Here is a 57,225-nt window from a genome sequence, read left to right on the forward strand (position 1 = left end):
CTGCTCATGTCACGCCTGTCTCATACGCCACGCGAAACAGTCTCTGGCGGATTGCATTCAGGATCCTGTTAGAGTGGTGTTTCCCAGGCAGAGTGAAGCGGATGGTTATTGATTAAGTCATCGTGTGTGGCCAGATCATAGGGTTCGATGGCGAGGTCCTGTTCATTGAGCTGCTCCGGACAGGCGGAGGAACAGAGATAGACGCGATAGGCTTCGGCCTTCTCTTTCGTAGCAAACCGACAAAGTCCATATTCCGGCATCCCAGATGAGGGATACCAAAACGCCAGGTCAATCGCACTCCCCTGGTAGATACCGAGGGTGCAATGTGTGATCTGAAAGCCGCCGGGCAAATGTGAGGTGGGTTCAAGCGACATCAGCCACCCTCCTACGTACCATAATAGCGTTTGTCATGATAGCATGCTCGGTACGCAGCGCTAAAGACCGGCGTTCGTCGAGAAGGAGGATGGCCATGAGCAGTCGTATGTCGACGTTCACTATAGTCGCCTCTGCAATTCTGTTTGTAGGGCTTTCAGGGTGCGGCTACAACGATCTCCAGGGACTGGACGAGGACACCAAAGCCGCATGGAGCGAAGTAGTCAATCAGTATCAGCGGAGAGCCGACCTGATCCCGAACTTGGTCGCCACCGTCAAAGGCTATGCTGCGCATGAGAAGGACACACTGGAAAGCGTTGTGCAAGCGCGATCTCAGGCCACTGGAATTCAAGTGACACCGGAAACGTTGAAAGATCCTGCTGCGTTCGAGAAATTCCAACAGGCGCAGGCCGGTCTCAGTTCAGCCTTAGGACGCCTGATCGCCATTGCCGAGAACTACCCGAACTTAAAAGCCGATCAGAACTTCCGTGATCTCCAAAGTCAGCTCGAAGGGACGGAGAACCGTATCGCCGTCGCGCGCAAACGCTACATCGAGAAAGTGGCAGAGTACAACAAGAGCGTCCGCTTCTTTCCCACGAACCTGACGGCAAAATACATCCTCCATATGGAAGAAAAACCGAACTTCACCGTCGCGGATGAAAAGGCTGTGGCCAAGCCGCCAGAAGTCAAATTCTAGGAGGCAGGTTGAGGTTCAGCCAGAGAGTCTGGGGGACAGGGTTTTTCTTCATCGTAGCCTTCACCTGGGCCTTGGCTTCCTGGGCCCTCGACGTGCCGCCGCTCACAGGCCGCGTCGTGGATCTTGCGCATGTGTTGCCACCGGAAATCGCCAGCTCACTCAACCGCGACCTCGAAACCCACGAGTCGAAAACCAGCAATCAGGTAGCTGTTCTGACGCTGCCATCCCTCGAAGGCGAACCGCTCGAATCCTTCTCCCATCGTGTCGCGACCACCTGGAAGCTCGGCCAGAAGGGAACGGACAACGGCATCCTGCTCCTCATCGCCCTACGAGAGCGAAAAGTCCGTATCGAAGTGGGTTATGGCCTGGAAGGCACCTTGACGGACCTCCGTTCCGCCCACATCATTCGCCAGGAAATCGTGCCTCGGCTGCGAAGTGGAGACCTGCCGGGTGGCATTGCCGCCGGGGTGCAGGCTATTCTCAATACCATTGAAGGCACTTACAAAGCTGACGAGATGCTGCCAGGTCATACCAGTTCAGACCAGGAGCTAGCCGCGATTGAATATGTGACCATCGGGATCGTCGTGGGGATTTTGGCTGGCATCCTGTTGAGCCACGGACTACGAAGCACCCGTGCGCTGTTCGGGAGTCTGCTCGCATTTCTCGTCGCACAGTTTGCGAGCGTGATATTAGGTCTTGCAGCCGCCGGGATCACGGCCTTCTTCCTGTGGCTTCTCTTGCAGGCGAATCGCGGCAGAGGCCAAGGTGGAGGGTGGGGAGATGGAATTGTGATAGGTCCGGGCGGGGGATTCGGCGGCGGTGGGGGCAGGGGGGGGTTCAGTGGAGGGGGCGGAGGTTTTGGCGGCGGCGGAGCTTCGGGAGGTTGGTAAATGGTGCACTTCACCGACGCAGAACGAGAACGGATTAAGCAAGCCGTTCAGCAAGCCGAACGGGGCACAAAGGGCGAGATCGTGCCAATGATCGTCTCGGCCTCGGCATTGTACCGCGAAGCCGGCTATCGAACGGGACTCATTTTGGCCCTAGTCGCACTGGCTCTCCTTCTGACGATTGAAACCTACTGGCTCCCCTGGGGGTGGCACGCCGGCAACGCCGGCTGGCTCATGCTCATAGTGGTAGCCACCTATGGCATCGGACAGTGGCTCGGGACCCTCCCAAACATCATCCGCCTCGTCACGTCTCGCGAGCGCATGGCATACAAGGTAAAGCTGCGTGCCGAACAGGCGTTCTATCAGCATGGCTTACAGAATACGAAAGAGCGCACAGGCATCCTGATCCTCGTCTCACTGTTGGAGAGACGCGTGCATGTGCTGGCGGACAAAGGAATCAACGATCATGTGCCTCCAGGCACATGGGAGAGCCTCGTCAGCGGCATCCTCGAGGGAATCCGTGTCGGAAACCCAACCGACGCCATCTGCGACGCGATTACAAAGTGCGGCGAACTCCTCTCGCGAGTCAGCCCTGCCGGGTCCGGCGACAATCCAGACGAGTTGCCCGACACGCTGATTCAAGAATCCTAATCGTCGGCTGGATAGACTGACCAGCATCGTTCCGCTAGAATCCCAATACATGTCGGATCCTACGGTAGTGACCCCAGCGCCAACGAATACACAGGATGAAACTCGCTCGGTGGTCAAAGCGGCCGGAGTGATCGGCGTGGCCACCTTCTCCAGCCGTATCCTTGGTTTCATCCGTGATATGGTGCTTGCGAGGCTCTTTGGTGCAACACCAGCGGCAGATGCCTTCTTCGTAGCCTATCGAGTCCCCAACTTGCTTCGTGAACTATTTGCGGAAGGATCGATGTCTTCCGCCTTCATTCCGGTCTTCACTGAATATCAGACGCAAAAATCGAAACGAGATGCCTGGGAACTGGCGAGCGCGGTCTTCACTACACTGCTGACGATTGTCATAGGCGTCACCCTCGTGGGGATTCTTGCTGCATCCGGGATCGTCTGGCTTCTGGCGCCAGGGTTTCATAACGACCCCGTGAGGCTGGGCATGACCACGTTGCTCACGCAGATTATGTTTCCCTATCTGATCTTTATCAGCCTGGCTGCATTGGCCATGGGAATCCTGAATTCCATGCGCGCCTTCGCGGCGCCAGCCTTCTCACCAGTGTTCTTCAACATTTTTATCATCGGCTGCGCGCTGTTTCTATCGCCGATGATGTCCGAGCCGATCCTGGGCGTCGCCATTGGGGTCGTCGCCGGAGGCTTGGCACAGTTCCTCATGCAACTGCCGGGCTTGAGTCTGCGTGGCATGCTATTCGGGTTCCGGTTCAACCCGGGCCATCCCGGTGTCCGGCGGATCGGGGCACTGATGGTGCCATCGCTTCTCGGTCTTTCCGTGACGCAGATCAATATCACCATAAGCACGATCCTCGCCTCTTTTTTCGCCGGTGGACCGACCTATTTGTTTTACGGCATGCGCCTCATCCAGTTTCCTCTGGGCATCTTCGGCGTCGCACTGGCCACAGCCATTCTGCCCACGCTCTCGGCACAGGCCGCGCGCGGGGCACTGGCGGAATTGCGCACGACCTTTGGATTCGGCCTTCGCATGATCCTCTTTATCATGCTACCGGCGATGCTGGGTTTGATCCTTCTACGTCAGCCGATTGTTCATCTGTTCTTCGAGCACGGAACCTTTACGGCACACGATACGGCTGAAACCGCAGTGGCAGTGCTCTGCTATTCAGTAGGTCTCTGGGCATTCGGTGGAGTCCGCATTATCGTTTCAGCCTTCTATTCTTTGCAAGATACGCGCACACCCGCCATCTCGGCAGCAATTGCCGTCGCAGCCAACCTCGTTTTCTCGCTCCTCCTGATGTCGTCTCTTGGCGCGGCAGGCCTCGCCCTGGCCACAGCATTGGCGGCAATGGTAAACGGAGGCATCTTGATCGTCGTGCTGCACCGTCGACTAGGCGGTGTGGACTGGGGATCAGTGGGACGCTCATTACTCCGTGTGCTGATCGCATCCGTGCCGTTGGTCATAGTCTGTGCCTGGGTGACCACGGCACAGGTCTGGACCCATCCCGGTGAATGGGTCGAGAAGTCGATCATGCTCTGTATGGCGATTGGAGTGAGTGCCGTCGGATATCTGGGCATCCACGCCCTACTGAGGTCAGAAGAGCTCAAGTTGGTATGGGAAATGTTGCGGAAAAAACTGGGCCGAGTCACGGCTCATTGAGGTCACACATGCGACAAGCGATCGTCTTCAAGTCACGATGGGGCTGGATGGGCGTTTCAGAAACGACACAGGGGATCGATGTTGTGGTATTGCCGAAGTCCTCGCAGCGAGCCGTGCTGACAGAGTTGCAATTGCCCGAGACCGCCTTGTTGGAAGGCCGCACTTCTCCACGACTACGGGAGGCACAGGCACAATTAACCGGCTATCTGGCAGGGAAACGGAGGTCCTTCGACCTGCCACTGGACCTCACAAGGGGAACGAACTTCCAGCAGAAGGTCTGGCAGACCCTTTGCCGTGTCTCTTATGGCCGACTTCGATCCTATCAGTGGGTGGCTGTCCGTATCGGAGGTAGTGAGTACGCTCGTGCCGTCGGTAATGCCGTCGGAGCGAATCCGATGCCGATTGTGATTCCTTGCCATCGGATTGTAAGCCAGGATAAGTCGCTCGGCGGATTCTCAGGCGGCTTAGATACGAAACGAAAGCTGCTCACGCTCGAGGGAACCTTGGCTGAACTCCGACCGGAACCATCATAACCGATGAAGGCCGTGATTCAGCGGGTGACCAGGGCGGCGGTTCACGTTGATGGCCAGACCGTGGGGCAGATCGAATCCGGTCTCCTTATCCTGCTAGGTGTGGCAAAAGGCGACGGAGAATCGGACGGCCGGTATCTCGTCGAAAAGATTTGCACTCTTCGAATTTTTTCCGATGAAGACGGGAAGATGAACCGCTCGCTGGTGGACATCGGGGGATCTGTTTTGCTGGTTTCTCAGTTTACGTTGATGGGCAGGACGGCGAATGGCCGTCGCCCGAGCTTTGAGGAGGCGGCACCACTAGAAGAAGCCAAGCGACTCTACGAGCAGGTCGCGGCAGGTTTTCGCCGCCATGGAACGCATGTAGAAACCGGGGTTTTTGCCGCACACATGCACGTCGAGTTGCTGAACGACGGGCCGGTGACCTTTGTGCTCGATAGTCGAGGCTCAAGCTGACAGACTGCTCAGAAGCCCACCGATTCAGGAGGCCGTTTCGGGCCCGTCTCGTCAATGTCCTTGGTCTGGATTGATGAGTAAAAGCTGCCAGACAGATCACAAATGATGGTGACGGCCTGTTGATCTACTACTTTTGTACTGCTTGCAGGTTCTGCCAGTTCAGATCTATGCTCAAGTCTGTCTTGTGAGGACCGATAGAGGCCATAGGACCGACAACGGCGCTTCGATCAACACCTGGTATACTGAATTTGCACGTATTCGGAATGTTTGGGAGAGGAATATGGGAACGGAAGTCCCATTACAGCATCCACTCCGACGGCTCTTCGACGCCCTGACCGAGAAAAGCTTCACGGAACATCTCGGATGGGCCGACCCCAACGTCACGGACTACCTGTCCAACCTGCTCGTCGAATTTACCCACACTGACCGACTCTATAAAATTAGGAATCGGCAAAACCGCCCAGTCGACACGGTGGTAGACCTGTTGTTCGAATCGGAAGTGTTGCTCGAAGCACAGTCGATGGATCGCGAACGGGACGTGCATCAACATATCGGTGATTTCACGTTGTTCATGGCAGGGCTCTTTCCTGAATATCTGCGACGCCTCAAGACAGCGGGATTGATCTACCATAAGGATTTCCTCGTCGACTACATGAAAACGGGAAAGCGCTCTTACGGGATCGTCGCGCAAATAGCTGACGGTCCATCCTCAGAGAACCCTCCGCTGTTCCGAAAACTCTCCGACAACTTCGAGCTCTGCGTCACTGGACTGGGATTCGTGCGGTCAGATCTGGACCGCATGAAAGATCCTGCGTACCGGCAGGCTCGAAACCTTCTCCTCAATTGACCAGCTTCCGCTTCTCAGACAACTCGTGAAATATTGAGTTGCGGGACCCGACAAGCCGGGGTAAATCCTGACGGACTTTTCAGCTTCTTGCCGGAGGCGTCGTGCAGCTCTACTTAAATGTCGAGATGAGTGCAAAGATAAAATCCATCGGAGTCGCAATCGCACATTTCAATGGGCCTTCGGGGGTAATGCAATCCTGTCCACCAATGTGTATACCGATTAACTTGGCGGCACCCCCCCGTGCGAACATGAAAACTGGTGCACCACTGTCGCCGCCAACGGCAAGGTAATCAGAAACAATCTGGCCCTTCTGCTCATCCTTGAGAAGAGTCTTGCCCTCTCGAATTTTTGGAATATTCAGCTCAGAGGTCTCCGCACCCCTTGGAATGATTGAAACCCGATATCCTGCGAGGTATACGGCCTTCTGCAAAGCTACGTCATGCAGACGCAGCACAGAGGGAAAGGGTACCATTGCTGGTCCTGATGGTGGTTCGTACTTGACCTGAACCCCCTCCATGAGCTTCGAGTCCCACATGAATCGTACAACAAGAACATCGTGGTCAAGATCCTCTTTCCAGTTGCCCGACCGTTGAAGAGCGTCAAGATCCAACTCCAGCATATAGCCCCGATCCTCATGGGGGTCGGTTGCATTTCCCCGAACCAACGCAAAAGGCTTTACAAGTGCTTTGGTATCACTCACGAGAACATGCCGTGCCGTAATCAAATAGATTGTCGTGGGTGAACCCAAAAATACTCCGGACGCCGTTCTGCTAAAAATTGCGCCAGGAGCAATAATTACTGGGTAGGGAAGAAGGCTCTCCGGATCAGAGGAAGCGTGAATCAGTGGTTGAAAGCTTACTTGTAGCAGGATAATAAGCAGAACAGTGTGAATAGGTAGAAAGTAGGTCATTGGCCCTGGCATGGACCTGTATTGTAGATGGCAGAACAATGCGCATAAAAGCAGAGGAAGAGGCTAGCCGAGAAAGGCATGGAGGAGAGCCTCGCAGAGAAACCATTGTAAGAGGGTTAAGCAGAAAGTCGCAAGGGCTAATAGAGAAAAGAATGCGATATACTGTCGAGAATCGACTGGATACCTGCTACCCAGTCCAAGAGATTCTATTCACAAGGCGACAAATCTTCATTCAGATGGCCCTTGTCTCTGAGCCACATCAACCTCTTGCTGAAGTCTTCTTCTCATCTTGCCCTCCCCTATGATAAAATAAGCCTATCGCATGAGGTGGCTTGAAGTGCCCGAATCTAACGGCACCGCAGTCCTTCGATCGGTAATTATCGCTGCGGAATTTGCGGTGATTGCGAGGCCGACAAAGAGCAGGTACTAGGGGCAAGTATATATATGTTATACGAATTGTTCATGTTGTGGATGGTCGTTAGTATCACAGCGGTTGTGGCAAGCATGGTACTTGGTGGTTTATTGTGTGTGTGGTGTGCCATGAAAGCGAAGTAGGCTCCAACTACCGTCAAGGGTAAAAGGCACGAACAGCCACCGCCCAACATCAGATTTAAGAGTAACCCTCCCCCCATCCGACATATGCTTCTGTAGCAGGCAACAGCCGCAGCTCATTCAGCGAGTTGTAGCAGAGAAACCGTGTGACCGATCTCCTGTCGTCTCGTGGTAAGACTTGAAGCATCACCCACAATAAGACTACGCTAGAGGCTCTCTCAGGCTCGTAAGATGCCAGACAGAGCCCCGGTTCAGTGGATGATGGCCGCCCGGTTGTTCTAAGGACAGAATCCCATGAAAGATGCGCTCTTTCACCTGGCCTTTCCCACGCACGATGTGGCGGCGGCGAAACGGTTCTATGTCAACGGACTCGGATGTACGTTGGGCCGAGAGTCCGACCACGCCGTGACGTTCGGACTTGCGGGGCATCAACTCGTGGCACACCTGACAACAGAACCCCTGCCACCGCAACGAGGCATTTACCCCCATCATTTCGGTTTGACATTTTTGTCCCAAGACTCGTGGCAACGGTTCTTGGACCAGGCACAGGCGAATAAGCTGCCCTTCTATCAACAACCCCGCGTCCGGTTTCCTGGCACCAGGATCGAGCACCACACATTCTTTCTGGAAGATCCCTCCGGGAACCTCCTCGAATTCAAGCACTATATCCATGAATCGGCGATCTTCGGTGAACGGGACTATCGTGAGGTCGGCGACTCGGTGTAACCTTCCGCCTGCTCCAAGCCTTGGGGCTCTGTCGAAGATTGGTCTGGCTCACGATCGAGCTCTGTTTCTGAGTCTGGCTCTGCCTTTGGCGCTGGCTCTAGCTGGGGAACCTGGTGAGAACCCCGAGTAATCTGCTTGAGGATACGTTCGTGGCGACGAGTCAGGAAGCTCGTCTTTCGTAGTGGATCGTATCGGCGCGGCGACGGTAACATGGCCGCCAGCCAGGCAGCTTCGTCGGCTGTCAGCGCGCGCGAAGACTTCTTGAAATGATGACGGGCTGCAGCCTCAGCACCATAGACGCCCTTCCCCCATTCGGCGACATTGAGATACAGCTCGAGAATACGTTCCTTCGTGAGGTGGTGTTCGAGTGAACGTGTAATGAGAATTTCCCGCGCCTTTCGCAGCAGGGAACGCTCGGATGACAGGTAGAGGTTCTTGGCCAGCTGCTGAGTAATCGTGCTTCCTCCTCGCTTGAATTCCCCGGCTTCGAGGTTATACAGGGCCGCATCCTTGATCCCTTCCCAGTCGAATCCTTCGTGCGTGAAGAACGACGCATCTTCTGCCGTCACCACCGCCTGGCGGAGGTAAGGAGAAATGCGTGTGAGCGGTACCCAGACCCAGCGGGACTCAAGAGTTCGGCCTTGCGCCCCAGCCTGAGCCTGCCGCGCTTCCATCAGGGCTGTGACTTTTGGATTGCTCGCTCGCAAGGCCGACACGTCCGGCATCACGAGGAGCCAGAAGAAGAGGACTCCTCCGACCGTGAGGCAGAGGCCGACGATCAGGAAGACCTTCAGGGGGGATCGGACCTGTGCGGTTGACTTCCGCATCAGAGGCTGCGTATCACAGAGGCGATGGGTGCTTGTCTCAGCAAGCGAATGCGAACGTCCACATAGGTAGCTGGCTGCAGCATGAAAATCCTTACGGCAGAGTTTATCAGAAGTTGTGCGGGGCCAGAACAGTTTCTGAAAGGCGATCTCCCTGAAATCGCCTTTATCGGACGGTCGAACGTCGGAAAGTCCTCTCTTATCAACTCCCTCTTGCAGCGCAAGGGCTTGGCCAAGGTGAGCCGCACGCCGGGAAAGACCCGCCTCGTCAATCTTTTCCGGATCACCAGCGACGATCCCGGACTCTCGCATTTCGTACTGGTGGACTTACCCGGGTATGGATACGCAAAAGTGTCGAAAGCGCTTCGGTCTCAGTGGGCGCCATTGATCGAGCAGTATCTCGACGGAAATGAACAATTACGCGCGGTGATAGTCTTAGTGGAAAGCCGGGTGCTGAGCGAGCAAGATCAACAGACGATCGCATGGCTCTCATCCGTCGGACGCTCCCCCATCGTGGTGGCGACGAAAGTGGACAAGTTGAAGATGAGCGAGCGTGTCGGCGCGCTTCGTCGCCTATATGAATGGCTGGAATTGGACGGGGGCGACGGGATTATTACTTACTCGGCGGTGACGGGCGAGGGGCGGGAACGGTTGTGGGCTGCCCTGAAAGAGCGGATTCGAACTTGATTTCTATGTAGGCCTTGTTCTTGAGCTCCGTGAGCCACGTGTGGAATGCATCCTCGCTTTTCTGCTGAAAAACGAGTCTTTGAATTTCAGTTCGGACCGCCTCAAAAGGGCGGAACTGTTTGGGTTTCTTGTCCTCCAGCCGCACGATGCTAAAACCTTCCGGAGTCTCGACCACATCCGAGATGCCGCCAGGTACGAGGTTTGCGATGGCGCGCTCGATTGCCGGTAAGAGCTCCCCCTGCCGCACCAAGCCAAGACGCCCCCCGCCGGCCGCGTTCGGGCCGTCAGAAAAGCGCAACGCCAAATCCTGGAAAGACTCCCCTTGCTTCAGCCGAGCCATCACTTCTCGAACCTTCTCCATTGCCTCAGCCGTATCCCCCGGTGAACGGGGCCGAATGAGAATCTGGCTGAGCGTGTATTCCTCCGAAAGTGCAAACCGATCACGATGCTCCTGGAAGTACCGCTTCATGTCGGAATCCCCGACCATCACCCCGCTCCGCACGTCACGGTCGGCAATCCTCAGCAACATCAGCTGCTCTCTGACGTTTTTCAAGTCCACCGGGTTCGTTTCATCGATCGCTCTCCCCTGTTGCTTCATCTGCTGAACCGCCTGCAGGACTTCCTGATCGGTCACTGAGATGCCTCGAGCCTTAGCTGCCTGAAGCTGCAACTTACGCTCAATCATCGTAGTCAGCGCCATGTATTCCACCGTCCTAAGGCGACGCTCAAGGGCTTCGCCACGGTATTCTTTCTGAATCCGCTCCCGCTCCGGCGCGACTTCCCGTTTCATTTCGGACAACATGATGAGGTCCGAGTTGACGATGGCGATGATCCCATCCTCTACCTGCGCGGCTGAAAGAAGGGACGCCTGAGCGATCAGACCCAGCGCGAAGAAGACCATGTGTCTCAGCCAGCCTGATGCCATCGTGGTGAACGGACAGATCGTGATGGATGATGGATATGAGGATCTCCACCCGCCCATGGGACAGGCGGTCGTCCGACGGTTCGAGGGATTGTACACGAATTGCGTGGGAGTTGCGGAGCCTGTGCGAGAGAAATTTCGACCCGTGACGATTCAGCGCTTGCTGACATCGTCTGCGAGATAGCGGGACGCGTCGGCGAGGCGGATGACTGCCTTTGCGCGGATGTCGGCAATCACGCCGTCAAAGCGTCTTCGACGCTTCTCGTTGAGCAGCTCTTGTCGAAGGCGCTCCCGAACAGCCACGTCTGCTTGAATAATTTCCTTGTCGAGTGCCGTAATCTTGACGAGATAATAGCCAGAGTCCGTTTTAATCGGCGCACTGACCATGTCAAGCTTGAGCGTATGAACGACTGCGTCGACTTCCGGGACGACCAGTCCATTGTGATAGGGGCCGAGATCACCCCCCTTTGCTTTTGTCTTGCCGTCGATGGAATAGCGCTGCGCAAACTTGGCGAAGTCCCCCCCCTCGTTGATCTGATGCTCCAGATCCTTCGCGGCCGAAACGTTCGGCAGCAACATCTGCCACACACGCACTTTCAGCGGCGTGAGGAGTTCGTGAGCATGCTTCTCGTAGTAGGCATCCAGCTCTTCCTGCGTAAGCTCGACCTTAGCCTTGATCCGGTCCTTGAGGAGCTCGTCGAGAATCAGTTGTTCCCGATAGCGTTGGGTGCGATCACGGATGGCATCGTTTTGGTCGAGTCCCAGCTTGCGTGCTTCCTGCATGAGCAACTCACGGGTGATGAGTTCATCGAGGAAGAGGCGTTTCCCCCCCTCTTTCTCATACCGTGCCCGAGTAGCCTCGGCTAACTCCCCCCAGCGGATGTCGAATTCGGTCTGCGTAACCTGCCGGCCATTGACGAGCGCCAGCACGCCTTCCTCTGGCGGTGGTGAACAGCCAGCGAATAGGAGGCTGCCACCGATGACAACGGCAAGTAGGGAGATGAAGTGCACAGCGACAGCGTTCATGGATCTGGTCGATGATGCAGTCATAGGCGCGTGAGACCTTGTTAACATGGTAATTGCGGAGACATTGTTGTGTTGGTACCACAGCCTCCCAGGCTTTGCAACATTGCGGTGAGTTCTCGAAAGATGGAAGGCCAGTCCTCATGCGGCATCCGGAGTTCAAACGACAACGGAGAAAGAAAGCACAGCCGCTTCTTGTACCCGTCCATCACCTGATGAATCGCTTGGCTTGAGACTCGGTTGTTGGCATCGAGCGTGATGACGGCGGCGTGGGGCTTGAGTTCGATCGAGCTCAACCGCAAGGCCTTGGCCTGGAGCCGGATCTGCATGACTTCGAACAGTCGCTCGACGGAGTCCGGAGCCAATCCATACCGATCCTGTATTTCGCCATGAAGTAAGGCCAGATCTCCGACTTGGGTGCAGGACGACAGCCGTTTATAACAGGAAAGCCTTTGGTGGGGATCGGCGACATATTCATCGGGGATAAAGGCGGACACATTGAGCCGGAGGGTGGGGTCCAGCTCCTCTTCCACCACCTGGCCCCTGAGACGCTGGACAGCCTGTTCCACCATCTGCATGTAGAGATCGAGTCCTATGGCCGCGATATGCCCCGACTGTTGTTTACCGAGGAGGTTGCCGGCCCCACGGATTTCCATATCGGCCGCGGCGATGCGGAAACCGGCCCCCAGCTCGGTAAATTGCTGAATCGCGGTGAGGCGTTTCTGGGCATCGTCGGTCAACTGCCCCTCATCGGGGACCAGGAAGTAGGCGTAGGCCTGGTCACCGCTTCGTCCCACTCGCCCGCGCAACTGGTACAACTGCGCAAGGCCGAACATGTCGGCACGATTCACGAAAATCGTGTTGGCATGGGGCACGTCGATGCCCGATTGGATGATGGCCGAAGCGATCAGCACATCCGCCTCTCGGCGAAAGAACTTCAACATCACGGCTTCAAGCGGCTTGGCGTTCATCTGCCCATGGGCCATCACGATGCGCGCATCAGGCACCAGTTGCCGGAGCCAGGCTCCTGTCTTCTCCATCGTTTCAACCCGGTTATGGACGAAATAGACCTGCCCGCCCCTCCCCAGTTCACGTAATATCGCCTCCCGGATGAGTTTGTCGTTCGACCGGACAACCTGCGTACGAATAGACAAGCGGCCTGCCGGAGGAGTCTCGATGATCGAGAGGTCCCGCACGCTTGCCATGGCCATCTGTAAGGTTCGGGGAATCGGAGTCGCCGTAAGCGTCAAGACGTCAACCTGAGTGCGAAGTTGTTTCAACCGTTCTTTGTGCTTCACACCGAACCACTGTTCTTCATCGATGATGACCAGACCCAGGTTGTGGAACCGCACATCCTTCTGGATGAGGCGGTGCGTCCCGATCACGACGTCGATGCTGCCGGCCGCCACGTCGTTGAGAATGGCTTTGGCCTCCTTCGACGATTGGAATCGGGAGAGAAGGGCCACGCGCGCCGGGAACGGCGCGAACCGTTCCGAGAAATTGTCGTAATGTTGGTGAGCCAACAGAGTCGTGGGAACGAGCACCGCCACCTGGCGATTATCTTCCACTGCCTTGAAGGCCGCCCGCATGGCCACTTCCGTTTTTCCATACCCGACGTCGCCGCACACCAGGCGATCCATCGGCTTGCTGGCCTCCATATCATGCGTAATATCCTCGATTGCTTTGAGTTGGTCCGCAGTTTCTTCGTACTCGAATGCCGCCTCGAACTCGTGATACATCGTGCTGTCGAACCCATAGGCATGGCGCGTGACGAGCTCGCGGTTGGCATAAAGGTCGACCAATTCGTGGGCCATTTCCTCGATGTCCTGTTTCACCCGCGCGGTCGTTTTGGCCCAACTGGTCCCGCCCAAACGTTCAAGCCTCGGAGCATGGCCGTCCGCCCCGCTATAGCGCTGCACATGGTCCAGCCGCTCCAGGGGAACATACAACGTGTCGCCCCCGGCGAATTCCAGGATCAAATAGTCACTGTCGAAGCCCTGAACCGAAAGACGTTTGAGGCCCCGATACTTGGCGATGCCGTGTTGAACATGGACGACATAGTCGCCTACGTTGAGATCCTCCAATGACGAAAGGAAGGTGGCGGCCTTACTCTTCGCCTGCGGCTTGTGACGAGCGCCTTTGGCAAACAGCTCCTCTTCCGTCAGAACAGCCAGACGCAAGTCCGGTGCGAGGAATCCGGCTGATAAATCGCCGTGCAGGACATAAAACGGCGCCTTAGTCTTGTCGGCAGCGGTCCAGGCCCCAGCCGCCCACTCAATCGCTGGGACGTCGTGTTCGCGCAAGAGCGCCAGCAAGCGATCGACCTGGCCGCGGCTCCTCGCGACGAGCACAACGCGGCATTCCTCCCGCAGGCGATCCATGATGGCGAGGGTTTGGCTGAAGGGCATCCCACGAGCTCCGAGGCCGGCGCTGCTTGGAGTCTGAGCAGGAAAAGCCTGGACCGGATTCCAGGACGCATCGCTCGCGGTAAGCGGTTCGAGCGCGAGCGTGGGCCAGCAGTCCGTGCGATCCATAAGTTCCCGCCAGGAGAGGAACAAGCGTTCCGGTGACGGGTATGGCACATTCGTCTCCCGATCAGCGTGGCGGAGGTAGCCGTCGTCGATCTTGCTCCAGAGGTCCCCACAGGCCCCCTCCAATCCGACCGGCTGGTCCAAGACCAAGAGAGGCCTATCGCTGAAGTAGTCGAAGAGGGTGCTCATGTCTGAGTAAAGATCGGGCGCGCGCCATTCGGCGTCTACAGGAATGGGGTCAAGGGCATCCGGTGACGTCTCTGCGCGAATATACTCACGTGCAGGAAGGACTATCGCACGATCCACCTTCGCAGTGGATTTCTGGGTAGCGGGATCGAAGAGGCGGAGCGAATCGATGGTTTCTCCAAGAAATTCGACACGGAGCGGGTCGGCATAGGCCGTCGAGAAAACATCGACAATGCCGCCTCGAACACTAAACTCGCCAGGAATTTCCACCACCGAAACCCGGCGGTAACCGAGACGGAGAAGCCCTCCGATGAGGACCTCTCGCTCGATCATGCCGCCCAGTTTGAAATGCAAGATCGTGTCGGTGAAGGTCGTGACGGGTAACAACCGTTGCATCAGAGCCGCGACGGAGGTGACCAGGCAGGTCTGTGGTGCGGTTCGGATGTGATGCAGTGTATTCATCCGACGGGCAATCAGACTGACATGGGGAGCGCTGCCCTCGTAGGGTAAGGTTTCCCATCTCGGGAACAAGGCGAGGGAAGAGGTTGGAGCACCGATGAGGTCATGGAAAAAATGCAGGTCATCAAAGAGACGGTCAGCTGCCTCATCCGACCCCATGACGATCAGCCACGATCGATTCCCCAATGCGCCGACCTGAGACCGCAGAAGCATCGTGAGGGCAAACCCTGCAGTAGAGCCGTGTAAGCCGGTCAGACAAGGGCGTCCACCCTGGCCGGTGAGCGCCGTGGCGAGCGGGGGCAGCCACTGAGTCATCGATGGATTGGGCGTGACATTCGACACAGGCTAGGTAGATTGTGCGCGGATTCGTTGGATAAGTGAGGTGGTGGACATATTTGGCACCAGAGGAATGGTCTTCACGACTCCGCCATTCGCTTCGACGATCTCGCGGCCGATGATCCGTTCCACCGGCCAGTCTCCGCCCTTCACGAGCACATCCGGTCTAATTATGGTGATCAAGTTCAGCGGGTCCGGGTCCGTGAATACGACGACATAATCGACACAGCCGAGCGCAGCGACCACTTCCGCCCGCTGAGACTCAGAGACAATCGGCCGATCCGGCCCCTTGTTCAGACTTCTGACTGACGCATCGCTGTTGACGCCGACAACCAGGAGGTCGCCGAGTCGCCTCGCCTCCTGCAGGTAGCGCGTATGCCCTACATGCATCAGGTCGAAACAGCCGTTCGTAAAGACGATACGCTTTTTCTGTACGCGGGCTTGAGCGAGAATCGGAGCGAGTTGTGTACTCCTCAGGACTTTCTCGGACATGGCCCCATCATACTCACTGTCACTCCGGATAGAAAGAGTCGACTCAGTCGTGCTCATTGTCGGTAACCCCGCCCAGACCGATGATGCCGGGACCATGTCGGGCGGTCAGAGCGTCCATCGCTTTGATGGCCTTATCCCTTCGCTGGTCGTACAAACCGGGAGACGCAGGTGTGAGTGAAGAAAGGCCGAGGCCGGCGAGGCGATACTTGGTTCCCGAGTTAAGCAGCTCATGCAAGGCCTGCTTTATGGTCGGCCACATCTCTGGCTCGTAGTTGAGCGGATGAGGGAATGAGCGCTGTTTGGTTGTGATGGAAAAACGCGAGTCCTTGAGTTTCACGGTGCAGGATTCGGCAGCGAGTCCATCTTGCCGCAGATCTCGGGCAAGCGTCTTGAGAAATCCGTGCAACAGCTGTTCAAGATAGCCCTGATCGTTCGTATCCTGCTCGAACGTCGTTTCATGGCTGAGGCTCTTCGATCCACGGTCGGCAATGACCGGTTCGTGGTCAATACCACGGGCCAATTCTTGAACCCAATGGAGACGAGTGCCGAACAGATGGTGCAGAGCCGGCTCCCATCGCCTCTCCAATAGATCGCCGATCGTTTTCAGTCCGATCGGCTCCAAGCGTGCAGCTGTCTTGGGCCCGATACCGGGTAGGGCTCTGACCGGTCGGTCTTCGAGAAACTCCGCTTCCGTTCCTGGCGGTACGACTGCCAATCCGTCGGGTTTGTGAGAATCGGCCGCAATTTTTGCGACGGTTTTTCCCGTTGCGACACCGACCGTACAACGTAATCCCGTGCTGTCAAAGATGGCTTGCTTCACAAGCAAGCCAAGGGTCAGGGGGTCTGGATGGAGTGTTTGTAGATCGGTCGTGTCGGCGTAAAACTCATCGATGCTGCTCCATTCGGTCAAGGGAAACAGCCGGTCAGTCACGGCCTGCATCTGTTCATGCAGCCGACGATAGAGCGGTCTATCCGGCGGAACGAGGATGAGATGGGGGCAGAGACGGAGAGCTTCGGCGGTCGGCATGGCAGAATGGACGCCGAATGAGCGAACGGCGTAACTCGCTGCTGCGATGATACCTCGGGGTGGGGGGCCTCCCACCGCGACCGCTTTGCCGGACAGACTCGGGTCTTTGACGATCGTGGCGGATGCGAACATGGCGTCCACATCGCCGAACAGAATTTGGCGAGACCAGCGCATGCACCGCTCCAGAAGATGGAGTTTAGAAGGTAAAGGACAATTGCTCAAGGTTCAAGAGCGGACGTTGAGGCGGCGCCACGGGCTCGGACTTGATCCGGCCAACCGACATCAATTCTTGTAAGGCGCCTCGGCAGCTACCGCAATGGTGTCGCCTGGGCTGAATCGTCCGTCGCTGGCGACGATACACTTGTCCGCATTGCCGACAACGCCAGGCAAATCGTGTGAGGGCGAGAACTTCCTTCTGTAACGAATGGTAGGTGGTGATCGCCAGAGCACCGTCCCGATTCATCTCGGTCATTTTGCGGAGAAAATCCGCCCCATGATTCGGCCGACGTTTCAGGGTGTCGTACTGCCATTGATGAATCATTTCGTGCGCCAGCGTATTCACGATTTCCCGCTCGTCATCCTCGCTCGCTTGGGCGGCCTGTAGGAGTAAAGGAAGAGAGAGGCGGATTTCTCGCTTGGTTGGAGGGCGAAGACCATCCTGATTCAGCCGTGGACGCGGTCCTCTATGACTCACGAACATGCCGACTGAGGAGGTCAACCGACGACTCCAGACGAGATCGATCGGAGGCAGCAGGCTCGCGAAGTAGCGGTCATTCAGTTCGCTCCAGATCCGGATCAGATGCTGCAAGGTCACTGGAGGGGATTGGCGTGAAGACATAGGAAGGGGTTCACCCCAATTCTTCGTGCACCGCCGCGGCCAGCAACGGCACCATGATTTCGTGATGTCCGATCAGGGAGTAGCCTTTCCCGCCCTTCTGGGTAGGCCTACGCACGACGTTAGTGAGCGGACGATAGTGGGCCAAGAAGTCCATATCCACGGTCGTAATGTTGATCAGATCATGACCGAGATTGCGCCCCAGGGACACTGCCTTGAGGAAAACTTCTGGCAACACGACAGCAGAGCCGAGATTGAGATACACGCCCCCTTCCATCTCGGATACAACAGCTGCAAGACGTCGAAAGTCCATCAGGGAGGTCGCTCCAATGGCGGCTCCATCCGCGGCAGGGTGCATATGGATGATGTCAGTTCCAATGGCGACGTGGACGGTCACAGGAATACCGAGCCGCGCTCCGGTCGCCAGGATGCTTATTTTGCGGTTGGGGAACTGCCCCTGACGTCGGTTGACATAGTGGCCGACGGATTCCCCGAGCCCCTCGCGATCGTGGGCTCCACGGACAATCGCTTCGTTTAACATGCGACCGGTTTCTTCCGCCATCCCGAAGCGTCCCTCATCGATTTCCGCGTCGACTTCTTCAGACGTATGCCCCATGAGCGCCAATTCGAAATCGTGAATGATCCCGGCGCCGTTCATGGCCACGGCCGACACAATTCCCTGCTGCATGAGATCCACCAGAATCGGACTCAAGCCGACCTTGATGACATGTGCGCCGATTCCCACGATGACCGGTCGGCCTTTGCGATGGGCTTTTGCGATGGCTTTGGCAACCGCGCGCAACGTTTTCACACCGAGGATATCAGGCAACGAGCGATAGAATTGGCTGAAGCTGCCTCCACGCTGCCAGGGTATTGCGAAGTCGGAGATACGGACCTTGCTGTACCGTTTCTTGAGCGGATAGGTCGTGAGATCCGTCACGTTGATCGGCGGCACCATGCTTGGGGTCGTGACAGGAGGCCGCTGCCGGTTAGGAGGCGTTGGCAAGGAGCTGTTCCTCGATAAGTTCACACAGGACGTGGCCTAGCGTGATATGACTTTCTTGAATGCGGGCCGTGACGGTTGAGGGCACGACAAACGAATATTCTACCAGACCAGCCAGTTTCCCACCGGTCCCGCCTGTCCAGCATATGGTTGTGAGGCCACACGCCTTCGCTGCTTCTACACCCTTCAGCACATTGGGTGAATTGCCACTTGTACTGATGGCAACGGCAACGTCGCCTTTCTGCCCATGGGCACGAACCTGGCGGGCAAAGAGTTCATCGAAGCCGTAGTCGTTGGATATGCAGGTTATTGCTGCGATGTCGGTCGCAAGCGCTATGGCCGGTAACGGAGCCCGTTCGCGTTTATATCGGCCCACGAATTCTGCGGCAATGTGGGCTGCGTCCGCGGCACTGCCTCCATTGCCGAAGAGCAGCACTTTGCGCCCGTCACGGAAGGCCCTGGCCATCAGCTTCGCAACCTGCACGATACGATCGGCATGCTCACGCGCAAACTGTTGCTTGATGGTCGCACTTTCCGCAAAGGCACTAAGCACGAAGTCTTTCATCGAAAGCGATTCTAGGGAACCTGCTGTCACCTGTCAAACGTGATTCGCAAACCGCTTAGGTCTTTTGCGAAGGAGCAATCGAAGTCTGCCGGATGGCGCTCATCGCCAGGGCAATCATAGAGCCGACATCGGAGACCGTCGCCGGCAGGATGAGCGTGTTATTCGTTTTGGCCAACTCGCCGAACTTCGTGATGTATTGTTCGGCAACTCGCAACTGGACGGCCTCCTGACCTCCCGGCATTTGGATGGTCTCCGCAACTTTACGCAACCCCTGGGCGGTGGCCTGGGCGATGGCCAGGATAGCTGCGGCCGCTCCCTCCGCCTCATTGATCTGCTGCTGTTTCTTGGCCTCGGACGCTTTGATGACCTGTTGTTTTTCTCCCTCGGCCTGGTTGATGGCCGCATCGCGCTCGCCTTCGGACGTGAGAATCACCGCGCGCTTTTCCCGCTCCGCACGCATCTGTTTTTCCATCGCATCCAGCACGCCCTTCGGCGGGGTGATGTTCTTGATCTCGTACCGTAGAACCTTGACTCCCCAAGGGTCTGAAGCCTTGTCGAGTTCATTGACCACCTGGATATTGATGTTAGTCCGCTCCTCAAACGTCCGATCGAGTTCGATCTTGCCGATCTCGCTCCGCAGCGTGGTCTGGCCAAGTTGGATCAGGGCAAAATTATAGTCACTGATGCCGTACGACGCGCGCTGAGGGTTCAAGACCTTGAGGTATAAGATGCCGTCCACGGACACCTGCACGTTATCGCGCGTGATACAGACCTGCTCGGGGATGTCAATGGCCGTTTCCTTGAGCGAATGTTTGTAACGAATGCGGTCGATGAAGGGGAGAAGAATGTGAAATCCCGCATCCAGCGTGGCTGCATATTTGCCGAGTCGCTCGACCACATAGGCACTTTGTTGCGGGACCACCACGGCGGTCTTGGCGATGATGATCAGCACCAGCACAGCCAACAACAGTACGACAAATAGTCCGCCGCTCATCGTTACCTCCTCCATAGTCGTTGGCCCTCTAGCAGGTTGTGGGAAAACTATGTCGGCACGTGAACATTCGTACGGTCTGCATGACGCTGGCGGACTTTTTCAGCATTCTACTAGGCTGTCATCACTCATTCGGCTGTAATCCACAAGGTAAGCCCCTCGACCCGTTCGACCTTGCAGCGTTGGTTCTTTTTCAGGAGAGCGGGCCCCGCATTATGGACGGTCCATGTGGTGCCGCGCAGTTCCGCCTTGCCGGTGCCACCCGGCGCCAGATCCTCGAGGGGGATTGCGGTTTCGCCTCCCATCGAATCTACGGCAGGAGTCTCGACCTCCTGCGTTTTGATCCAGGCCAATAACGGCCCCCGAAAGACCAGGAGTGAGAGGATCGAGAGCCCTGAAAACAAGAGCCACTGGAGCCATTCCGCTTGGGCGATCCCTAGACCGGCCAGACCCCCGATGATCAGGGCTGCCAATCCGAAGAAGAGAATATAGAAGCCCCCTGGCGTAACCATTTCAACGCCGAGTAACACAATGCCGAGGAGCATCCAATACCACCAGATCATCGGGGAACCCTATTCAGTATTCGATAAGGACTTTGAGGGATAAAAGATAGTAACAAAAGTCTAAGCGCCTTTCCGGAGACCGTCAAGCAGAATGCACGCCACTCCCCCCTGGATTAATCACTCGGGAGACCGATGGCTTATAGGGAGAACGAGTAGGCTCTTCGTACAGGCGAAAGTTCTGTGTTAGCCTTCTCTTTCACAATTCGCGACTGCTGTGAGCAAAGCCCGAAGGCTTTTACGCCATCCTATGTTATAGTCCGCGCTATGGGGCACGATCAGCCAGTCAAAGCCTTAGTGATCGCTCTCACCGACCATGCAGCAGCGGCAGTCTATTCGATTAATCGTCTGCAGCCTGATTCGCTCTGCTTTGTGTTGCCGGAATGGGCTAAATCGCTCGTAGAATCAGAGGTCCAGCCGAAGATCGAGCACATGCCAAGACGGTGGGATTGGGTGGGGCTGGCGGAAACCGGCGAATTTGTCGGCTGTTATCAGACGCTTGCCAGGACACTCCCGGACATGTTGCATACTTGGGATGTGCAGCCAGGCGAACTTGTCGTCGATGTGACCGGAGCTACGGCGGCCATGGCGGGCGCGCTGACACTGGCTACAAGATCTCTCAGTTCGCGTATCGTGTCGCTCGTGCCGGCACGAGAGGGACAGGAGGAGAACAGGACCGATATTGCCGGGAAGCCGTTCGTATGGATGCAGGTCAATCCGTGGGATGAGGCGGCAACCGTTGCACGCCGCGAGGGCTGTGAACTGTTCAACCGGAGATTGTTTGCCGCAGCGGCAAAGCTGTTCCGCGAGATCGAAACACGGGTGAGCGGCGGGCAGAAACCGCTCTATCGTGCCTTTGCGGACATGGCTGATGGTTACGATCATTGGGAACGGTTTCACTATCGTCAAGCCTGGGAGAAACTGAAAAGTGCCGTGAAGGCCTTTGAAATGGCGTCCCTGTGGGGCGGACCACCAGGCCTCACGTCATTGTTGCCGGCGATCAAATCGAATGCGGGATTCTTGGAGAAGCTCGTCCTCGATCCTGCTCCTGTGAAAGACGTGCAGGCCCACGATCTGCTGGCTCATGCCGGCCGACGACTCCATGGCCTGAACGATTCGGAAGCCGCGATGGTCTCGCTCGTTCGCGCGCTCGAAGCCTTTGCCCAACGGCAACTGTTCAAGCAATACCTGATCAAAACGTGGGACGTGCAGCCGGAACAATTGCCGCAAGCACTGAGAGAAACCTGTCGATCTTGTTGGCTGGAAGATATCGACGGCAAGTACAAGCTGCCCTTGCAGGCACAGTTTCGAGCGCTGGCCGGATTAGGCGACCAGATAGGCCAGGCCTTTTTGCGAGAGTGGCCGACGATGAAACCGCTGCTCGACGCCGCCAGCCATGCAGTCCTTGGCCACGGCTTTGAACCGGTCAAAGCCGAGCGGGTGCAACAGCTATACGAAGTAGTCGTGAAATTATCGGGTGTCAGTGAGACCTCCTTACCGAAGTTTCCCACGTTGAACCTCTAGTGAAGCGTCGTTCGTGAAGCGTATCTCGTTTGAAGAAGAATCGACGAAGTGAAATGGACAAGATACGAAACTTCCCCGATCTCGCGGTGTGGAGACTGGGCAAGGGAATGATCCTTGGCTCCTGCGCAGAGTTGGAGACTCACATTGAAATCGCTCATGATCTGGGGTTCATTGCGGGAACCGGGCAGGACAATCTTTTAGAGAAGCTTGACCACGAGTCTAAGATGCTCAGAAACCTCATCAAACGGCTCTGACAAGATAAGCTTCACGAACGACGAGATACGATGGACGTTAGGATCTACTATGAAGATACGGACTGCGGGGGAATGGTGTACTATGCAAATTACCTCAAGTTTTTTGAGCGTGCGCGGACGCAGTACCTTGAAGAGCGGGGGTTGTCTGTGGCCGGGCTTATGAAAGAAGACACGACATTCGTGGTGGTGCATGCAGAAGTCGACTACCGATCTTCGGCCCGCTACGGTGATTGGCTGACCATCGAGACGGTCATCTCCGACATGAGAGCAGCCTCCTTCACGTTTTCGCACGTGATCCGAGAGCGGGAAAGCCGGCGGGTGGTTGTCGAAGGATCCGCCAGGCTGGCGGCAGTGAACGGAAAAGGCAAGGTCAAGCGCCTCGACAAGGCCATGGTGGCCATGTTAGAGTTTTTTCCTGCAAGGAGTAGCTAAATGACAACATGGGCTGGGCCAGAGTTTGGATGGGTGCAGGCGCTAAGTTGGTTCATCATCATCGGCTTTTGGCTTGGTGTCGCATTCTTCGGCTGGAAATTTTTCATGGAAAACCCGATGGCAAAAACCGGGAAGGAAAGGAGGAAGTTGGAGTCCACCATCCTGTCTTCCACTGAATCTGACTCTCATGAGCACGAGGACGATACTAAAAATCCCGCCCGAGACCGTAGCGCATAACCACCTCTACAGTACCGATCTGGCGTAAGCCGCGACAGGAACCCTCCCAAACAATAACCTTCAATTCTCCGGCGGGACGCTGTCCTTGTGCAACTGCCGGTTGAGCGCAACGCCCAACTCTTGGCACTTATTGAGGAGGCCTTCGTAAACTTTGAGGTCGGCGTTGTACTCGGCCATCGGATATTTGCTGAGATGCCCCTGGCTTTTCTCGTAGAACCTCCTGCAGATCTCCCTGAGGGCTTGGATCGTGTCAAGCAACGCTGCCGCATACTGGTGGGAACCCTCCAACGCCTCTGCATTCTCCTTCAATGCTGATGAAAGAGCAGCCAATTTGGAGACTAATCGGCTGAGGCCTTTGAAATGGGCCCCGAAGTCGGTGGGTTTGAAGAGGCCTGGAATCGGGATGGCTTTGCGCCAGGCAAATTTAAAAATCGCATCGTGGATCGCGACATACTCGTGAAGGATGGAATTGATCCGGATCAATTCATCCGGGAGATCCGGCATGTGTCACCCACGAGCATATGCGGCTCGTTCAAATTGAGCAGGCGGCGACCAGCCATCTGCAATCGCGCACTAGTTAGCAACCTTGCCTCCGGCTTCCCGGACACGCTTCTGCACGAAAGCCTGTGTTTCGGACGGCAAGCAGGCAAGCGGTAATGTGCTGAACTCTGTTTTCGAATACAACAGAAGCCACACACTAGGGAACTGCCACAGCTCTTTGACGGCGGACCACTGAAGCGTGGTCGTACCGGCATCCGAGCTCATGGTGAATGACGACTCATCGGCGCGGAATGTCGCTTGAGGCTTCTCCATCTTGCGGAACTTCCGCAACGAGTTACGATAATAGCCGGCGTAGAGCGCGACAGCCAGCGCCACCGCGAGGACGAAGAGCACAGCCAGGGTGATCAGGAGCCAGAATGGTGCGCCTATGACCACGAGCACGCCAAGAACCACCGGAAGAGCCGCGAGCATCGCGATAAAGCCTGAGCCTATTGAGCGGCGCCAAAACGCGTACACCGCCTCGCGCAGCAGCGACTCGCTATAGATGAGTGTGGCCTCGTGCGGCATGGCAAACTAAGGGTCTAGCAGGTTTCGACAAAACTCTGTCTGATTGTTCTCTCACACTGGCGGACTTTTCCAGCATCCTGCTGGCATCTTTTCTATTTGTCTTGCTCTTGTTTCCACGCTTTCCAGGCATAGAAAAAACCCAGCGGAGAGCTGAGGAGGCAAAGCCATGCCAGAACAGGCGAATCCGACTCTCTGAACAGCCAGCTGGCAAGAATGGTATAGATGATCGCTCCGACAAAATAGACGTACCAAGGCATCTTGCCCTTTGGTTTCAATGGTGTGTTGGATTCCGATGTCATTCGGGGACCCCACTGCGTCTCGTAAAAGCTAACTATGTATGATCTGAATCAGGATAACAAGCCATCAGTCTAGCTGGGCGTTGACAAACGACTTGAGCAGAACAGACACGCAAGGTCTGGACACTCGCAGACCCGTTCAGAAGCCCTCGCAGGCTGTTCAGAAAGGCCGTCCAGCAAGGCCGCAGCAAGCGACGAGGCGAAGGAAGCGTACTCTCTGTAGTACGTTGAGCCTCTGAGCGCGGCGAGAACGCCGCTGGCGGCCTTTGTCAACAGCCTGCTAGCTGGATGTTGAAGATATCCGCCAGCCTGTCTTGTTCATTATAGCCACCGCCTTACACCTTGTTGGTAACGGTCATATGCCTTGCCGAATTTGGCTGACAGTGCGCGCTCCTCGGGCAGGATTTGAAAGCGGTTCATGTACAAGACAAAGACCGGCAAGAGAAAGAATGGCAATGGGTGGGAGAGCCAAATCGCCCACCCGATGAGTAGGAGAAGGAAGCCCACATACATGGGGTTTCGGCTCACGCGATAGACACCTGACATGACGACAGATGAGGCGGCGTCAGGGGTCATGGGATTAAAGGTGGTCTTGGCCTTCTGGAATTCATACAGCCCCGCCAACATGAAGAGGATGCCGACAGCGGAAATCGTAGCCGCGAGACCTTGCCGCCAGGGCAACGCAAAAGCAAGTGATGGAAGTTGCCACGCGGCGAACCACATAGCCCCGACAAGCAGGAGTACCAGAAGGAGCGGCGGGACTTTGAGTTCAAGGGCATTCAAAAGATTGAGACCGTGAATGCAGAAAGAGGATATTCTGAATTCCTGCAGGTAGCCGCTCACCTCATACGCCAAAAAAACCAGAGTGGCCCCCTAAATTCACCGAGCAGCAACCGTGCTTGAGGGGCAGCTCAATATGACTCACATCCTCACGATGTTGATCCAGAATTGCCCCAGACTTTCCGTGCCGCCGAAGAGTGTGGTGAAGTTGATGGAGTCCACCAGCAGGATGTTGCGGGTACGCTGATCCTTCGACGGAAGCGCTATCTCATCCCAGGAATCGGCGGTACTTGCGAAAGGGCCGAAAGCAATTCCTCTTTCGCATTGAGGATCCCAAGCCAGCGAAGGGCGTCGTCCAGCGTCCTGAAAATCTCCAGTTCGTCAGTCGGTTCATCCCGGAGAATTTGGTACATGCGTGCCATGCCGAACAACACGTCGCTGGTGACCACCACGGCGCGCCGGGAACCATCCCCGTAGGGATTTAGACTCGCCATCTCCCTGATAGTGGCAGCAGTGACCTCGACATCCGCGACATCACGCAAATCAGCAAGCTGATGAAGGTTCCGTACGAAGCGTGGGTCGATGGTCAGGGCACGTACGTGCGCCAGAAGCTCCCGATCCGTCACGATATCCCATCCGCGGGATAGGACTAAGGACCGTGCCAGGTCGATTATGTAGCCGCAGGGCATAGTGTGGAGCCTACGATAATTCACAGAATGCCGCAAGGGAGCTAGCGTGGGAAGGCGAAATCTCGTATCGGCTCACTGAAGGAATGCTCGTCGTCGGACGCCTAGATTCTGTCCGTTGATGAAGCCATCGAGCACGAGGTGATCACAGACATACCTGTGGTCTGTCCCCTTTGGACGAAGTCTTCCGCGATGACTGGTTTAGCTACTCAACAGATCCTCTTATTTGCGAATCCCGCTGCTCCTGAACTTCTGTGGGTACGAGTGGGCGACGAGGCAACGTCGCCTTGAGGCTTTCCTCTAATGAGCGATGGGTTCCCTTCGCGCTCTTGTGCGGACGTGCTCCTTTCTCGTGATGAGATCGCCGAGGGCGAAGATCGCTCCCTGCCCGTCTCTCTGATTTCCGGCAGAGATCGCAAGAACCGTGAAGTTCTGACTCAGTGGACTCGGGAGTCAGAGACCTTGTGGGCAGTGAGGAAGGTGGAGCTGTGGATGGTTGGGCCAAGGCCTCGTGGGTGAAGATCAGCAGGAAACCGACGGCGATAAATGAAGAGAAAGCGATTCTGACTTGCGTCATGTCTTTATGAGGACAGGCATAGTCCATGCCGGAGCGGTCTGATTGACAATGCAAAAAAGCGCATGCTGGAATGGCGGCGTATCTCGTCGTTCGTGAAGCGTCGTTCGTGTCTCACCAGACAGGACATTCGTGGTTCATCATAAACGAGATACGCTTCACGAGAGACGAATGACGCTTTTCGATTCACGGAGGTTTCTATGGATATGATGGGACGTGTCGGGTTGGTCGAGATTCCGATCTTGATTGCACCAGATCAAAAGGTCTGGATGGATCGGATGATCAAGGAAGGCAAGATTGCCATTCCTCCAGGCGGGACACTGGAAAAAGGCTCGCTCTATTCAATGTTTATCCGGATGCTTCTGCATAATGCCATGGAAGAACAGAAGCGACAGGAGGTGCTGGATTCGGAGGATGAGGACGACGAATAGGGGAAGCTACAGCTATTTTGAACAGCTTCCCAGACCCTGCGTCTGTATCGAAAATGATAAGGTCCGTATCCGGTGCGTGAGGAGCCTTAAGGCAGTTGGTCTCCCCTATCGGTAGCCTCCCTGGCGATAGAGCTTCCAAAGCATCAGTCCCATAGCCAGCCATCGGTGGCGCTGGAGGCGTGGAGAAAGAACAGGTCTCATACCCGAATGCCGTTCAATCTTCCAGAGAATGTAGTCCATACCACCCTGGAACGTCATCAGTCCTTTCAACAGCCGTATGACGTTCAGCGTTTTGCCGAGGGCTTTCCGAAGGTTCCACGCATGACCGCCCCAAAAACGAACCCTCTCCGGTATCCTGGCTTCGTATCTCACCGAAGGACCTTCCTCGTGTACTCTGATCTCGAAGGGAATCCCGGTCAAGGCCGCCCGGGTCACCTGCTCATAGTAGCCGAGATTATCCTGGACGAGACGGGCCACCGCATCCAACCGTTCAGGGCGGAGTTCAGTGCGATAGGTTCGACTGAGCCCCTCTCGCCATAACAGTTCGGCATCGAACGTAGCTGGAAGCACCGGAAGGACGCGGGTGACAAACGTCACAATCGCGCGGCCTCGTGCCGCGTGGATCTGCTGGGCGATCTCCTCGTTTCGGGCGTACAACAGGCTACTTGGCTGCGCAAAGCGGGCCCAGAGGTAGGAATGAAACCATCGCGGAGAGGTTCCCCGCCGGAAATCCGCCTGGGAGATCACTGCATATTTGGCACGAACTCGACGATCTCCGAGGGGAATCTCGAGGTAAAAGACAGTCGGTGGCAAGATGCGGTACAGCAGGCGCGGGAACGATGTGCCCGGGAGACTTCGATAACGGTCCACCACAACATAGAGATCGACCAACCCTTCATCGGTACCGGTCCGGAAACAGGAGCCATAGACCAGAATGGCCGCGACGGCTTCGCCAAACCGGGCACGGAGGGCGTCCGCGAGCAGGTGAACCCCTGGGGCGAGATGCTCTGACCTCTGCCGGGCAAGGAGGGCGATGAGCGGTGAGCCGTGCTGAACACCGCCGCTCTTACGGCTCGACTTCGGCATTACGCCACAACTGCGTCAGATTTTGATTGGATGTGGCAGCCAGGGAAGCACGGGCCGGATCCCCCTGGAGGGCCACAGTCATAAGATGGCATCAGTGAAGTCACCTGATGCCCGCCCTTGTTTCCACGTCAGCCGTGCTGTGGAAGCGGCTCGCTCTTATAGCCAAATGATTCGTCGAACATGTTAAATCTGTAGACACAGAATCCGGGAGCTCGCCTTTAGAGTCGTAAAAAGTCTGCCTCCCCCCCATAGGTAATCATGAGTGGGTGCTGTGTCGGCTTGTCGATAAATTGTCCATCAAGAGCACATTCGGCTTCCAATTGCAGCACGGCTTCATAGATGTTCTTACTTGTGTATCCAAACTCGGGCGTTAGGTAGCGGTTGGGTTTCCCGCGCAAGAGCGAAGGCGTGGCGAGGAGGAGATGGCGCGGCTGATATGCCACAGCCGTATACCGAAGTGGACCTGCTTCCTCGCCCCAGTATGGGTATATTCCAGGGCTCAAACGTACCAAAGTGGTGATGAAGAGCGCAAGGTAATCTGCCGGATCAAATGTTTGACCGTCTAAACGAATCGCGATCGAAGTGGGCTCGACGACACGGCGACGCAGTGCCAGGCCCAAAACATATCGCCCCACCGTGAGCGCGGTCCCCAGGGCACCGCGCATTACATGGGATCTGGCGCGGCGACGTGTGTCCCACCGAGCCCGGGTGACTTGAACGATGCCGGCCGCGCTGAAGAACATCCCAAAAAAAGGGGTACAATCCGGCCCCCGGTCCACGCGTAAGACGCCGCGGCGCTCAATATGGCCCACCGATCCGCTCCCTTCCGACCAGGCCAGCAGGCGCTGCAAAGCTGGGGCTGGTTTCCCTGCTATGCCGACATCAGCGGCGGTCATGTTCGTGGTTCCGCCTGCCAAGAGCGCCAGGGGAGGCCTGACGTCAAATGGTTTGGTGTGGAACAAGGCGGTCAGCGTGGCCTGGACGGTTCCGTCACCTCCGCAAACGGCCAGCACATCTACTTGCTGGGAAGCCATTTCCACCAGGGCGGCAGCGATGTCTTCGGGAGTCACAACCTCTCGGTGGATGACTTGCTTGTGCTGGGTCAGGAGCTGTGAGCAAGCGTCGAAGCCCGATCGGGTCGTCCCACTCCGTGGATTGAGCAGGATACCGACTCGTCGTTGGCGGTGGGTACCCCAAGGCTCAAAACCTGAGGGGGCACAGCCGATTTCATTTTTGACAAGCATACTTGTTGTGGTGCAATGCGGCGCGGATGCAACAAGTGGGACCGTCAGGCTTACCGGGTGGGAACCTGCTGCGTGAACAGCCGGACGGCAAGCGAACGGGCACCATCTTTTTCAACCCCATCAGCCAGCCAGGAATGCAGCGGTCCATGCACGATTCGGGTGCGGAAGGCTACCCCGAGGCGGACCAGGAGCAGGAGACTTGAAAAGATCGTCCATGCGGCCACCGCCACGAGCCCCATATCCGGTCTGTTGATGAGAAGGCTGATAGTTAAGAGGATCAGGTTCGGATTCCGTCGGGCCGTCACGAGTCTATTGTATGAGTCGAACTGGCGCCAGCAGAATATGCCGAAATTGCCGAACCATAGCTGAAACGCCCCTTCAATAAGGCGGCCCGCAATGTATCCAATGAAGATCGCTCCTATCGTGATGTTCAGCGTGAGCGAGGGAAGGACCGGGTGGAACGACGCCAAGCCAAGCCCCCACAGCAGATACCAAAACGGGGGATGCACGATGTCCAAAATCTTGTCGAGGAAGTGGCCAAGCCGGGTGGAGGTGATCGTGACGCGTGCGAGCTTTCCGTCCACCGTATCGAGAAACGTCATGATCCATGCGGCGAGGAGCCCCCATGCATAAAAACCATTGGCAAAAAGGGCTCCGGCAACGACAACCAGGACCACGCTGAGCGCGGTGACATGATTCGGCATCACTCCACCGGCCACGCACAGACGCGTGGCCCATTTCGCAGGAACGGGCCACAGCCATTTCGTGACCAAATCCGTGATGCCCTTGTAGGAACTGCTAAATAAACGCTCTTCCAGCGCTCGTTGCGTATCCGGTCTGATGGGTTCAACAAAAAGCGGCTGCGACTTCCGCAGATGCTCATTAAAGGAAGCCGACCGGGCTTCAATTTTCTCTATACGAACACCGGGCAGCGTGTCGCCTAGCTCGCCTCCGGACAGAATTGTGCTGGCCTGCCTCGCCAGATTGGCCGGCACATGAGCCGCAACTATCTGACGTGATGGTCCTGCTGATGCTTCGAGCATTACGTTCAACGAGTTGGCCAGGCTTTGAAGCACACGGCCATCGAAGAGGTAATCCCCACGAATGATGAGCACCGAATCCCCCGGCGCCACGGAGGAGACATCTTCCACCATCGCGGTCATGCCCACATGCTTCAGCATGCGGCGATACCGCTCGTGGGACGATAGCCCCCACAAGGGAACCGGGGTTTCTCCGACTATGTGGGCACAAACACTCATCAAAATCTAACTGCACGGTTAGCCCAACCGAAGGGTCCAATATAAAGAGGGCTGGGGAAAAGAATGAGAATATATTATACTGACGTTGTTTTAGTCAAAATGGAGCGCAGTTTTTGCTGAGTCTGGCACCTACATAATAGGCAAGAATATGAATAGCAGCTTCAGGTTTGCCCACATTTCTGATCTCCATCTCACTTCACTGGACGACGTCAAGGTTTCGGATCTGTTGAACAAACGCGCGCTCGGCTACCTATCCTGGCGGCGGCGACGCCGTCGCGAGCACTCTCCCGAAGTGTTAGCCGCCCTCCTGCGCGACCTGCGCGACCTCAACCTGGACCACATCGTCATTACGGGTGATCTGACCCACATCGGCCTGCCGAGCGAATTCCAGCAAGCCAGACAATGGCTTGAAGCCCTCGGTGCCCCGACCGATGTCACGGTTGTCCCCGGCAATCATGATGCGTATGTCCACACAGCGTGGGACAAGACCTTTGCCCTATGGACGCCCTATATGGCCTCGGATCCGGGACTCCAGACGATAACAGAGCAGGGGCCAGGCCGTGAACTCTTTCCCAGTGTGCGCCTGCGTCGGCCCGCCGCCCTGATCGGACTCACCTCGGCCTGTCCATCGGCTCCCTTTTTGGCCACAGGAAGCCTGGGGCCCACGCAGTTGAAACGGCTCGATGAGATCCTGGATCAGACTGGACGACAGGAATTGTTCAGAATCCTTCTTATCCACCACCCCCCTGTTGCGGGCACGGTGGGGTGGCGAAAACGGCTCACCGACAGTTCGGCGTTGAGTGGTCTCCTTGCCCGGCACGGCGTGGAGATGGTGTTACACGGGCATGCCCATCGTGCCTCCGTAGTGCACTCTTCAGGAGCGCAAGGGGATTTTCCCGTTATCGGGGTTCCCTCTACTTCCGCGCTTGGGAGGAAGCCGGACCACCGCGCACGGTACCATGTTTACGAGGTCTGTCCCTCGCCCGCAGGATGGGCTGTCCGGATATCGGTACGCGGGTATGCCATGCGAGATCGCTGTTTTTTGGGCGAGGACCAGCAAGACATGGCAGTGCCACGCTCAGGAAACTGAAAAAATTCAGCCTAAACGACGGTACAGCCAGAAGGCGACACCGCATAGCACCGCGATGGGGCTTAACACGGTCAGCGCGGCGTTAAGATGTAAAATGGTTCCGAGATGGGCCGCGATATGGCTGATAAAATGAAAGGCAGCGCCTAGAAGAGATCCGTGAAGGATTCGTTTACCAGCCGTCGCCTCCCGAAGCGGACCGAACACAAAGGGAATCGCGACAATTACCATCACGAGGGTCGAGAGCGGCATACTGAACTCCTGCCACAACTTCATCTCCAAGCGCTCAACGTTCTGCCCGGTCTCTTTGAGATAGGACACATGCTGGTACAGAGCCGAAAGCGATAAGATCTCGACAGGCAGGACGAGCAATTCCACTTGCGCTGGCATGAGTGAGACGTCCCAGGGAAGGCTCGGTAAGCGTTTCGTTACGACGGTGTTCCCTTCAAAAATCCGTTGGACCGCTTCCAGAAGCACCCACTGATGTGGATCCTGTGTATCGGCTCGCTCCGCCCATGTCGCGAGGCGTAACCGGCCACGGTCGTCAAATTCATAAATCTCGATTTCTGAGGGAATTCGACCATCAACGACCTGATGCACCTTGATAAAGCGATGATCGTCCCGTGTCCAGAATCCCTGCTCGGTACGAAAGGATTCCAGTCCAGAAGTCGCCAGGACGCGGCGCTTGAAGGCGAGTTGATCGGTATAGGGTGCCACCGACTCTTGAAGGCCGACGACCGCGACCATCAGAAGGAGGCCGGTTCCGGTTACCGACCAGCCGATACGCAACGGGGAGATGCCCAAGGCCAGCATGGCGATGAGTTCATGGCCTGCAGCCAATTCCCCCAAACCGATGATGCTCCCCATTAAGGCGGTCGCAGGAGCCAACTCAACCATTCGACCCGGGGCTGTCAAGAGGACATTCAGAGCGGCATCGGCTATCCCGTACGTGCCGCGCCCCACCATATCCAGTTCGTTGACGAAAGCCATTAAGCTGAAGATGGACAATAAGATAGCCAGCACGAGGACATATCCCTTGATCACTCTGAACCAAATGTGTCGATCAAGTGTGAGCATAGGTTTTAGGAGGCTGCGGAAAAACTCGGTTTATACACCATAAGACCGTTAGGATTTTCCATATGGTGCTGATGCCTGAATAGCCTCAGGATGCTCAAAAAGGCCGTCCAGCAAGGCCGCAGCGAGCGAAGTGGCGAGGCGTACTCTTCGGTACGTTGAGCCTCTTCGTGAAGCGAGAACGCCGCTGGCGGACTTTTTCAGCATCCTGTTAGGATCGACGCCCGCGGCCTTGCCAGAGTGCGGCCCAAGGCGGACCCCACAACAGGCCCGCGACTAGGATCGCCAAAAGGATATGGACCCACCAGATTCCCGGAATGGTGCCGACGACTCCTTTCTCTACCCAGGTCTTGGCCACCAGATTCAAATTGTAAAACGTGGCATAACTCAGCACCGCGACGAACAACTTGGCATACTTGCCCTGCCGTGCCCTGGCGCGACTCAGTGGAAAACCGAGCAAGCCCATCAGAAACGTAGCCACCGGGGTGGACAGGCGCCATTGCAGTTCGGCGATATCCACGGATGAATCGGACAGGGCCAACTGCCAGGTCGGCGCGGCCTTTCGCCTATATTCCAGCACTAAGTCGCTTGATCTTCCCCACTCGATAACCAGGCGCTGAGTGGTGGCTTGGGCCAGGTCGCCATGATCTTGAGGTAGCATGTAGACCTGCGCCTCAAGACATACCAGTCCCCTACTCGCTTCAGTCTCGACAGCTTCGGCATAATAGGCTTCTTTTGCCGAGACGACCCGCACCTGATTTCCCTCGCGTGATTGGATAAACACCTCCTGCATGTGGCCGGTCTGTTGATCGAGATGTTGGAAGAAGATGACATGTTTTCTGGACGAACTCTCATAGAAGCGCCCGGGCTTCATATTGTTGAAGTCGAAATCGGCAACGGCCTGATGTTCCAGCCGGTAGCGGATGTCGTTGGCCCACGGCCGCACATAGACGGATAGGTAGGCCACCAATCCCGCCACGACGAGCGAGACCACCAACACGATACGCACAATCCGATCGGGGCTCACACCACAGGCAAAGAGGGCGGTCATTTCAGAATCGGTGTAGAGGCGTCCGAGGGCAACCACGATAGACAGGTGCAACGCAATCGGTAACAGGACCTCCAGCGCGATGGCGGCCTTGAGCAGAACCATCAGCACGACGCTATCCCCGGACATTGCTCCGTCAGCCACCTGACTCAGGTAGCGAGCGGCGGTGAAGTTGGCGAACAGGAACACCAAGCCGGGGCAAAAAATGAGGAGCGGCTTGGTGATTTCCCAAGAAATATAGCGGTCGAGTATCAACGTACAGGCCCGTTACAGTGGTTGTTCTGCCTTTTCACGAACGACGACGGGACAGGACCTTGGATTTCATGTCTGGAAGCTAGGCCTATGGCTTGAGGGAGCCATCTCCGCGTATGCTACTTGCGAGGCGGGCGCTTTTAAAATTCCACTTGCTCGTGTCTCGTACATTCTATATATGTTAACCTACCTGAGTCGGGCTGTATAGGCGTGATCTTCCTGGAGACACCGCCGGAATGCGTCCCAGTGACGCGCGACCTCGTGTCGGAAGAAGGAGTGTGCACATGAAGGCTATTATATTAAGCGCGGGGCAAGGACGACGTCTGCTTCCGTTAACGGCAGAAGCTCCCAAATGTGCCCTCCAGATCGGAGGACAGTCTCTGGTTGAGTGGCAGATCACGCAATTAATCAAGTGCGGCATCGATCAGGTGACCGTGGTCGTGGGGTTTGAAGCTGACAAGGTGGAACACCTCTTACGCAGCCATTATAGGCCAGACCAAGTACAAACGCTGTACAATCCATTTTTTGCCGTCAGCGATAATCTCGTCAGCTGTTGGCTGGCACGCCACCTGATGACCGAGGAGTTTATCCTATTGAACGGGGACACCTTGTTTGAAGAAGCCATTCTGGATCGCCTTCTTGGCACGCCATCCCGGCCGGTCACTCTCGTGACGGACAGCAAGTTGACCTACGATGCCGACGACATGAAAGTCACGTTAGACGAACACCGAGTGCTTGGAGTGGGGAAAACCCTTCAGCCGGATCAGTCTCATGGAGAGTCGATCGGCATGATGCTTTTCCGTGAAAATGGGCCCGACCTGTTTGTCAGCGCGGTCGAGGGTGCGCTTCGGAAACCCCAGGCGTTGAAGCGGTGGTATCTGTCGGTTATTGACGAAATGGCACAGTCAGGTCTCGTGCGGGCTTGTCCCATCCAAGGCTTGAGATGGGCCGAAGTGGACTATCCTGTTGATCTCGAGGATGCCAAAAAACTGGTAACCTCCTGGGGTGCCCCTTCCTCACTCAAGACCCCTTCCGCTCAGCAATTCTCTGAGCCAATTCCCAGTCACTAACTTTATCCACGTCCAATGACGCTTCAGGAAACGGAAGCATCACCGCTTCGATCGAGAGGTCTAACCGGCGCGAGAGACGAGAGAGGGCATCACGAAGGGTGAATTGTCCGAGTAGATACCGCAAAACGGGTATCCATCCTAGTGCCGAGATCAGTTGGATGGGTTTCTTGCGAAGTGTTTCCACTTGGCGCCAAAATGCCGCTGCCGAACGTCCTCGTGCGCTCAAAAACGCGTACAGATTGCATCCGCATACTCGACTACCCCTAAACTTCATCACCGTTCGCTTCATGTCCGGGTAGGCTGAGGCCACCAGATCGTAGGCGGCGAATCCTACCGCCACATCACAGTTCCTGCTCCTTGCTTCCGAACAAAAATAGTCGATGAGTCGCGCGCTCAAGAGGGCGTGGTCGGCCGTGACCAGCAGCACCGGTTGTTCGTGGGGAAGGGATTGCATCACAGCGTGAGCGCTGGAGCTGGGAGTTGCCTGAGGCTCAACCCATTTCACCTGGCCCGAAGCAATCAGATCGTGAAGCTCCTTGTGTGTCTCTACCGCATGCCACGCGGGCCCGCATAAGATCCGGTTTCCGATGGCCTGCGCCTCGGCCAGGGCACCCAGCACGCGGAGAACCATGGGGATGCCTCCAACAGGCGTTAAGGCTTTGCACGACACACCGGCTGCGCGGGCCACCGGATCATCCGGCGTCCGGTCTCCGGCGAGGACAATGGCGGTGAACGACGAACTGCTGCTCATCACAATGTCCTTTCATAGATCCGGTAGCGTTTGTAGGGAGTGCTGCCGAGCGCGGCCAGTATATTCCGCATTGGCATATTGTCTTCCAGGATCCAGGATAACTCCACCTCCCGGACTCCGCGCTTGAGGCCGTGACTGCGCACCCTCTCGATGAGCAGGAAGGCCAGCGCGGTTCCGATCGCACCCCCTTGGTAACGCTTACGGACACCCATGAGGGGCACGCGAGCCGTTTGAGGAAATGCCACCTTGAGGCGCCACAAGAGCTTCAACCATCCGAAGGGAAGCAAGCGTCCATCTAAGTCCCGGATCGCCTCATTTAAATTTGGAAACACGACGATCATTGCGGCAGGCACCCCGTCGACTTCGGCAATTTGGACGAAATCGTCCTCGACCCACTGTCGCAAGCTGTTCCCTAAATGCTGAAACTCTTCCTCCGTGAAGGGAACAAAGCCCCAGTTTGTGGACCAGGCGTCCTCGAAGATATCTCTGAGAATCTGGAGTTCCTCCTTCCATTGCGACCTGCGCAATGGCCTGATCCGTGCGATGCCGGAAGCTTTGGCTAGAACCGCTTCCATGAACTTGGGAGGCGTGAAATCGGTGGCGAGGCGGTAAGCCAACAGGTCTTTAACTCCCTTGTATCCCTCGGCCAGGGTCCGATCGGCGTAATACGGGCGGGCGTGGCCCATCATAATCATTGGGGGCGTGTCGTAGCCCTCCACGAGCAGCCCGCACTCCTGGTTGCTCGAGAAGCTGAACGGGCCGCGAATGCGCGACATCCCTTGGTCACGCAGCCAGGCTTCCGCCGTGCCCAGCAATGCGTGGAACGTCTCTGCCACATCCTCGGCTTCGAGCATGCCGAAGAATCCTGTTGCGTCGCGATAGCGGGACTCCCACAATTCGTCCACCTGAGCGCTGATTCGTCCGACGGGATTGGCGCCGCGGTAGGCAAGCCAAAAACAGCTGCGAGCGTGCGCGAAATACGGGTTGCGCTGAGAAAGGTGGTCGCGTCGCTCGACCAACAAGGGCGGGACCCATGCCGGATCTTCGGCATAGATCGACCAGGGAACACGTATGAAACGGTGAAGGTCGTGGGACCCGCTTACCATTGCGATTCGTAGGGGCTCAGCAGCCGACGGCATGGGAGGCGTTCGCATAAGAGTGGGCCGGGTGAGTGAAAGTCAGTTTGGGAATCCTGGAGGGTAGAAGTACGAAGCGGATCATATTATAGTGGACCGACTTAGAAGGATCAAGCGGAGTCGTTGCACACAAGAGCAGGGGCGTGAAAGCAGAAAGCGCGGGTGCACACGTGAACGATACGATGAGAAAATTTGGGTATCCTGACAGTACCGTCAAGGAATTCACAAATTGGATCATCTTGTTGCGTCCCCAGCAACTTACGCTCGGATCACTGGTACTGGTGTGTAAAGAGCCAGCGACCGCCTTCTCCGCAGTGAGCACAGAAGCCTTTGCAGAACTCCGGCAAGTCACCACGCAGGTGGAACGGGGACTACAAGGTGCCTTTACGTACGATAAGATTAACTATCTGATGCTCATGATGGTGGATCCACATGTGCATTTTCATGTTGTCCCTCGTTACGGTCAAGAACGTACGTTCGAGGGGCAGAAATTTTACGACTATGCCTGGCCGGGTCCGCCGGACTTTTCACGGGGCAATCAGACGAAGGAAGAGACCAATAGAGCCATTTTATCCCATCTGAAAGCTTTCATTAACTCTGGCTCTTGCCGATTGTGATGGTATCTTACAGAGCCCCTCCGGTCCCCTTAACTGCCATACTTGGACCCCCTATTGACACAGAAGAGTAAAGCCGAGATTTTGTTGTAAAAAAATCGTCAACCGTGTATTTTTTACAACACATGACTGTTGTATTCACAGGACCGTCTTATCAAAATTAACAACCATGTAACATAATTTCAATACATTATAAGTATTTCTTTCGAGGTATGAATATTGCTCACTTGGCGCGACTGTATCGGATTGTTTTCTTAGGAAAGTGTCTGATAGATCTTGAAGCTCATGCCAATTTACAGGTATACAACAGAATTCCCTACCGTCCCATTGGGTCTGGATGGCGAGTTCATATTGTGAAGAAGAACAAAATATGACACTGCAGCCAACCCCAACTGAAAATTCAATCCCACTTCGAACCGCGGACTTTACCACGTTGGCCGAAGCTCTGGATTATGCAGCCCAGGGACAAACCGGGTTCAATTTCTACGGGGACCGGGGTGAACTTTCCGTGGTCCAAAGTTATGCTGTGCTTCGCGAGCAGGCGCGGACCTTGGCGCGGCGTCTGTTGAGCTTGAGGCTTGAACGAGGAGCGCGAGTGGCGATCGTGGCGGAGACGGATCCCGATTTTCAGCGCTTTTTCTTTGCCTGTCAGTATGCCGGTCTGGTGCCGGTTCCTCTACCGGCGGCGCTTCTGATGTCCGGACGCAAAAGTTATATCGCCAACCTCAGGGCGCTGTTGGAGAACTGCCAGGCGTCTATCGCGATGGCGCCGTCTGAGTTTTTACCATTCCTGGTCGAATCAGCCGAAGGGTTGGGGTTGAGCCAGATAGGCGCCGCAGATGTGTTTGATCGTCTTCCGGAGTTCCAGGAGGCGTTGCGCCCCTCGGAGCCCAACGAGATGGCCTATCTTCAATACACTTCGGGGAGTACCCGCTTCCCACGCGGGGTGATGATTACCCAATCGGCTGCGCTGGCAAACTTGGAGGGCATCACTAAACACGGCCTCAAGATCCGCCCTGGAGATCGCGCCGTGTCCTGGCTCCCGTTCTATCACGACATGGGACTTGTGGGGTTCGTGCTCGCACCGATGGTGTCCCAGGTATCTGTGGACTACTTGAAAACACGGGCATTTGCCATGCGGCCCCGTTTGTGGCTCTCCCTGATGACGCAGACCAGGGCAACCATTTCCTTTGGCCCGTCTTTCGGATATGAGATGTGCGTGAGGCGTCTCAGGCAGGATGAGGTCGTCAAGTTCGACCTCAGCGCCTGGCGAGCCGCCGGTGTGGGTGCTGAAACCATCCGGGCTGATGCTTTAGAGGAGTTTGCCGATGTGCTCGGACCGAGTGGATTCAATCCCGGCGCATTTTTGGCCTGTTACGGAATGGCGGAATGTTGCCTCGCCGTCAGTTTTGCACCCCTTGATGAGGGGATTTCCATTGATCAAGTTGACCGGGCTCATTTGTCGGAGCGGGGAGCAGCGTTGCCTGTCAATGAACGCAGTGGGAGTTCCGATATTGGCAGCACAAACACGAACCGATTTGTGAACTGCGGCATTCCTCTCCCTGGCGTCCAAGTTGAGGTGCGGGATGAGCTAGGGTGTGTTCTGCCGGACCGCCACGCGGGCGTGATCTTTCTTCGTGGACTCAACGTCATGTCCGGATACTTCGGCGATCCTGAAAAAACCCGGGAAGTCTTGTCATCGGACGGATGGCTGGACACCGGAGATATTGGCTACATGATAGAAGGCAGCATCGTGATCATTGGTCGGAAGAAAGACGTCATTATCATGAACGGCCGAAACATCTGGCCCCAGGATTTGGAGCACCTCGCCCAAGAGTTGCCCGGGATCAGGCCGGGCGATGTGTGCGCGTTCTCGATCCAGGGTCCTGACCAATCGGAAATGGCGGTGATGGTGGTCCAGTGCCGTGAGCTCAATGCTGCAAAACATACCGATTTCATTCATCGGATACAGGGGTTGATCCGCGAACACTTTGCGCTCCACTGTTTCGTTGAACTCGTGCCCCCCCATACTCTGCCGCACACGTCTTCCGGTAAGCTTTCCCGTTCCAAGACACGGGAGCAATTTCTGAGCCGAAATGACGTGGCCCAACTCTTCTCCAGCTCAAACAGGTCCGGTAACACCCGCCCACCGCAGCGCAGCCAGCAAGCGGTCTCATGCGCGGCGTCATTGCGTTGACGGGGGCGACCGGATTCATCGGTAGCGTCATAGCTCGAAAGCTGGTACAAGAGGGATGGTGCGTGCGTGCCCTCATCCGCCCGCCTTCATCTTCAGCACGTCTCGCGGGCACCACGGTCCAATGGGTTCAGGGCACGTTCGAAGATCTCGATAGCCTCGAAAGGTTGGTTGGAGATGCGGATGTCGTGGTCCATTGCGCAGGGGCCGTGCGGGGAATTACCGAGGCTGACTTTTTCCAGGCCAATGTAGAAGCGGTCGCACGGTTGGCCCACCTGGCATCCAGCCGGAACCCCGCTCCAAGGTTTCTCCTGATTTCCTCTTTGGCAGCTCGGGAGCCGAATCTGTCACCCTATGCGGCCAGCAAGCGGATGGGGGAGATCGCCCTCACCAAGGTCGGCGACCGGCTTACCTGGACCGTGTTGCGCCCTCCGGCAGTCTATGGTCCCGGGGATCGTGAGATGCTTCCCTTGCTTCGTTTGATGCTTCGCGGGATCGCTCCCGTAGTTGGTGGAAGCGATGCTCGATTCTCCATGCTCTACGTGGACGACCTGGCCGACGCCGTAGTGAAATGGCTGGCCAGCGACAGCCGGGAGAACCGCGTGTTCGAGCTGGACGACGGGCACCCCGGTGGGTATAGCTGGTGTGAGATCGTGGAGACAGTCGAGCGACTCCGGGGAAAAGGGGTGGTTCGTGTCCGGGTGCCGGGACCGGTTTTGAATTTGGCTGCGAGACTCAACACGCTGGCTGCATCTATAATAGGGTACAGACCCATGCTCACCCTGGGGAAAGTGCGTGAGCTTAGACATCCGGACTGGGTGTGTGATAATTCTATCTATTACCGTGTCGCCAATTGGGCGCCGACCGTGCGTTTGGAAGAAGGCCTGCGGTACACTCTTGGCCTCAGTGCTTCTCCCGCAATAGGCACTCGCGCATAAGACGACCACTTTGAGGTTTTTGGCAGGATGACGCGCTACGAGGAGATCCTTCTTCAACTCTACGAGATTTTAAAGTCGTACGCAAAGGACGGGCAGAGCCTTTCCGAGGACACGGAGCTCCTGTCCGATCTCGGACTCGATTCGATGAAGGTCATGCAACTCCTGCTCGAGACGGAGGAGCGGTTCGACATTTCCATTCCATTAAACATCATCCCGAACGTCCGGACCGCCGGGGATTTTGCCCGACAGATCGAGCAGCTCACGGAGCAACGATAATGGCCCTTTTGGAGAAATTCCGACAACTCGCTGAAGCTCACGAGGCGCTTGTGCGGACGAGCACGGACCCGTTCCGGGTGACGATCGAGCGGATCCTTTCGCCGACCGAAGCGATCGTGAACGGCAAGCAAATGATTCTGGCCGGTACGAACAACTATCTCGGCCTCACCTTTGATCCCGAATGTCTGGATGCGGCGGCCAAAGCCGTGTACGAGCAGGGAACGGGGACCACCGGGTCCAGAATGGCCAATGGCAGCTTCAATGGCCACGCTGCTCTGGAGCACGAGTTGGCGGACTTTTATGGACGCCGGTGGTGCGTCGTGTTCTCAACCGGTTACCTTGCCAACCTAGGTGTCATCTCAGCTCTTACCGGCCAGGAAGATGTGATTCTCATCGATGCCGATTGTCATGCGAGCATTTATGACGGCTGTCGGATGAGCGGGGCCGAGGTGATTCGGTTCCATCACAACGACCCGGGCGATCTCCACAAGCGGCTGCGGCGCTTAGGGGAGCGTCGCACGAACACCCTCATTATCGTGGAAGGCATCTATAGCATGTTGGGAGACCAGGCGCCGCTGTCGGAATTCGTAGCCCTGAAGAAGGAATACGGGGCCTATCTCCTCCTGGACGAGGCCCATTCACTGGGGGTCCTGGGTGAGCAGGGACGTGGACTGTCTGAAGCGGCTCACGTGGATAGCGGTATCGACTTCATCGTCGGGACCTTCAGCAAGAGTTTGGGAGCGACCGGCGGCTTCTGCGTCTCGGATCATCACGAGATGGAGCTGACCCGGTACGTCAGCCGTCCCTATATTTTCACGGCCTCCCTCTGTCCATCAGTCATTGCCTCGACGAGAGCCGCCCTGCGGATTCTCCAGACCCGACCGGAGCTGCGCACGAGACTGTGGAACAATGCCCGCCGCTTGTATGATCGCCTCAAAGAACTGGGGTTCAAGCTCGGACCCGCCGTGAGTCCGATTGTCGCTGCGTTGTTCGAGCGACGGGAGGAGGCGATTGCGTTCTGGAACGGCCTGCTCGAGCAAGGCGTCTATGTGAACATGATCCTGCCTCCGGCCGCCCCCGAAGGGGGAAGCCTGCTTCGATGCAGCGTCAGCGCGGCCCATACGGAGGAACAGATCGACCGAATTTGTCACGCCTTCGAGTCCCTCAGGGGGTCCTGATGGGCAGAGAAGCCAACCCGACCGTATGGGTCTTGACCGACGATCGGCCAGGGAACAACTCGCAATCCATCGGATTAGCCGAAGCACTGGGATGGCCCTATGAAAAAAAGCCCCTCCAGTTTTACCGCTTTGCCCGGTTCCTCGCTCGCTTACCTAACGGACTCCTTGGCATCAGTCCTGTCGGCATCCGAGCAGGTCGGCATTCCCCGCTCCTGCCACCGTGGCCGGACCTGGTGATTGCCACAGGCAGGCGTCTCGCTCCCATAGCACGTTGGATCAGGCGGCAAAGTCGAGGGTGTTCGTGCATTGTTCATCTGGGACGCAGGGGTGCCTATAATCCAGAGCATTTCGATCTGGTCGTTTCCTGCGCACACTTCGCTCTGATGCCGCATGTCCGTCGAATGGAAGTCGTTGCGCCGGTGAATCCTATAGGGCCAAGTCGGCTGGCCCAAGCAGCGACCCGATGGCCCAACTTGTTCGGTCACGCTCCCCGGCCACACATCGTGTTGTTGGTCGGGGGAACGTCCTCCTTCTGCAGCTTCGATGAAGAGGCCGCGAGGCGTTTGGGCCGTGAAGTTCGTGCCTTTGCCGCGTCAGCCGGAGGGACCGTGCATGCCGTGACCAGTCGCAGGACTGGTGAACGCCAGGCATCGGCGCTTGAGGAGGAACTTGGCAAATCACACTCCGTGCGCCGTTGGCAACCGACGGGCAATGAAAATCCGTATCTGGGATATCTGGCGACAGCAGATGTCCTCGTCGTGACCGGCGACAGCGAATCCATGCTGGCGGAAGCTGTTGCCTCGGGCAAGCCGGTGTACATTTATCCGTTGCCGGAGTGTTTCCCCGGAACTCTGGGGAAGGTCAGGGAACAATTCAGAGAATGGGTCGTGGCTCACGCCACAGCTGGCCAGTCTGACTACGACGCATCAGGGTCAGGGCGACAGGGCTGGCAAAGAAGGTGGTGCACATTTCTGCTTTCTCGATCGCTGGTGTTGCCTCCTCGAAACATCAAGAGATTACACCAGGGACTGTACCGTCTAGAGGTTGCCAGGCCTTTTGGGACTGAACTGGTGATGAGACCATGTCCGGCGCTGTACGAGGCCGAGCGAGTGGCTCGACAGGTGCGCGCGATTCTGAGGATCCAGGAGGAAAATCCTGTCGAAGCCGAGACAAAGGAAGTGGAATCGGTGCTGACGAAAGTCTGACTCAAGGAAGGGTTGACGGAAAGGTCATGACATACCTCGACTGTAACCGGCTGAACAAAATTGATCCGAAAATGTTCCGAGCACAGGAGCCGTTCCCGTGGCTCAATCCGGATGGTCTTCTGACCGACGAAGGGTACCAGCGCTTGCGGGAAACGCTCCCCGACATCTCGCTTTTCGAGCGGCGATTCGACGCCCAACGCAAGTATGGTCAGAAGAGTCATGACCGCTATACGCTTGAATGGCGTACGGATCCTCCCGTGCCCCGTCCGTGGAAGGAGTTTATTGCCGAGCTAGAAGGACGGGACTATCGGACTTTCTGGGAGAGTCTCCTCGAGACCTCCGCCTTCTCGTTAAATTTTCACTGGCATTACACCCCGAACGGCTGCTCTGTGTCTCCGCACTGCGATGCCAAACGCAAGCTCGGGTCTCATATTTTCTACTTCAACACACAAGACGACTGGGATCCATCGTGGGGAGGGACAACGGTTATCCTGGATGATCATGGGCGCTTTCACTCGGACTCGGCGCCGAACTTCGAAGATTTCGATCATGTCATAGAATCGCAAGCCCTGGGGAATTACAGTCTGCTATTCACGCGCAAGGGGAATTCGTGGCACGGGGTTCGAGAGATCCACTGCCCGGAAGGGGCTCTTCGGAAGGTCTTCATCGTGGAGATCATTCATCGAAGTCTCGCATCGCGAGTCCGCTATTCTCTGTTCGGACAACATGCCGCAGGATACTGAGGCGATGGAGCTGGTGGTTCCCGCGCCGATCTCGAACGTGCAACGGACGACCGTTGATCCTCAGAAAAAACTCCATCTGGCGTTATTCATCTCAGGCCTCTCCGTGGGGGGCGTGGAGCGGACGATGCTCGCGCTGGCTCATGGCCTGGCCCAACGCGGCCACCGAGTCGACCTCGTAGTCACCAAAGGACAAGGGTTCTTTCATGAGGCCGTGTCACCCCTCGTGCGGCTGGTTGATCTCGAGCGCTGGTGGATGCGCCTGCCCATCATTGGATGGTCGAAACGGGCGCGTACCCTTGCCAGTCCGCCGGCCCTCGCCCGCTATCTGCGCCGCCATCGCCCCGACGTCCTGCTGGCGGCCTCCCACTACGTCAACCTGGCGGCGATCTGGGGCTGCCGGCTCGCGGGAACCGGGACCCCCTTGGTGATTAGGCAGTGCACGCATCTCTCCCGCGCGATCGTCAACACGAACTTCCCGACAGGGCGCCGTCCGTTTCTGGGATGGATGGCGCGCCGGTATTTCCGGGACGCCGAGGCAATCCTGGCAGTTTCCAATGGTGTGGCCGACGACCTCGCCTCCGTTGCAGCGCTACCCCGTCAGGCGATTCGTACGATTTACAACCCGGTCGTCACCCCTGACCTACAAGCGCGGGTGTCCGCCCCTCTCGACCATCCCTGGTTCGCACCGGGCGCGCCGCCTGTCCTCTTGGGAGTCGGCCGGCTAGCAGCCCAAAAAGATTTTCCCACTTTGATTCGGGCCTTTGCCAGGATCCGCGCCCATCGGCCCGTCCGGTTGATGATTCTCGGAGAGGGGAAAAAGCGACGAGAACTGGAGGAGCTGGCGGATTCGCTCGGCGTCCGCCAGGATCTCGCATTGCCGGGATTCGAGGAGAACCCCTTTGCCTATATGGCGCGCGCCACGGTCTTCGTCCTTTCGTCTGCCTATGAAGGACTACCAGGTGTCCTCATACAAGCCATGGCCTGTGGCTGTCCAGTCGTCAGCACCGATTGCCCCAGCGGCCCGATGGAGATTTTGGAGCATGGCAGCTATGGCCCCCTCGTTCCGGTCGGCGACGATACCGCGATGGCCGAAGCGATCCAAACGGTGTTGGACACCCCGCCGGGCCAGGAACGATTGAGGATGCGCGCGGCGGAGTTTTCCATGGACCGCGCCGTGGAGCAGCATCTTGAAGTCTTGTTCGCGGTCTACAGAAAGAGCCATGTCTGAACCTCAACTTGCCGGCTCAGCGTAACTCCGGAGCATGTCGCCATGCGTTTCTTGATCACCATCGCGAGGATGTATCCAGGGCGCACCGTCCTGAGCATCTTCTGCCTGCTTTTCTCCAGCGTCGCCGAGGGAGTCGGCTTGCTCTTACTCCTTCCGGTTATCGGTGCGGTGACGGGTGAGACTGGGCAGGGTAAAGGTAGCGGTATCAACCTATTCGGCGTTGGGGATTTTCTGACTCAATCCCTGTCGTATGTGGGTTTGAACCCAACCGTGGGACCGTTGCTGACCATCATCGTCCTCTGTATCGCATTCAAGTCCATTTTTTTGCTGGCGGCCAGAGCGCATGTTGGGTACACCGTCGCACACGTCGCCACCGACCTTCGACTCACCCTCCTCCGGAGCCTGCTGGCTGCCAAGTGGGAGTTCTACGTTCGGCAACCGGTCGGGGGCCTGGCCAACTCGGTGGGAACAGAAGCCATTCGGGCTTCACTCGGCTACCAGGAAGGAGCCAAGGCTGTCTCCTATCTCGTTCAAGCCGGAGTGTACGCCGGTGTGGCCTTTCTCGTTGACTGGAAGGCCACGTTGGGAGTTCTGGCGGTGGGCGCCATCGTGGTCTTTGCGCTCAATAGTCTTGTGCGCATAACCCATAAGGCCGGGCAACGCCAGACGCAACTGTTGACGTCCCTCATGACCCGCTTGACCGACAGCCTGCAGTCCGTCAAACCGCTCAAAGCGATGGCGCGTGAGGACCTGGTTGGCCCTCTTCTCAGCTCGGATACCAGGCGGTTGAGCAAAGCTCTCCGGCGAGAGGTCATCAGCACGGAAGCGCTGAGTGCGATTCAGGATCTGGTCTTTGCAATTGTCATCGCGGCCGGATTGTACGTGGCACTGGATGCATTGAAGCTCCCGTTTAACGCCGTGATGGTCATGGTGCTTGTCATCGCCAAGCTGTTGACGTCTCTCTCGAAAATGCAGCGAGACTTTCAGAGGATGCGGTCCCTTGATAGCGCATTCTGGTCGCTACAGGCCACCATTGAGGGAGCCACGCGCGACCGCGAAGCGGCGCCTGGAGGTCTGACTCCCCTGCTCGAGAAATCCCTTCGACTGGACAAAGTCTCTTTCAGTTATGGAACGACCCAGGTCCTTCGTGATGTGTCCTTGAGCATTCCGGCCGGTTCATTCACCGCTATCGTGGGACCTTCAGGAGCGGGAAAAACAACAATCGCAGATTTGTTCACGGGGCTCATACGCCCGCAGCAAGGGCATGTCTGGATCGATGACCTGTTGTTGGAGCAGGTTGATCTCAAGCAGTGGCGCAGGATGATCGGGTATGTGCCGCAAGAAACGTTCCTGCTCCACGACTCAGTGTTCCTGAACGTGACGCTCGGCGATGCGAACTTGACGGAGGCTGACGCCGAAGAAGCACTGCGCGCCGCCGGTGCCTGGGACTTCGTGAAGGTCTTGCCAATGGGGGTAAGCAGTTCGGTCGGGGAGCGCGGAGCCGCGTTGTCCGGGGGCCAACGCCAGCGCATCGCCATCGCCAGGGCATTGGCGCATCGGCCCAAACTGCTGATCCTGGACGAAATCACCAGCGCGCTCGATCCCGACAGCGAGGCTGCGATCTGCCGTACGCTCCAAGGGCTTCAAGGCCAGCTCACGATTCTGGCCATCTCCCACCAACCGGCCATCGTTCAAGCTGCCGACAGCGTGTATCGGCTGGAACGTGGACGCGTTTCCTTGTCTTCAAACGGCAAGGAGTCGCCACTTGTTTTCGGTGAGCCGCAGAGCCTGCCAAAATAGCAGGATCGTAGGAAATTGAACCTTCTGCTACAATCGCCGATCCGCTGCGCTTGCGCGTGAAGCGTTCTTCGTGAAGCGTGAAGCGCAGGACGGAATGAATGTGTCGGTATCGTCGCATGCGAGATACGAGATACGCTTCACGAGGAACGCACTTTCGGGTGATTTCGTGACGAACCGTCATGAATAATGCGGGCTAAGGAGCCTGTCCGACATTGCCTTCGTGACGAGGCGAAAGAGGTGCGACCAGATGCGAGGCCACAGGCCCGGAAAAACCGGAGGTGTATTCGCTGGAATACATTGAGGATTTTTTCGGGGCGAGAACGATGCAGATGGTCACAGATCATTCGCCGTAGTAGAACGGTCAATGTCGGACAGGCTCCTAAGGAAATGACAGATATTTGAAATGTGTGGTATTGCCGGTTTTCTGGAAACAACGCCGACTCGAGAAGAAAGCGGCCTTCGGGAACTGGCCGGCCGAATGACCGAGACCCTTCACCATCGAGGCCCCGACGGCTCAGGAATATGGGTGGACCAGCGGGCCGGCATCGCGCTGGGGCATCGCCGGCTCGCCATCATCGACCTGACGCCGGCCGGTGCCCAACCCATGGCCTCTGCTTGCGGACGCTTCGTGATCACCTACAACGGGGAAGTGTATAATTTTCCCGAGCTTCGCCAAGATCTCGAGTCCCGTGGCTATCGATTTCGTGGGCACTCGGATACCGAAGTGGTTCTGGAGGCGATCGCGGAATGGGGCATCGAGTCCGCACTGCAACACCTGAACGGCATGTACGCGTTTGCCATGTGGGACAAGGAATCCAGGACCCTGACGTTGGCGAGGGATCGTGCAGGGAAGAAACCGCTCTACTACGGCTGGTGTGGCAGGACGTTCCTTTTCGGATCGGAGTTGAAGGCATTACGGGCCCATCCTGATTTTCAAGGGGACCTCGATAACGACGCATTAGGATTGTTCATCCAGTATTCGTGGATCCCGGCGCCTTTCTCCATTTTCAGGAAAGTCCGGAAACTCGAAGCGGGGAGCTTCCTGACCATCGCCCCATCCGGGCCGGGCGCGAATGCGTCACCCCGCCGGTACTGGTCCGCTCGCGACGTCATCGAGCGCGCCGAACGGGAGCGCTTCGCCGGTTCGTTCGAAGAGGCCACCGAGGCGCTCCACTCCCTCCTGACCAAGGCCGTACGCCGACGCATGATCGCCGACGTAGACCTGGGGGCGTTGCTCTCGGGGGGCGTGGATTCGAGCACCATTGTGTCGCTGATGCAATCCACGAGCACGGCCAGGGTGAAAACGTTTTCGATCGGATTCCATGAGCCAAAGTTCAACGAGGCGGAACAAGCAAAGGCGATTGCACGCCATCTTGGAACCGACCATACGGAACTGTACGTGACCCCGAACGACAGCCTTGGCGTCATTCCCGATCTGCCGACTATCTATGACGAGCCGTTTGCGGACCCCTCCCAGATCCCGACCTATCTGATCTCCAAGCTGGCGCGCCGAACGGTTACCGTGGCGTTGTCGGGTGATGGGGGCGATGAACTCTTCGCCGGCTACAAGCGGTACCGGAGCTGCCTCCGTTATTACGGGAACGTCTTGAGATGGATCCCGGGCCCTGTCAAGCAGAGCGTGGCCGGCTTGATCGAGGCAGTGGATCGCGCCGGCTGGGCTGCTTTCGCACTTCGTAATGGCACCGAACCGGCCCAAGGGCTCGAGCTCCGGGCACCCGGGGCGAACCTCAAACGGACCGCTCTCCGGATGAGGGCATCAAGTCCAGTGGATTTGTTGGCGCGGCATCATGTGCGGTGCCGCGACGCAACCGAGTTCGTGCCGACCGCGAAGCCTGTCCCCACGCTGCATACGGACCAGAGCCGGTGGCCCGTATTGTCGGACCCAGTGCTGGGCATGATGTATTTGAATTTTGCTGACTATCTTCCCGAAGATGTTCTGGCCAAGGTGGATCGAGCCAGCATGGCCGTCGGGCTGGAAGTCCGCTGTCCCCTATTGGACAGGGATGTCATCGAGTTCGCCTGGTCATTGCCGGCGGCCATGCGATTCGGGCCAGACGGAGGGAAACCGATCTTGCGCAGTCTGTTGTCACGGTATGTTCCCCCAGAGCTGACCGAACGGCCAAAGATGGGCTTTGGGGTGCCCGTCGGCGCCTGGATCCGGGGCCCCTTGAGGGGGTGGGCCGAGGATCTGCTCGACGAGAACCTTCTAACGAAGCAGGGCCTGTTACGTCCCGATACGGTGCGCCTCACCTGGCTCCAGCATCTGGCAGGATATCGGAATCACGGCAGCCTCCTGTGGAACCTGCTCATGTTTCAAGCCTGGTTTCGCACCCATGGCTGTTGAGAGGACACCTCAGCCGATCTGCATCGGCGCAGCGACATCGAACCGTCGCAGAAACAGTACCGAGTCATGACCGTACGCTCGACAACGTCCTAGGCAGGAGAAGAAACACTCCATGTGTGGAATCTGTGGGTTCGTATCTCGCGCACGCCTCCTTGGCGACAGTGAGCTTCGTGCTATCGTGACGCGCATGACAAGAACGCTCCACCACCGCGGACCGGATGGGTCCGGTGTGTGGACCGACATGAGGGTGGGGCTGGCGCTCGGGCATGCGCGGCTGTCCATCCTGGACCTGTCCGATGCCGGGGCACAACCGATGGTGTCGGAATGCGGTCGGTATGTGATCACGTACAACGGCGAAGTCTATAATTTTCCTGAGCTTCGCCAAGACCTCGAGTCGCAAGGCCACAAATTTCGCGGTCATAGTGATACGGAAATCATGCTGGGCGCGCTCGCCGAATGGGGGATTGAGCCTGCGCTGCAGCGTATGAACGGGATGTTTGCGTTCGGTCTGTGGGACAAGGAAACCCGGTCCCTCACGCTGGCGCGTGACCGTGTAGGAAAGAAACCGCTCTACTATGGCTGGTGCGGAGACGTATTCTTGTTCGGATCGGAACTCAAAGCGCTCCGCGTCCACCAGAATTTCGACCATGAAATCGATCGTGACGCGCTGGGGTTGCTAGTCAAGTACTCTCGGATTCCTGCGCCGTATTGTATATACAAGAAGATCCGCAAACTGCCCGCAGGATCCTTCCTGACCTTCACCGCTGACGGGTCTTCGATAACATCGGCGCCGGTCGCGTACTGGTCTGCGCAACACGTCGCCGAGCGCGGTGAACGCGAGCCATTTTCAGGAACCAGTGAAGAGGCCACTGAGGCGCTCGATTCACTTCTCAGGGAAGCCGTCAGCCGGCGTATGGTCGCCGACGTGGACCTGGGGGCGTTGCTCTCGGGGGGCGTCGATTCGAGCACCATTGTATCGCTGATGCAATCCATGAGCACGGCCAGGGTGAAAACGTTTTCGATCGGATTCCATGAGCCAAAATTCAACGAGGCGGAGCATGCAAAGGAGATTGCGCGCCATCTTGGAACCGACCATACGGAACTGTACGTGACCCCGAACGACGGCCTTGACGTCATCCCAGATCTGCCGACCATCTATGACGAGCCGTTTGCGGACCCCTCCCAGATCCCGACCTATCTGGTCTCCAGGCTGACCCGTGGAGCTGTCAAAGTCGCGCTTTCCGGGGACGGAGGGGACGAACTGTTCGCCGGGTACAAACATTATCGACGATGCCAGACGCACTGGGAGCACATAAAGCGGTACCCGGTATGGCTCCGACAAGACGCGGCGACGGTGATGAGTGCGCTGGGCCGGCTCAGCTGGCACCTGTTCGGGGCTCGTCCGTCCGCTGGGCCTGGGCAAGGCGCATCCTTGAAGCGGATCGGAGCGAAGTTAGAAAAGATCGCGAAACGGCTGACTGCCGAGAGTCCGCAAGATCTTCTCACTCGCCATCACGCTCGCTGCCAGAATGCGACGGAGTTTGTGGTGGGTGCGGGCCCGGTTCCGACCGTGCTGACCGACCCATGCCGATGGGCGAAGGTGTCGGAGCCGATCCAGGCCATGCTGCACCTGGACTTGGTGGACTACCTGGCCGACGACATTCTGGTCAAGGTTGATCGCGCGAGCATGGCCGTCGGGCTCGAAGTCCGCTGCCCCTTCCTCGATTACCGGGTGATCGAGTTTGCCTGGAGTCTGCCCATGCCGATGCGGATAAACAGGGGAAGTGGAAAGTGGATTCTCCGAGAAGTGCTCGCGCGGTACGTTCCTCGCGATCTCACGGAGCGGGCGAAGATGGGGTTCAATGTTCCGATCACGGATTGGCTTCGAGGTCCCTTGCGCGACTGGGTGGAAACCCTGCTCGACGAAAGACGCATTCGCGAGCAAGGCTTCCTACGCCCTGAACCAGTAAGGCGGATCTGGCAACAGCATGTCACCGGGTTCCAAAACCATGACTACTTGCTGTGGAACCTGCTCATGTTTCAGGCCTGGAATGATGCGACTGCCTTGGGCCGCAACTCTATTTGCGAGCATGTCGATGACAAGGTTTCGTCTGGGCAGTAAACTCCCCGAATTGTTCCGCAGGGGGCTGCGGGAACCCACAACGTAGTCGGCCGGCGAAACCGACGCAAACAAGTTATGAAACAGTTCCACGAAGGACCGAGTGAAGCCCTAAGTCCTGACGGCAGGGAGATGCAGCACGTCGCCCTGCTAATGGTCTCTCTGGAAGGCGGAGGAGTCCAGAGGTCAATGCTTCATCTCGGTCGGGCTCTCGCTGACCGGGGCCACAGAGTGGATTTACTGGTGTACAAAGCACAGGGAGACTTTGTGGATAGTGTGCCGAGCGGTATAAGGGTCATCGCACTCGAAACGGCGTCTGTCTGGATGGGACGGCTCCACACGATCCGCGCAGCGCCCGAGCATCTCATTCACCTTGCGATGCCCATACTGCTTCCGCTCAAGTCGCAAGGTACGCTCCGCTGCCTGCCGGCCCTTGTGCGTTACCTTCGCGAGGAACGACCAGCCGTGTTATTCTCAGCGGACACCTATCTTAATCTCGTCGCCTTGTGGGCCAGGCGGCTCGCCGGCGTTTCCGTCCGCACGCTGATCAGCGAGCGGATCCATCTGTCGAGTCACCTGCAGTACGGGGCCAAGAGACGAAAATGGCGGTGGCGGTTCATCGTGCCATTGATCCGGCGGACGTATCCCGAGGCGGACCGCATCATCGCGGTCTCGCTCGGGGTTGCCGACGACCTGAGGACTCTGGGAGGTTTGCCGCCTGAGCTCGTCACGACGGTGTACAATCCCGTGGTGGATTCGGAGTTGGCCAAGAAGGCTGAAGCATCGATCGACCATCCGTGGTTCAAGCCCGGGGCGCCTCCCGTGATCATCGCCGTGGGACGCCTGACGGAGCAGAAAGACTTTCCCACTCTACTCCAGGCCTTCGCGCAGGTGCGGGCCCAGCGCCAGGCGCGGCTTCTCCTCCTCGGTGAAGGGCGGATGCGACGCGAACTCACCGCCCTTGGGCATGCGCTCGGCATCGCCGAGGACATGTCCCTCCTCGGATTCACGAGTAACCCGTTTGCCTACATGGCACGTGCCGCGGTCTTCGTGCTCTCCTCAACCTATGAGGGACTCCCCGGCGTGCTGATTCAGGCGCTGGCCTGCGGCTGCCCCGTCGTGAGTACGAACTGCCCGGGCGGAGCGGCCGAAATTCTAGAGGATGGCCGGTACGGGCGGCTCGTGCCGGTGGGCGACCCTGCGGCCATGGCCCAGGCCATCCTCTCGACGCTGGAGTCCCCTCCCGATAGAGGACTGTTGCAGAAGCGGGCCTCGCTCTTTTCGGTCGATCGCGCCGTGGAGCAATATCTCGAGGTACTGTTTGCGCGCAACTGAGAGGCCTGGCCTGGAAGCGCACTCAAGCCCGCCGCTAGGAACCTGTCCGGCATTGCCTTCGTGACGAGGCGAAAGGAGGTGCGGCCAGATGAGCGGCACAAGACCCGGAAAAACCTGAGGCGTATTCTCCCTCTGTCGTCTGGGCAGCAAACTCCCCGAATTGTTCCGCAGGGGGCTGCGGGAACCCACAACGTAGTCGATCGGCTGACCGACGCAAACAAGTTATGACGCAGTTCTGCGAAGGACCGAGCGAAGCCAGAAGTCCTGACAGCAGGGAGGGACAGCATGTCGCCCTGCTAATGGCCAATCTGAAAGGTGGGGGAATCCAGAGGATAATGCTTCATCTCGCTCGGGCTCTCGCTGACCGGAGCCACAGAGTGGATTTAGTATTGTACAAAGCTCAGGGAGAGTTTAGGGAGAGTGTGCCGAGCGCCATAAGGGTCGTCGCGCTCGAAACGGCGCCTCGGTGGATGGGAGGGCTCCACGCGTTCCGCGCAGCGCCTGAGCACCTTATTCAGCTTGCGATGCCCGTCCTGCTTCCGCGTAAGTCGCACGGCGCGCTCCGCTGCCTGCCGGCCCTTGTGCGTTACCTTCGCGAGGAAAGACCAGCCGTGTTACTCTCGGCGGAGCCGGATCTTAATCTCGTCGCCTTGTGGGCCAGGCGGCTCGCCGGCGTCTCCGTCCGCACGGTGATCAGCGAGCATATCCATCTGCCGAGTCACCTGCGGTACGGGGCCGACAGACGAAAATGGCGGTGGCGGTTCATCGTGCCATTGATCCGGCGGACGTATCCCGAGGCGGACCGCATCATCGCGGTCTCGCGCGGGGTTGCCGACGACCTGAGGACGCTGGGAGGTTTGCCGCCTGAGCTCGTCACGACGGTGTACAATCCCGTGGTGGATTCGGAGTTGGCCAAGAAGGCTGAAGCCCCGATCGACCATCCGTGGTTCAAGCCCGGGGCGCCTCCCGTGATCATCGCCGTAGGACGCCTGACGGAGCAGAAAGACTTTCCCACTCTGCTCCAGGCCTTCGCGCAGATGCGGGCCCAGCGTCAGGCGCGGCTTCTCCTACTCGGTGAAGGGGAGATGCGGCGCAAGCTCGAAGCGCTAGCGCGCGAGCTTGGAGTCGACCAGGACGTTTCTCTGCCAGGGTTCACGAGTAACCCGTTCGCCTACATGGCACGTGCCGCGGTCTTCGTGCTCTCCTCAGCCTATGAGGGACTCCCCGGCGTGCTGATCGAGGCGCTGGCCTGCGGCTGCCCGGTCGTGAGCACCGATTGTCCAAGCGGACCGGCCGAAATCCTGGAGGACGGACAGTACGGCCGGCTCGTGCCGGTGGGCGACCCGGCGGCCATGGCCCAGGCCATCCTCTCGACGCTGGATGCCCCTCCTGATAGAGGACTGTTGCAGAAGCGGGCCTCGCTCTTTTCGGTCGACCACGCCGTGGAGCAATATCTCGATGTGTTGTTAGCCAACAGATTACAGGTTCGGATTCGAACACTTGAACCCTGTTAGCCCAGCGACATTTTCCTGTGGCTTCTTTTAGGGCGCAGCAATCCACCATGCAGGACCCTAAGCTTGAATAGACTCCTGACCTTATCGCAAAGTTCTGGAGTTATGAGTCTCGCTTTCCTGAAAGATACTTCACGTATCCTTATGGAGATGAGGTTTTCAGAAAAATCCGTCCATATTTATCGGGGAGGGACACGATTCTCGCTTACGGTTGTGGCGCAGGCCACTTGGCTTTTCCGTCGATTCCGCGGTGGATTGATACCTCGGTGTCTTTATCGGGAATCGCTGAAATCGCTCAGCAGCTCAACGGTTGGATGAGTGTGGAAAGGTCCATGGAGTCATTGGCCGCTGGGGTCATGATTATGTCTATCACGGAGCGCGATGTAGACGGAGGTATACTGTTCGACCGCCTGCTGGATGTCCAGGTTCGCCTGACTGTACTCGACGCCACGCAACCCCATTGCCCGTCCCAGGTCGGGTAGGCTTAGCATCTCCGCGATCGCGCGGGACAGAGCGCCGGCATCCTGGTTGGGCACCAGGACGCCATGGCCCACCTTGTTGATCAGCTCAGTCTCCTGTCCCGTATCGAATCCGATGACGGGAAGGCCCATAGCCATCGCCTGATAGCTGGAGAGGTTTTCGGCTTCGAGAATGTTGGTTCGCAGGTACAGCGTTGCCGCCGCGTAATAAGGGAGGGGATCCTCCTGAAACCCCAGTAGATGGACGTGCCGGCTGACATCCAACGTTTCCACGCGCGCTAACAGCTCCTGGTACTGATCCCCTGCACCCAGCAGAACCCAGTGAAGCGCGGGGAATTGGCCCACCAGACTTGCAATGGCCTCGAGGGCGAACAGGTGCCCCTTTGTGGGATGCAATCGTCCTACAGACAGCGCGATCAGAGCATTGTCGGGTAACTGCAAATCCTCCCTGATCGATGTGTAGAACTGCTCGCGTTTGGCCTTCACCCTGTTGAGCGAGCTCAGATTCACCACGCCATTGACCACACGTATTTTCGACGCGGGTATCCCCAGGCCGAGCAGCTCTTCCCGGTAACCCGTAAAGAAATAGTCTACGGACCTACCGAACCGAACGTAACGCTTCGGCATCCATGGCATTCCCTCGTCGATCATTTGGGAGACCAGGCAAGGGACAGTGTGAACCACAGGGATCCGGAACAAAAGCCTCAACAGGGCCCCGCTGGTGAATCCCCGGAACATGTGGACGTGGATGACATCCGGGCGAAACTGAATGAGGGCTGTGACCAGATGCCGCCACATCCTTGCGTACCAAGCGACGCGCCGTACCTTCCGCCTCAGCTGACGAGCCATGGTCATCTTCTTCGGTCGTTTCGGAGGATGACCTGCCTCTCCTGTCCGGTGCAAAGAGGATCGTGTGCGGGGTTGACGGTAGGCGCCTGCTTCACGCAAGCGGTCTGCGTAAACAAAATCGGGCCTCTCAGGGCGAATCGTCACCACCCGATGCCTCAACATCCCTGGGGGCGATAAGCGCACGATATCCCACAAAAAGCGCTCACATCCTCCGCCGCTCAGTCCATCAATCAGATGGAGAACGCGGACAGGGTCCAAATGTCGTCTCCCTCCAGAGTCGTCCATCAAGGGTCCCCGTGACTACTCGCCAAGACCACCTGACATCTCCTTACTGGAAACGACACCGGAGGTCCGAGGGGCCTCATTATGCACAGGAGTCAGCCTCTCCTAGCATTTCGGGGCACAAGCATTTCATTTTCACCCCCACACAGTGGAACGCATCGACAGCCATGCGGGGATTCGGACTTCGGCGAATCAGAACGTCAATTTACTTCAAGGGCCAGGCGGCCAGATTTAAGAGGGGGCGAAGGATTTTCCTCACATGGCGCCCTGGAACAAAGCACAAGAAATATTCCACGAGAAAAGGCCCGTCAAAGGAGGAAGAGCCTGCGCGTAAACCGATTTAAACGAGTCCTTGGACAGATACCCTTGATCAACTGCAATGTACAGATGACTTCGAACTTCTGCGGACGAGGAGATAGCGATGAACAGATACTGCAAAAACTCTTTATTCGAACGACGCACGAATCCTTCCGCTATGTTGCCCATCGCTGAAGCTGCGGCGCTCTGTATCTGACCACGGAGACGCGCATCTCTTTTCCATGTAGAACTCTGATTGATGACTTAATAGACCCGTAGCGTCTGATCAATCTGAAAACGAAAGTTGATGGATGAATCATGCCCCTTCCTTAAGTAGACGTGTCAGTGTCTCCGTAACCACGACTACCTGTTTCTCAGACATCGCAGGGTAGAACGGTAGAGACATCGTTTCGTTTCCAATACGTTCGGCATGGGGGAAGACCCCCGCCCTGAAACCGAATGTTTCCCTGAAATAGGTCAACAAATGGATGGCGCGATAATTGACAACCACACCAATCCCCTCGCGCTGAAGACCTTGAATAATTCCGTCACGGCGACCATTCCCGATCCAAACAGGGAAGAGATGCCTCGCATGACGTACGCCAGGCTTGGACGAAATGAACGAAAGGCCAGGACACTCTTTCAGCCTCTGAACGTACCATTGCGCGACAGTCTCACGCCTGTGCCAATTCTCTTCCAATCGTTCCAGTTGCGGCAGAAGCAATGCCGCATGGATGTTGTCCATGTTGTACTTCCATCCGAGTACAGTCATGTCCCAATGTTGGTAC

57 protein-coding genes (1 of these 57 running past the window's edge) are annotated in these 57,225 nt (G+C 57.2%); 30 read left to right on the forward strand and 27 right to left on the reverse strand.

Annotation, left to right across the window (positions count from 1 at the left end):
* Positions 1-68: 68 nt before the first annotated feature.
* Positions 69-374 (reverse strand): hypothetical protein, encoded by a 306-nt coding sequence (locus tag HZB34_11280; protein ID MBI5316544.1) that lies wholly within the window; start codon positions 372-374, stop codon positions 69-71.
* A gap of 89 nt (positions 375-463) precedes the next feature.
* Between HZB34_11280 and HZB34_11285 the strand changes: the two genes are divergently transcribed.
* From HZB34_11285 to HZB34_11315, 7 genes are all read left to right on the forward strand, one after another.
* Positions 464-1,069 (forward strand): LemA family protein, encoded by a 606-nt coding sequence (locus HZB34_11285; GenBank protein ID MBI5316545.1) that lies wholly within the window; start codon positions 464-466, stop codon positions 1,067-1,069.
* A 50-nt stretch (positions 1,070-1,119) separates the two neighbouring features.
* On the forward strand, positions 1,120-1,959 hold the full coding sequence (locus tag HZB34_11290; protein ID MBI5316546.1) for a TPM domain-containing protein: 840 nt from the start codon (positions 1,120-1,122) through the stop codon (positions 1,957-1,959).
* Entirely contained in the window at positions 1,960-2,607 is a 648-nt protein-coding gene (locus HZB34_11295) for a TPM domain-containing protein (GenBank protein MBI5316547.1), read from the forward strand. It begins immediately after the preceding gene.
* A 49-nt stretch (positions 2,608-2,656) separates the two neighbouring features.
* Positions 2,657-4,273 carry a murein biosynthesis integral membrane protein MurJ gene (gene murJ, locus HZB34_11300; protein ID MBI5316548.1) on the forward strand — a complete coding sequence of 539 codons (1,617 nt, stop codon included), beginning with the start codon at positions 2,657-2,659 and terminating at the stop codon, positions 4,271-4,273.
* Positions 4,274-4,281: 8 nt separating this feature from the next.
* Positions 4,282-4,806, forward strand: a complete 525-nt coding sequence (locus tag HZB34_11305; protein ID MBI5316549.1) for a methylated-DNA--[protein]-cysteine S-methyltransferase — start codon at positions 4,282-4,284, stop codon at positions 4,804-4,806.
* A gap of 3 nt (positions 4,807-4,809) precedes the next feature.
* Positions 4,810-5,259, forward strand: coding sequence for a D-tyrosyl-tRNA(Tyr) deacylase (locus HZB34_11310; protein ID MBI5316550.1), 450 nt, complete (start codon positions 4,810-4,812; stop codon positions 5,257-5,259).
* Positions 5,260-5,539: 280 nt separating this feature from the next.
* Complete coding sequence (locus HZB34_11315) at positions 5,540-6,106, forward strand: hypothetical protein (protein ID MBI5316551.1); 567 nt, start codon at positions 5,540-5,542, stop codon at positions 6,104-6,106.
* A 109-nt stretch (positions 6,107-6,215) separates the two neighbouring features.
* Here the strand turns inward: HZB34_11315 and HZB34_11320 are convergent, their stop codons facing one another.
* Positions 6,216-6,854 carry a hypothetical protein gene (locus tag HZB34_11320; GenBank protein ID MBI5316552.1) on the reverse strand — a complete coding sequence of 213 codons (639 nt, stop codon included), beginning with the start codon at positions 6,852-6,854 and terminating at the stop codon, positions 6,216-6,218.
* 1,008 nt (positions 6,855-7,862) lie between these two features.
* On the opposite strand from HZB34_11320, the gene HZB34_11325 reads away from it, so the two are divergent.
* A complete protein-coding gene (locus tag HZB34_11325) occupies positions 7,863-8,294 on the forward strand; it encodes a VOC family protein (GenBank protein ID MBI5316553.1) in 432 nt (143 codons plus the stop codon).
* On the opposite strand, the gene mtgA is transcribed toward HZB34_11325, so the two are convergent.
* A complete protein-coding gene (mtgA, locus tag HZB34_11330; GenBank protein ID MBI5316554.1) occupies positions 8,267-9,121 on the reverse strand; it encodes a monofunctional biosynthetic peptidoglycan transglycosylase in 855 nt (284 codons plus the stop codon). The genes HZB34_11325 and mtgA overlap by 28 nt on opposite strands.
* Before the next feature lie 81 nt (positions 9,122-9,202).
* Here mtgA and HZB34_11335 point away from each other — a divergent pair, with 81 nt between their 5' ends.
* The gene (locus tag HZB34_11335) at positions 9,203-9,805 is read left to right on the forward strand and encodes a YihA family ribosome biogenesis GTP-binding protein (protein ID MBI5316555.1); all 603 of its coding nucleotides are present in this window, start codon (positions 9,203-9,205) and stop codon (positions 9,803-9,805) included.
* Here the strand turns inward: HZB34_11335 and HZB34_11340 are convergent.
* Entirely contained in the window at positions 9,732-10,706 is a 975-nt protein-coding gene (locus HZB34_11340; GenBank protein ID MBI5316556.1) for a peptidylprolyl isomerase, read from the reverse strand. The genes HZB34_11335 and HZB34_11340 overlap by 74 nt on opposite strands.
* On the opposite strand from HZB34_11340, the gene HZB34_11345 reads away from it, so the two are divergent.
* Positions 10,705-10,911 (forward strand): hypothetical protein, encoded by a 207-nt coding sequence (locus HZB34_11345; protein ID MBI5316557.1) that lies wholly within the window; start codon positions 10,705-10,707, stop codon positions 10,909-10,911. The two genes, HZB34_11340 and HZB34_11345, sit on opposite strands and share 2 nt — an antisense overlap.
* Here HZB34_11345 and HZB34_11350 read toward each other — a convergent pair.
* The 9 genes from HZB34_11350 to HZB34_11390 all read right to left on the reverse strand — a co-directional run bounded on the left by HZB34_11350 (position 10,881) and on the right by HZB34_11390 (position 20,738).
* Positions 10,881-11,753 carry a peptidylprolyl isomerase gene (locus HZB34_11350; protein ID MBI5316558.1) on the reverse strand — a complete coding sequence of 291 codons (873 nt, stop codon included), beginning with the start codon at positions 11,751-11,753 and terminating at the stop codon, positions 10,881-10,883. The two genes, HZB34_11345 and HZB34_11350, sit on opposite strands and share 31 nt — an antisense overlap.
* 41 nt (positions 11,754-11,794) lie before the next feature.
* Complete coding sequence (gene mfd, locus HZB34_11355; protein ID MBI5316559.1) at positions 11,795-15,268, reverse strand: transcription-repair coupling factor; 3,474 nt, start codon at positions 15,266-15,268, stop codon at positions 11,795-11,797.
* A gap of 3 nt (positions 15,269-15,271) precedes the next feature.
* The gene (gene rfaE2 / locus HZB34_11360) at positions 15,272-15,754 is read right to left on the reverse strand and encodes a D-glycero-beta-D-manno-heptose 1-phosphate adenylyltransferase (GenBank protein MBI5316560.1); all 483 of its coding nucleotides are present in this window, start codon (positions 15,752-15,754) and stop codon (positions 15,272-15,274) included.
* Between the two features lie 43 nt (positions 15,755-15,797).
* Positions 15,798-16,955, reverse strand: coding sequence for a DNA polymerase IV (dinB, locus tag HZB34_11365; GenBank protein MBI5316561.1), 1,158 nt, complete (start codon positions 16,953-16,955; stop codon positions 15,798-15,800).
* Positions 16,956-16,977: 22 nt separating this feature from the next.
* Positions 16,978-17,619 carry a SprT-like domain-containing protein gene (locus tag HZB34_11370; GenBank protein ID MBI5316562.1) on the reverse strand — a complete coding sequence of 214 codons (642 nt, stop codon included), beginning with the start codon at positions 17,617-17,619 and terminating at the stop codon, positions 16,978-16,980.
* 10 nt (positions 17,620-17,629) lie between these two features.
* Entirely contained in the window at positions 17,630-18,574 is a 945-nt protein-coding gene (locus tag HZB34_11375; protein MBI5316563.1) for a hypothetical protein, read from the reverse strand.
* Positions 18,575-18,605: 31 nt separating this feature from the next.
* Entirely contained in the window at positions 18,606-19,184 is a 579-nt protein-coding gene (locus HZB34_11380; GenBank protein ID MBI5316564.1) for an SIS domain-containing protein, read from the reverse strand.
* 55 nt (positions 19,185-19,239) lie between these two features.
* Positions 19,240-20,193, reverse strand: a complete 954-nt coding sequence (locus tag HZB34_11385; protein ID MBI5316565.1) for a paraslipin — start codon at positions 20,191-20,193, stop codon at positions 19,240-19,242.
* Between the two features lie 110 nt (positions 20,194-20,303).
* Positions 20,304-20,738, reverse strand: a complete 435-nt coding sequence (locus HZB34_11390; protein ID MBI5316566.1) for an NfeD family protein — start codon at positions 20,736-20,738, stop codon at positions 20,304-20,306.
* Between the two features lie 264 nt (positions 20,739-21,002).
* Between HZB34_11390 and HZB34_11395 the strand changes: the two genes are divergently transcribed.
* The 4 genes from HZB34_11395 to HZB34_11410 are packed head-to-tail and all read left to right on the forward strand — an operon-like array spanning position 21,003 to position 23,182.
* Positions 21,003-22,259: a TIGR02710 family CRISPR-associated protein gene (locus tag HZB34_11395; protein ID MBI5316567.1), complete on the forward strand. Its 1,257-nt coding sequence runs from the start codon at positions 21,003-21,005 to the stop codon at positions 22,257-22,259.
* A 53-nt stretch (positions 22,260-22,312) separates the two neighbouring features.
* The gene (locus HZB34_11400) at positions 22,313-22,513 is read left to right on the forward strand and encodes a four helix bundle protein (protein MBI5316568.1); all 201 of its coding nucleotides are present in this window, start codon (positions 22,313-22,315) and stop codon (positions 22,511-22,513) included.
* A gap of 30 nt (positions 22,514-22,543) precedes the next feature.
* Positions 22,544-22,945, forward strand: a complete 402-nt coding sequence (locus HZB34_11405) for a YbgC/FadM family acyl-CoA thioesterase (protein ID MBI5316569.1) — start codon at positions 22,544-22,546, stop codon at positions 22,943-22,945.
* Complete coding sequence (locus HZB34_11410; protein ID MBI5316570.1) at positions 22,946-23,182, forward strand: hypothetical protein; 237 nt, start codon at positions 22,946-22,948, stop codon at positions 23,180-23,182.
* Positions 23,183-23,242: 60 nt separating this feature from the next.
* On the opposite strand, the gene HZB34_11415 is transcribed toward HZB34_11410, so the two are convergent.
* From HZB34_11415 to HZB34_11430, 4 genes are all read right to left on the reverse strand, one after another.
* On the reverse strand, positions 23,243-23,686 hold the full coding sequence (locus HZB34_11415; protein MBI5316571.1) for a hypothetical protein: 444 nt from the start codon (positions 23,684-23,686) through the stop codon (positions 23,243-23,245).
* A gap of 69 nt (positions 23,687-23,755) precedes the next feature.
* The gene (locus HZB34_11420) at positions 23,756-24,250 is read right to left on the reverse strand and encodes a YcxB family protein (GenBank protein ID MBI5316572.1); all 495 of its coding nucleotides are present in this window, start codon (positions 24,248-24,250) and stop codon (positions 23,756-23,758) included.
* 617 nt (positions 24,251-24,867) lie between these two features.
* Positions 24,868-25,329, reverse strand: a complete 462-nt coding sequence (locus HZB34_11425) for an isoprenylcysteine carboxylmethyltransferase family protein (GenBank protein ID MBI5316573.1) — start codon at positions 25,327-25,329, stop codon at positions 24,868-24,870.
* A 260-nt stretch (positions 25,330-25,589) separates the two neighbouring features.
* Positions 25,590-26,015 (reverse strand): hypothetical protein, encoded by a 426-nt coding sequence (locus tag HZB34_11430; GenBank protein ID MBI5316574.1) that lies wholly within the window; start codon positions 26,013-26,015, stop codon positions 25,590-25,592.
* A gap of 771 nt (positions 26,016-26,786) precedes the next feature.
* On the opposite strand from HZB34_11430, the gene HZB34_11435 reads away from it, so the two are divergent.
* Positions 26,787-27,017: a hypothetical protein gene (locus HZB34_11435; protein MBI5316575.1), complete on the forward strand. Its 231-nt coding sequence runs from the start codon at positions 26,787-26,789 to the stop codon at positions 27,015-27,017.
* A 105-nt stretch (positions 27,018-27,122) separates the two neighbouring features.
* Here the strand turns inward: HZB34_11435 and HZB34_11440 are convergent, their stop codons facing one another.
* The 3 genes from HZB34_11440 to HZB34_11450 form a co-directional block, all read right to left on the reverse strand.
* Positions 27,123-28,103, reverse strand: coding sequence for a hypothetical protein (locus HZB34_11440; protein ID MBI5316576.1), 981 nt, complete (start codon positions 28,101-28,103; stop codon positions 27,123-27,125).
* Positions 28,104-28,321: 218 nt separating this feature from the next.
* On the reverse strand, positions 28,322-29,347 hold the full coding sequence (locus HZB34_11445) for a hypothetical protein (protein ID MBI5316577.1): 1,026 nt from the start codon (positions 29,345-29,347) through the stop codon (positions 28,322-28,324).
* A gap of 50 nt (positions 29,348-29,397) precedes the next feature.
* A complete protein-coding gene (locus HZB34_11450) occupies positions 29,398-30,606 on the reverse strand; it encodes a CDP-alcohol phosphatidyltransferase family protein (GenBank protein ID MBI5316578.1) in 1,209 nt (402 codons plus the stop codon).
* Positions 30,607-30,754: 148 nt separating this feature from the next.
* On the opposite strand from HZB34_11450, the gene HZB34_11455 reads away from it, so the two are divergent.
* Positions 30,755-31,696 (forward strand): metallophosphoesterase, encoded by a 942-nt coding sequence (locus HZB34_11455; protein MBI5316579.1) that lies wholly within the window; start codon positions 30,755-30,757, stop codon positions 31,694-31,696.
* Between the two features lie 6 nt (positions 31,697-31,702).
* On the opposite strand, the gene lptG is transcribed toward HZB34_11455, so the two are convergent.
* Positions 31,703-32,770, reverse strand: a complete 1,068-nt coding sequence (gene lptG / locus HZB34_11460; protein MBI5316580.1) for an LPS export ABC transporter permease LptG — start codon at positions 32,768-32,770, stop codon at positions 31,703-31,705.
* A 208-nt stretch (positions 32,771-32,978) separates the two neighbouring features.
* Positions 32,979-34,070: an LPS export ABC transporter permease LptF gene (gene lptF / locus HZB34_11465; GenBank protein MBI5316581.1), complete on the reverse strand. Its 1,092-nt coding sequence runs from the start codon at positions 34,068-34,070 to the stop codon at positions 32,979-32,981.
* Between the two features lie 281 nt (positions 34,071-34,351).
* Between lptF and HZB34_11470 the strand changes: the two genes are divergently transcribed.
* A complete protein-coding gene (locus HZB34_11470) occupies positions 34,352-35,137 on the forward strand; it encodes a phosphocholine cytidylyltransferase family protein (protein ID MBI5316582.1) in 786 nt (261 codons plus the stop codon).
* Here HZB34_11470 and HZB34_11475 read toward each other — a convergent pair.
* Together HZB34_11475 and HZB34_11480 are read right to left on the reverse strand one after the other, a co-directional pair.
* The gene (locus tag HZB34_11475; protein MBI5316583.1) at positions 35,088-35,888 is read right to left on the reverse strand and encodes a nucleotidyltransferase family protein; all 801 of its coding nucleotides are present in this window, start codon (positions 35,886-35,888) and stop codon (positions 35,088-35,090) included. The two genes, HZB34_11470 and HZB34_11475, sit on opposite strands and share 50 nt — an antisense overlap.
* The gene (locus HZB34_11480; GenBank protein ID MBI5316584.1) at positions 35,888-37,027 is read right to left on the reverse strand and encodes an N-acetyltransferase; all 1,140 of its coding nucleotides are present in this window, start codon (positions 37,025-37,027) and stop codon (positions 35,888-35,890) included. Before HZB34_11480 ends, HZB34_11475 begins: the two co-directional genes overlap by 1 nt.
* 179 nt (positions 37,028-37,206) lie before the next feature.
* Between HZB34_11480 and HZB34_11485 the strand changes: the two genes are divergently transcribed.
* The 13 genes from HZB34_11485 to HZB34_11545 all read left to right on the forward strand — a co-directional run bounded on the left by HZB34_11485 (position 37,207) and on the right by HZB34_11545 (position 54,533).
* The gene (locus HZB34_11485) at positions 37,207-37,641 is read left to right on the forward strand and encodes an HIT family protein (protein MBI5316585.1); all 435 of its coding nucleotides are present in this window, start codon (positions 37,207-37,209) and stop codon (positions 37,639-37,641) included.
* A 367-nt stretch (positions 37,642-38,008) separates the two neighbouring features.
* A complete protein-coding gene (locus tag HZB34_11490; GenBank protein ID MBI5316586.1) occupies positions 38,009-39,835 on the forward strand; it encodes a fatty acyl-AMP ligase in 1,827 nt (608 codons plus the stop codon).
* Positions 39,814-40,770: an NAD(P)-dependent oxidoreductase gene (locus HZB34_11495; GenBank protein MBI5316587.1), complete on the forward strand. Its 957-nt coding sequence runs from the start codon at positions 39,814-39,816 to the stop codon at positions 40,768-40,770. The genes HZB34_11490 and HZB34_11495 overlap by 22 nt, the downstream gene beginning before the upstream one ends.
* Positions 40,771-40,797: 27 nt before the next feature.
* Complete coding sequence (locus HZB34_11500; protein MBI5316588.1) at positions 40,798-41,046, forward strand: acyl carrier protein; 249 nt, start codon at positions 40,798-40,800, stop codon at positions 41,044-41,046.
* On the forward strand, positions 41,046-42,224 hold the full coding sequence (locus tag HZB34_11505; GenBank protein MBI5316589.1) for an aminotransferase class I/II-fold pyridoxal phosphate-dependent enzyme: 1,179 nt from the start codon (positions 41,046-41,048) through the stop codon (positions 42,222-42,224). The genes HZB34_11500 and HZB34_11505 overlap by 1 nt, the downstream gene beginning before the upstream one ends.
* Complete coding sequence (locus HZB34_11510; protein ID MBI5316590.1) at positions 42,224-43,429, forward strand: mitochondrial fission ELM1 family protein; 1,206 nt, start codon at positions 42,224-42,226, stop codon at positions 43,427-43,429. The genes HZB34_11505 and HZB34_11510 overlap by 1 nt, the downstream gene beginning before the upstream one ends.
* 26 nt (positions 43,430-43,455) lie before the next feature.
* The gene (locus tag HZB34_11515; GenBank protein ID MBI5316591.1) at positions 43,456-44,172 is read left to right on the forward strand and encodes a hypothetical protein; all 717 of its coding nucleotides are present in this window, start codon (positions 43,456-43,458) and stop codon (positions 44,170-44,172) included.
* 4 nt (positions 44,173-44,176) lie between these two features.
* Entirely contained in the window at positions 44,177-45,400 is a 1,224-nt protein-coding gene (locus HZB34_11520) for a glycosyltransferase (protein ID MBI5316592.1), read from the forward strand.
* Positions 45,401-45,442: 42 nt separating this feature from the next.
* Positions 45,443-47,200 carry an ATP-binding cassette domain-containing protein gene (locus HZB34_11525; GenBank protein ID MBI5316593.1) on the forward strand — a complete coding sequence of 586 codons (1,758 nt, stop codon included), beginning with the start codon at positions 45,443-45,445 and terminating at the stop codon, positions 47,198-47,200.
* 403 nt (positions 47,201-47,603) lie between these two features.
* Entirely contained in the window at positions 47,604-49,565 is a 1,962-nt protein-coding gene (gene asnB / locus HZB34_11530; protein ID MBI5316594.1) for an asparagine synthase (glutamine-hydrolyzing), read from the forward strand.
* A 112-nt stretch (positions 49,566-49,677) separates the two neighbouring features.
* Positions 49,678-51,687 carry an asparagine synthase (glutamine-hydrolyzing) gene (gene asnB / locus HZB34_11535; protein ID MBI5316595.1) on the forward strand — a complete coding sequence of 670 codons (2,010 nt, stop codon included), beginning with the start codon at positions 49,678-49,680 and terminating at the stop codon, positions 51,685-51,687.
* 129 nt (positions 51,688-51,816) lie between these two features.
* A complete protein-coding gene (locus tag HZB34_11540; GenBank protein ID MBI5316596.1) occupies positions 51,817-53,019 on the forward strand; it encodes a glycosyltransferase in 1,203 nt (400 codons plus the stop codon).
* A 224-nt stretch (positions 53,020-53,243) separates the two neighbouring features.
* Positions 53,244-54,533: a glycosyltransferase gene (locus HZB34_11545; protein ID MBI5316597.1), complete on the forward strand. Its 1,290-nt coding sequence runs from the start codon at positions 53,244-53,246 to the stop codon at positions 54,531-54,533.
* A 335-nt stretch (positions 54,534-54,868) separates the two neighbouring features.
* Here HZB34_11545 and HZB34_11550 read toward each other — a convergent pair whose 3' ends face one another.
* From HZB34_11550 to HZB34_11560, 3 genes are all read right to left on the reverse strand, one after another.
* Positions 54,869-55,858: a glycosyltransferase family 4 protein gene (locus HZB34_11550; protein MBI5316598.1), complete on the reverse strand. Its 990-nt coding sequence runs from the start codon at positions 55,856-55,858 to the stop codon at positions 54,869-54,871.
* Positions 55,859-56,395: 537 nt separating this feature from the next.
* Complete coding sequence (locus tag HZB34_11555) at positions 56,396-56,698, reverse strand: four helix bundle protein (GenBank protein MBI5316599.1); 303 nt, start codon at positions 56,696-56,698, stop codon at positions 56,396-56,398.
* 55 nt (positions 56,699-56,753) lie between these two features.
* Positions 56,754-57,225, reverse strand: the 3' end of a protein-coding gene (locus tag HZB34_11560) for a DegT/DnrJ/EryC1/StrS family aminotransferase (GenBank protein ID MBI5316600.1). The gene runs 662 nt beyond the window's last position; only the last 472 of its 1,134 coding nucleotides appear in the window; its start codon lies beyond the right edge, outside the window; the stop codon is at positions 56,754-56,756.

This window comes from Nitrospirota bacterium (assembly GCA_016219645.1).
GTDB lineage: Bacteria > Nitrospirota > Nitrospiria > Nitrospirales > Nitrospiraceae > Palsa-1315.

Coding starts and splice junctions, on each gene's coding strand:
- HZB34_11295 (MBI5316547.1), top strand. CDS start 1,960: ATGGTGCACTTCACCGACGCAGAACGAGAACGGATTAAGCAAGCCGTT.
- HZB34_11350 (MBI5316558.1), bottom strand. CDS start 11,753: ATGAACGCTGTCGCTGTGCACTTCATCTCCCTACTTGCCGTTGTCATC.
- HZB34_11470 (MBI5316582.1), top strand. CDS start 34,352: ATGAAGGCTATTATATTAAGCGCGGGGCAAGGACGACGTCTGCTTCCG.
- dinB (MBI5316561.1), bottom strand. CDS start 16,955: ATGCGCTGGTCTCGCCAAATTCTGTTCGGCGATGTGGACGCCATGTTC.
- asnB (MBI5316594.1), top strand. CDS start 47,604: ATGTGTGGTATTGCCGGTTTTCTGGAAACAACGCCGACTCGAGAAGAA.
- HZB34_11475 (MBI5316583.1), bottom strand. CDS start 35,888: ATGAGCAGCAGTTCGTCGTTCACCGCCATTGTCCTCGCCGGAGACCGG.
- HZB34_11315 (MBI5316551.1), top strand. CDS start 5,540: ATGGGAACGGAAGTCCCATTACAGCATCCACTCCGACGGCTCTTCGAC.
- HZB34_11345 (MBI5316557.1), top strand. CDS start 10,705: ATGTGTCTCAGCCAGCCTGATGCCATCGTGGTGAACGGACAGATCGTG.
- HZB34_11415 (MBI5316571.1), bottom strand. CDS start 23,686: ATGCCGGATCTCCCGGATGAATTGATCCGGATCAATTCCATCCTTCAC.
- HZB34_11385 (MBI5316565.1), bottom strand. CDS start 20,193: ATGGAGGAGGTAACGATGAGCGGCGGACTATTTGTCGTACTGTTGTTG.
- HZB34_11515 (MBI5316591.1), top strand. CDS start 43,456: ATGACATACCTCGACTGTAACCGGCTGAACAAAATTGATCCGAAAATG.
- HZB34_11390 (MBI5316566.1), bottom strand. CDS start 20,738: ATGATCTGGTGGTATTGGATGCTCCTCGGCATTGTGTTACTCGGCGTT.
- HZB34_11490 (MBI5316586.1), top strand. CDS start 38,009: ATGACACTGCAGCCAACCCCAACTGAAAATTCAATCCCACTTCGAACC.
- HZB34_11285 (MBI5316545.1), top strand. CDS start 464: ATGGCCATGAGCAGTCGTATGTCGACGTTCACTATAGTCGCCTCTGCA.
- HZB34_11505 (MBI5316589.1), top strand. CDS start 41,046: ATGGCCCTTTTGGAGAAATTCCGACAACTCGCTGAAGCTCACGAGGCG.
- HZB34_11335 (MBI5316555.1), top strand. CDS start 9,203: ATGAAAATCCTTACGGCAGAGTTTATCAGAAGTTGTGCGGGGCCAGAA.
- HZB34_11455 (MBI5316579.1), top strand. CDS start 30,755: ATGAATAGCAGCTTCAGGTTTGCCCACATTTCTGATCTCCATCTCACT.
- HZB34_11400 (MBI5316568.1), top strand. CDS start 22,313: ATGGACAAGATACGAAACTTCCCCGATCTCGCGGTGTGGAGACTGGGC.
- HZB34_11445 (MBI5316577.1), bottom strand. CDS start 29,347: ATGCTTGTCAAAAATGAAATCGGCTGTGCCCCCTCAGGTTTTGAGCCT.
- HZB34_11420 (MBI5316572.1), bottom strand. CDS start 24,250: ATGCCGCACGAGGCCACACTCATCTATAGCGAGTCGCTGCTGCGCGAG.
- HZB34_11525 (MBI5316593.1), top strand. CDS start 45,443: ATGCGTTTCTTGATCACCATCGCGAGGATGTATCCAGGGCGCACCGTC.
- HZB34_11340 (MBI5316556.1), bottom strand. CDS start 10,706: ATGGTCTTCTTCGCGCTGGGTCTGATCGCTCAGGCGTCCCTTCTTTCA.
- HZB34_11430 (MBI5316574.1), bottom strand. CDS start 26,015: ATGCCCTGCGGCTACATAATCGACCTGGCACGGTCCTTAGTCCTATCC.
- HZB34_11395 (MBI5316567.1), top strand. CDS start 21,003: ATGGGGCACGATCAGCCAGTCAAAGCCTTAGTGATCGCTCTCACCGAC.
- asnB (MBI5316595.1), top strand. CDS start 49,678: ATGTGTGGAATCTGTGGGTTCGTATCTCGCGCACGCCTCCTTGGCGAC.
- HZB34_11520 (MBI5316592.1), top strand. CDS start 44,177: ATGGAGCTGGTGGTTCCCGCGCCGATCTCGAACGTGCAACGGACGACC.
- HZB34_11325 (MBI5316553.1), top strand. CDS start 7,863: ATGAAAGATGCGCTCTTTCACCTGGCCTTTCCCACGCACGATGTGGCG.
- lptG (MBI5316580.1), bottom strand. CDS start 32,770: ATGCTCACACTTGATCGACACATTTGGTTCAGAGTGATCAAGGGATAT.
- HZB34_11310 (MBI5316550.1), top strand. CDS start 4,810: ATGAAGGCCGTGATTCAGCGGGTGACCAGGGCGGCGGTTCACGTTGAT.
- HZB34_11380 (MBI5316564.1), bottom strand. CDS start 19,184: ATGAAAGACTTCGTGCTTAGTGCCTTTGCGGAAAGTGCGACCATCAAG.
- HZB34_11370 (MBI5316562.1), bottom strand. CDS start 17,619: ATGTCTTCACGCCAATCCCCTCCAGTGACCTTGCAGCATCTGATCCGG.
- HZB34_11550 (MBI5316598.1), bottom strand. CDS start 55,858: ATGGCTCGTCAGCTGAGGCGGAAGGTACGGCGCGTCGCTTGGTACGCA.
- HZB34_11500 (MBI5316588.1), top strand. CDS start 40,798: ATGACGCGCTACGAGGAGATCCTTCTTCAACTCTACGAGATTTTAAAG.
- HZB34_11405 (MBI5316569.1), top strand. CDS start 22,544: ATGGACGTTAGGATCTACTATGAAGATACGGACTGCGGGGGAATGGTG.
- HZB34_11495 (MBI5316587.1), top strand. CDS start 39,814: ATGCGCGGCGTCATTGCGTTGACGGGGGCGACCGGATTCATCGGTAGC.
- HZB34_11510 (MBI5316590.1), top strand. CDS start 42,224: ATGGGCAGAGAAGCCAACCCGACCGTATGGGTCTTGACCGACGATCGG.
- HZB34_11410 (MBI5316570.1), top strand. CDS start 22,946: ATGACAACATGGGCTGGGCCAGAGTTTGGATGGGTGCAGGCGCTAAGT.
- HZB34_11485 (MBI5316585.1), top strand. CDS start 37,207: ATGAGAAAATTTGGGTATCCTGACAGTACCGTCAAGGAATTCACAAAT.
- HZB34_11540 (MBI5316596.1), top strand. CDS start 51,817: ATGCAGCACGTCGCCCTGCTAATGGTCTCTCTGGAAGGCGGAGGAGTC.
- mtgA (MBI5316554.1), bottom strand. CDS start 9,121: ATGCGGAAGTCAACCGCACAGGTCCGATCCCCCCTGAAGGTCTTCCTG.
- HZB34_11305 (MBI5316549.1), top strand. CDS start 4,282: ATGCGACAAGCGATCGTCTTCAAGTCACGATGGGGCTGGATGGGCGTT.
- HZB34_11280 (MBI5316544.1), bottom strand. CDS start 374: ATGTCGCTTGAACCCACCTCACATTTGCCCGGCGGCTTTCAGATCACA.
- HZB34_11435 (MBI5316575.1), top strand. CDS start 26,787: ATGGATATGATGGGACGTGTCGGGTTGGTCGAGATTCCGATCTTGATT.
- HZB34_11545 (MBI5316597.1), top strand. CDS start 53,244: ATGACGCAGTTCTGCGAAGGACCGAGCGAAGCCAGAAGTCCTGACAGC.
- HZB34_11375 (MBI5316563.1), bottom strand. CDS start 18,574: ATGGTGCCGCCGATCAACGTGACGGATCTCACGACCTATCCGCTCAAG.
- HZB34_11480 (MBI5316584.1), bottom strand. CDS start 37,027: ATGCCGTCGGCTGCTGAGCCCCTACGAATCGCAATGGTAAGCGGGTCC.
- murJ (MBI5316548.1), top strand. CDS start 2,657: ATGTCGGATCCTACGGTAGTGACCCCAGCGCCAACGAATACACAGGAT.
- rfaE2 (MBI5316560.1), bottom strand. CDS start 15,754: ATGTCCGAGAAAGTCCTGAGGAGTACACAACTCGCTCCGATTCTCGCT.
- HZB34_11450 (MBI5316578.1), bottom strand. CDS start 30,606: ATGAGTGTTTGTGCCCACATAGTCGGAGAAACCCCGGTTCCCTTGTGG.
- HZB34_11440 (MBI5316576.1), bottom strand. CDS start 28,103: ATGCCGAAGTCGAGCCGTAAGAGCGGCGGTGTTCAGCACGGCTCACCG.